Annotated in this window: 50 protein-coding genes and 2 pseudogenes (1 of these 52 running past the window's edge); 32 read left to right on the top strand and 20 right to left on the bottom strand. The window is 72.9% G+C overall.

Translation table 11 applies throughout. The features are described 5' to 3' along the window. Window positions 1-2252: the 3' portion of an FAD-binding and (Fe-S)-binding domain-containing protein gene (locus ABT001_RS05095; RefSeq protein WP_351272557.1), read on the top strand. The gene continues 562 nt to the left of window position 1, outside the view; only the last 2252 of its 2814 coding nucleotides appear in the window; its start codon lies beyond the left edge, outside the window; the stop codon is at window positions 2250-2252. A gap of 11 nt (window positions 2253-2263) precedes the next feature. On the opposite strand, the pseudogene ABT001_RS05090 reads toward ABT001_RS05095, so the two are convergent. Both ABT001_RS05090 and ABT001_RS05085 read right to left on the bottom strand, forming a co-directional pair. Then, window positions 2264-2458: pseudogene (locus ABT001_RS05090) on the bottom strand (alkene reductase); the annotation flags it as partial. A gap of 199 nt (window positions 2459-2657) precedes the next feature. Next, a complete protein-coding gene (locus tag ABT001_RS05085) occupies window positions 2658-3578 on the bottom strand; it encodes a LysR family transcriptional regulator (protein ID WP_351272554.1) in 921 nt (306 codons plus the stop codon). Between the two features lie 161 nt (window positions 3579-3739). Between ABT001_RS05085 and ABT001_RS05080 the strand changes: the two genes are divergently transcribed. The 11 genes from ABT001_RS05080 (at window position 3740) to ABT001_RS05030 (ending at window position 15996) form a co-directional block, all read left to right on the top strand. Beyond that, on the top strand, window positions 3740-4699 hold the full coding sequence (locus tag ABT001_RS05080) for an EamA family transporter (RefSeq protein WP_351272552.1): 960 nt from the start codon (window positions 3740-3742) through the stop codon (window positions 4697-4699). A 90-nt stretch (window positions 4700-4789) separates the two neighbouring features. After that, on the top strand, window positions 4790-5308 hold the full coding sequence (locus ABT001_RS05075) for a DinB family protein (protein ID WP_351273055.1): 519 nt from the start codon (window positions 4790-4792) through the stop codon (window positions 5306-5308). Between the two features lie 68 nt (window positions 5309-5376). Further along, window positions 5377-5544 (top strand): hypothetical protein, encoded by a 168-nt coding sequence (locus tag ABT001_RS05070; protein WP_351272549.1) that lies wholly within the window; start codon window positions 5377-5379, stop codon window positions 5542-5544. A gap of 154 nt (window positions 5545-5698) precedes the next feature. After that, entirely contained in the window at window positions 5699-6505 is an 807-nt protein-coding gene (locus tag ABT001_RS05065) for a TIGR03084 family metal-binding protein (protein WP_351272547.1), read from the top strand. Next, the gene (locus ABT001_RS05060; protein ID WP_351272544.1) at window positions 6502-8205 is read left to right on the top strand and encodes an acyclic terpene utilization AtuA family protein; all 1704 of its coding nucleotides are present in this window, start codon (window positions 6502-6504) and stop codon (window positions 8203-8205) included. Before ABT001_RS05065 ends, ABT001_RS05060 begins: the two co-directional genes overlap by 4 nt. After that, complete coding sequence (locus tag ABT001_RS05055) at window positions 8202-9797, top strand: acyl-CoA carboxylase subunit beta (RefSeq protein WP_351272541.1); 1596 nt, start codon at window positions 8202-8204, stop codon at window positions 9795-9797. Before ABT001_RS05060 ends, ABT001_RS05055 begins: the two co-directional genes overlap by 4 nt. A 9-nt stretch (window positions 9798-9806) precedes the next feature. Beyond that, complete coding sequence (locus ABT001_RS05050) at window positions 9807-11777, top strand: acetyl/propionyl/methylcrotonyl-CoA carboxylase subunit alpha (protein WP_351272538.1); 1971 nt, start codon at window positions 9807-9809, stop codon at window positions 11775-11777. Beyond that, window positions 11774-12937 carry an acyl-CoA dehydrogenase family protein gene (locus ABT001_RS05045; protein ID WP_351272535.1) on the top strand — a complete coding sequence of 388 codons (1164 nt, stop codon included), beginning with the start codon at window positions 11774-11776 and terminating at the stop codon, window positions 12935-12937. The genes ABT001_RS05050 and ABT001_RS05045 overlap by 4 nt, the downstream gene beginning before the upstream one ends. An 85-nt stretch (window positions 12938-13022) precedes the next feature. Further along, window positions 13023-14600, top strand: coding sequence for a 4-coumarate--CoA ligase family protein (locus ABT001_RS05040; protein ID WP_351272532.1), 1578 nt, complete (start codon window positions 13023-13025; stop codon window positions 14598-14600). A 92-nt stretch (window positions 14601-14692) separates the two neighbouring features. Continuing rightward, window positions 14693-15430, top strand: coding sequence for an enoyl-CoA hydratase family protein (locus tag ABT001_RS05035; RefSeq protein ID WP_351272530.1), 738 nt, complete (start codon window positions 14693-14695; stop codon window positions 15428-15430). Next, entirely contained in the window at window positions 15418-15996 is a 579-nt protein-coding gene (locus ABT001_RS05030) for a TetR/AcrR family transcriptional regulator (RefSeq protein ID WP_351272527.1), read from the top strand. Before ABT001_RS05035 ends, ABT001_RS05030 begins: the two co-directional genes overlap by 13 nt. A gap of 99 nt (window positions 15997-16095) precedes the next feature. Here ABT001_RS05030 and ABT001_RS05025 read toward each other — a convergent pair whose 3' ends face one another. Then, a complete protein-coding gene (locus ABT001_RS05025; RefSeq protein WP_351272525.1) occupies window positions 16096-16461 on the bottom strand; it encodes a YybH family protein in 366 nt (121 codons plus the stop codon). Window positions 16462-16558: 97 nt separating this feature from the next. On the opposite strand from ABT001_RS05025, the gene ABT001_RS05020 reads away from it, so the two are divergent. Continuing rightward, window positions 16559-17440: a LysR family transcriptional regulator gene (locus ABT001_RS05020; protein ID WP_351272523.1), complete on the top strand. Its 882-nt coding sequence runs from the start codon at window positions 16559-16561 to the stop codon at window positions 17438-17440. A 71-nt stretch (window positions 17441-17511) separates the two neighbouring features. Further along, entirely contained in the window at window positions 17512-18468 is a 957-nt protein-coding gene (locus ABT001_RS05015) for an STM4015 family protein (protein ID WP_351272521.1), read from the top strand. 94 nt (window positions 18469-18562) lie between these two features. On the opposite strand, the gene ABT001_RS05010 is transcribed toward ABT001_RS05015, so the two are convergent. Next, complete coding sequence (locus tag ABT001_RS05010) at window positions 18563-19009, bottom strand: peptidoglycan-binding domain-containing protein (protein WP_351272518.1); 447 nt, start codon at window positions 19007-19009, stop codon at window positions 18563-18565. A 303-nt stretch (window positions 19010-19312) separates the two neighbouring features. Here ABT001_RS05010 and ABT001_RS05005 point away from each other — a divergent pair, with 303 nt between their 5' ends. Further along, window positions 19313-20092 carry a peptidoglycan-binding protein gene (locus ABT001_RS05005; protein ID WP_351272516.1) on the top strand — a complete coding sequence of 260 codons (780 nt, stop codon included), beginning with the start codon at window positions 19313-19315 and terminating at the stop codon, window positions 20090-20092. Continuing rightward, complete coding sequence (locus ABT001_RS05000; RefSeq protein WP_351272513.1) at window positions 20089-20925, top strand: helix-turn-helix domain-containing protein; 837 nt, start codon at window positions 20089-20091, stop codon at window positions 20923-20925. Before ABT001_RS05005 ends, ABT001_RS05000 begins: the two co-directional genes overlap by 4 nt. On the opposite strand, the gene ABT001_RS04995 is transcribed toward ABT001_RS05000, so the two are convergent. Continuing rightward, entirely contained in the window at window positions 20895-22004 is a 1110-nt protein-coding gene (locus tag ABT001_RS04995; RefSeq protein ID WP_351272510.1) for a citrate synthase 2, read from the bottom strand. The genes ABT001_RS05000 and ABT001_RS04995 overlap by 31 nt on opposite strands. A 256-nt stretch (window positions 22005-22260) precedes the next feature. Between ABT001_RS04995 and pdxH the strand changes: the two genes are divergently transcribed. Continuing rightward, window positions 22261-22893: a pyridoxamine 5'-phosphate oxidase gene (gene pdxH / locus ABT001_RS04990; protein ID WP_351273052.1), complete on the top strand. Its 633-nt coding sequence runs from the start codon at window positions 22261-22263 to the stop codon at window positions 22891-22893. Between the two features lie 443 nt (window positions 22894-23336). Further along, on the top strand, window positions 23337-24722 hold the full coding sequence (locus ABT001_RS04985; RefSeq protein ID WP_351272508.1) for a PAS domain-containing protein: 1386 nt from the start codon (window positions 23337-23339) through the stop codon (window positions 24720-24722). 30 nt (window positions 24723-24752) lie between these two features. Here ABT001_RS04985 and ABT001_RS04980 read toward each other — a convergent pair whose 3' ends face one another. After that, complete coding sequence (locus ABT001_RS04980) at window positions 24753-25508, bottom strand: SIS domain-containing protein (protein ID WP_351272505.1); 756 nt, start codon at window positions 25506-25508, stop codon at window positions 24753-24755. A 207-nt stretch (window positions 25509-25715) separates the two neighbouring features. Between ABT001_RS04980 and ABT001_RS04975 the strand changes: the two genes are divergently transcribed. After that, window positions 25716-26408, top strand: coding sequence for an iron-dependent transcriptional repressor DtxR (locus ABT001_RS04975; RefSeq protein ID WP_351272503.1), 693 nt, complete (start codon window positions 25716-25718; stop codon window positions 26406-26408). 724 nt (window positions 26409-27132) lie between these two features. Further along, window positions 27133-28026 (top strand): alpha/beta fold hydrolase, encoded by an 894-nt coding sequence (locus ABT001_RS04970; RefSeq protein ID WP_351273050.1) that lies wholly within the window; start codon window positions 27133-27135, stop codon window positions 28024-28026. Window positions 28027-28084: 58 nt separating this feature from the next. On the opposite strand, the gene ABT001_RS04965 is transcribed toward ABT001_RS04970, so the two are convergent. The 3 genes from ABT001_RS04965 to ABT001_RS04955 are packed head-to-tail and all read right to left on the bottom strand — an operon-like array spanning window position 28085 to window position 31268. Continuing rightward, on the bottom strand, window positions 28085-29731 hold the full coding sequence (locus ABT001_RS04965) for a transporter (protein ID WP_351272500.1): 1647 nt from the start codon (window positions 29729-29731) through the stop codon (window positions 28085-28087). Further along, window positions 29728-30552, bottom strand: a complete 825-nt coding sequence (locus tag ABT001_RS04960; RefSeq protein ID WP_351272497.1) for an ABC transporter ATP-binding protein — start codon at window positions 30550-30552, stop codon at window positions 29728-29730. The genes ABT001_RS04965 and ABT001_RS04960 overlap by 4 nt, the downstream gene beginning before the upstream one ends. Window positions 30553-30590: 38 nt before the next feature. Beyond that, window positions 30591-31268: a bifunctional DNA primase/polymerase gene (locus ABT001_RS04955; RefSeq protein WP_351272494.1), complete on the bottom strand. Its 678-nt coding sequence runs from the start codon at window positions 31266-31268 to the stop codon at window positions 30591-30593. Window positions 31269-31522: 254 nt separating this feature from the next. Here ABT001_RS04955 and ABT001_RS04950 point away from each other — a divergent pair, with 254 nt between their 5' ends. Continuing rightward, a complete protein-coding gene (locus tag ABT001_RS04950) occupies window positions 31523-32905 on the top strand; it encodes an NsdA family TPR-like regulatory protein (protein ID WP_351272491.1) in 1383 nt (460 codons plus the stop codon). Window positions 32906-33102: 197 nt separating this feature from the next. Beyond that, the gene (locus ABT001_RS04945; protein WP_351272489.1) at window positions 33103-34605 is read left to right on the top strand and encodes a hypothetical protein; all 1503 of its coding nucleotides are present in this window, start codon (window positions 33103-33105) and stop codon (window positions 34603-34605) included. Window positions 34606-34654: 49 nt separating this feature from the next. Here the strand turns inward: ABT001_RS04945 and ABT001_RS04940 are convergent, their stop codons facing one another. Next, window positions 34655-35923 carry an ABC transporter substrate-binding protein gene (locus ABT001_RS04940; protein ID WP_351272486.1) on the bottom strand — a complete coding sequence of 423 codons (1269 nt, stop codon included), beginning with the start codon at window positions 35921-35923 and terminating at the stop codon, window positions 34655-34657. 174 nt (window positions 35924-36097) lie between these two features. Here ABT001_RS04940 and ABT001_RS04935 point away from each other — a divergent pair, with 174 nt between their 5' ends. Both ABT001_RS04935 and purU read left to right on the top strand, forming a co-directional pair. Continuing rightward, window positions 36098-36544: an SCO4402 family protein gene (locus ABT001_RS04935; RefSeq protein ID WP_351273048.1), complete on the top strand. Its 447-nt coding sequence runs from the start codon at window positions 36098-36100 to the stop codon at window positions 36542-36544. Between the two features lie 28 nt (window positions 36545-36572). After that, window positions 36573-37472 (top strand): formyltetrahydrofolate deformylase, encoded by a 900-nt coding sequence (purU, locus tag ABT001_RS04930; protein WP_351272483.1) that lies wholly within the window; start codon window positions 36573-36575, stop codon window positions 37470-37472. Between the two features lie 9 nt (window positions 37473-37481). On the opposite strand, the gene ABT001_RS04925 is transcribed toward purU, so the two are convergent. Together ABT001_RS04925 and ABT001_RS04920 are read right to left on the bottom strand one after the other, a co-directional pair. Further along, entirely contained in the window at window positions 37482-38759 is a 1278-nt protein-coding gene (locus ABT001_RS04925; protein WP_351272480.1) for a zf-HC2 domain-containing protein, read from the bottom strand. Continuing rightward, window positions 38756-39337: an RNA polymerase sigma factor gene (locus tag ABT001_RS04920; protein WP_351272477.1), complete on the bottom strand. Its 582-nt coding sequence runs from the start codon at window positions 39335-39337 to the stop codon at window positions 38756-38758. Before ABT001_RS04920 ends, ABT001_RS04925 begins: the two co-directional genes overlap by 4 nt. A gap of 288 nt (window positions 39338-39625) precedes the next feature. Here ABT001_RS04920 and ABT001_RS04915 point away from each other — a divergent pair, with 288 nt between their 5' ends. From ABT001_RS04915 to ABT001_RS04905, 3 genes are all read left to right on the top strand, one after another. Continuing rightward, a complete protein-coding gene (locus ABT001_RS04915) occupies window positions 39626-40000 on the top strand; it encodes an STAS domain-containing protein (RefSeq protein WP_351272475.1) in 375 nt (124 codons plus the stop codon). 82 nt (window positions 40001-40082) lie between these two features. Then, window positions 40083-40625 (top strand): EF-hand domain-containing protein, encoded by a 543-nt coding sequence (locus ABT001_RS04910; protein WP_351272472.1) that lies wholly within the window; start codon window positions 40083-40085, stop codon window positions 40623-40625. Window positions 40626-41156: 531 nt separating this feature from the next. Continuing rightward, window positions 41157-41609: an ATP-binding protein gene (locus ABT001_RS04905; RefSeq protein ID WP_351272469.1), complete on the top strand. Its 453-nt coding sequence runs from the start codon at window positions 41157-41159 to the stop codon at window positions 41607-41609. Window positions 41610-41618: 9 nt separating this feature from the next. Here ABT001_RS04905 and ABT001_RS04900 read toward each other — a convergent pair whose 3' ends face one another. After that, window positions 41619-42617, bottom strand: a complete 999-nt coding sequence (locus tag ABT001_RS04900; protein ID WP_351272466.1) for a GlxA family transcriptional regulator — start codon at window positions 42615-42617, stop codon at window positions 41619-41621. 62 nt (window positions 42618-42679) lie between these two features. On the opposite strand from ABT001_RS04900, the gene ABT001_RS04895 reads away from it, so the two are divergent. Continuing rightward, on the top strand, window positions 42680-43099 hold the full coding sequence (locus tag ABT001_RS04895; protein ID WP_351272463.1) for a ribosomal maturation YjgA family protein: 420 nt from the start codon (window positions 42680-42682) through the stop codon (window positions 43097-43099). Window positions 43100-43165: 66 nt separating this feature from the next. Next, a complete protein-coding gene (locus ABT001_RS04890; protein ID WP_351272460.1) occupies window positions 43166-44542 on the top strand; it encodes an MFS transporter in 1377 nt (458 codons plus the stop codon). A 10-nt stretch (window positions 44543-44552) separates the two neighbouring features. Here the strand turns inward: ABT001_RS04890 and ABT001_RS04885 are convergent, their stop codons facing one another. The 3 genes from ABT001_RS04885 to ABT001_RS04875 all read right to left on the bottom strand — a co-directional run bounded on the left by ABT001_RS04885 (window position 44553) and on the right by ABT001_RS04875 (window position 47295). Further along, a complete protein-coding gene (locus ABT001_RS04885; protein ID WP_351272457.1) occupies window positions 44553-45740 on the bottom strand; it encodes a flavin-containing monooxygenase in 1188 nt (395 codons plus the stop codon). 96 nt (window positions 45741-45836) lie between these two features. After that, a complete protein-coding gene (locus ABT001_RS04880) occupies window positions 45837-46502 on the bottom strand; it encodes a pyridoxine/pyridoxamine 5'-phosphate oxidase (protein ID WP_351272455.1) in 666 nt (221 codons plus the stop codon). A 145-nt stretch (window positions 46503-46647) separates the two neighbouring features. Beyond that, window positions 46648-47295, bottom strand: a complete 648-nt coding sequence (locus tag ABT001_RS04875; RefSeq protein ID WP_351272452.1) for a TetR family transcriptional regulator — start codon at window positions 47293-47295, stop codon at window positions 46648-46650. Between the two features lie 424 nt (window positions 47296-47719). Here ABT001_RS04875 and ABT001_RS04870 point away from each other — a divergent pair, with 424 nt between their 5' ends. Together ABT001_RS04870 and afsK are read left to right on the top strand one after the other, a co-directional pair. Beyond that, window positions 47720-48514 (top strand): VOC family protein, encoded by a 795-nt coding sequence (locus ABT001_RS04870; protein WP_351272449.1) that lies wholly within the window; start codon window positions 47720-47722, stop codon window positions 48512-48514. Between the two features lie 193 nt (window positions 48515-48707). Next, window positions 48708-51083, top strand: coding sequence for a protein serine/threonine kinase AfsK (afsK, locus tag ABT001_RS04865; protein WP_351272446.1), 2376 nt, complete (start codon window positions 48708-48710; stop codon window positions 51081-51083). A gap of 13 nt (window positions 51084-51096) precedes the next feature. Here the strand turns inward: afsK and ABT001_RS04860 are convergent, their stop codons facing one another. Continuing rightward, complete coding sequence (locus ABT001_RS04860) at window positions 51097-51750, bottom strand: hypothetical protein (RefSeq protein WP_351272443.1); 654 nt, start codon at window positions 51748-51750, stop codon at window positions 51097-51099. Between the two features lie 216 nt (window positions 51751-51966). On the opposite strand from ABT001_RS04860, the gene ABT001_RS04855 reads away from it, so the two are divergent. After that, entirely contained in the window at window positions 51967-52503 is a 537-nt protein-coding gene (locus ABT001_RS04855) for a hypothetical protein (protein ID WP_351272440.1), read from the top strand. Window positions 52504-52655: 152 nt separating this feature from the next. Here ABT001_RS04855 and ABT001_RS04850 read toward each other — a convergent pair whose 3' ends face one another. From ABT001_RS04850 to ABT001_RS04840, 3 genes and pseudogenes are all read right to left on the bottom strand, one after another. Continuing rightward, the gene (locus ABT001_RS04850) at window positions 52656-52835 is read right to left on the bottom strand and encodes a hypothetical protein (RefSeq protein ID WP_351272437.1); all 180 of its coding nucleotides are present in this window, start codon (window positions 52833-52835) and stop codon (window positions 52656-52658) included. Between the two features lie 196 nt (window positions 52836-53031). Beyond that, window positions 53032-55998 (bottom strand): SARP-family global regulator AfsR, encoded by a 2967-nt coding sequence (gene afsR, locus ABT001_RS04845; RefSeq protein ID WP_351272435.1) that lies wholly within the window; start codon window positions 55996-55998, stop codon window positions 53032-53034. Between the two features lie 176 nt (window positions 55999-56174). Next, a pseudogene (locus tag ABT001_RS04840) lies at window positions 56175-56447 on the bottom strand (GyrI-like domain-containing protein); the annotation flags it as partial. Between the last annotated feature and the right edge of the window lie 129 nt (window positions 56448-56576).

Genomic DNA, 56576 nt, shown 5'->3' with positions numbered 1-56576 from the left:
CCGACGCACCGCAGGGCCTCCACGCGTTCACCGCCGCCCACCTCGCCCTCCTGCGCACCGGCTTCCCCGACCTCCCGCGCCGCATCTCCGGATACGCCCTCGACGCGCTGCTCCCCGAACGCGGCCCCGACCTCGCCCGCGCCCTCTGCGGCAGCGAGGGAACCCTGGCCGTCGTCACCGAGGCGACCGTCCGCCTGGTCGAGACCCCGGCCGCCCGCGCACTCGCCGTCCTCGGCTACGCCGACGAGTCGGCCGCCGCCGAAGCGGCCCCCGGCCTCCTCCCGTACGGCCCGCTCACCGTCGAGGGCATGGCCGCCGACCTCGTACGCGAACCGGCCGGGCTGCCCCGGGGCGGCGCCTGGCTGTTCGTGGAGACGGGAGGCGACACCCCCGCCGAGGCACGCGCCCACGCGAACCGGATCCTGCGCGCGGCCGACGCCCTGGACGGCACCGTCGTCACCGACCCCGCCGGCATGCGGACCCTGTGGCGCATCCGGGAGGACGCCGCGGGGACCGCGACCCGGATGCCGGACGGCACGGAGGCCTGGCCGGGCTGGGAGGACTGCGCCGTGCCGCCCGCCCGACTCGGGGCGTACCTGCGGGACTTCCGCTCCCTGCTCGCCGGACACGGCCTGCGCGGTACCCCGTACGGGCACTTCGGCGACGGCTGCATCCACGTGCGCATCGACTTCGACCTGCGGACCGAGCAGGGCGTGGCCCGCTTCCGCCGCTTCTCCGAGGACCAGGCCGACCTCGTCGTCGCGCACGGCGGGTCACTCAGCGGTGAACACGGCGACGGACAGGCGCGGGCCGAACTGCTGCCCCGGATGTACGGCGACGAGATGGTCGGCCTGTTCACCCGGTTCAAGGACCTCTGGGACCCCGACGGCGGCCTGAACCCGGGCATCCTCGCCCGCCCCGCACGCCTCGACGAGAACCTCCGCTTCGCCGTGCTCCCCGGCCGCCCCGTGGACGTGGCCTTCGGCTATCCGCACGACGGCGGCGACTTCTCCGCCGCCGTCAGCCGCTGCGTCGGCGTCGCCAAATGCCGTACGGCGACGGCGGGCCCGGACGTCATGTGCCCCTCCTTCCGGGCGACCGGCGAGGAGGAGCACTCCACGCGGGGCCGCGCCCGGCTCCTCCACGAGATGCTCGCGGGAGAGGTGATCACGGACGGCTGGCGCTCCACCGAGGTACGCGACGCCCTCGACCTGTGCCTGTCCTGCAAGGGGTGCCGCACCGACTGCCCGGTGGGCGTCGACATGGCCACGTACAAGGCGGAGTTCCTCCACCAGCACTACAAGGGCCGTCGGCGCCCCGCCGCGCACTACGCGATGGGCGGGCTCCCCCGGTGGCTGCGGTCGGCGGCGCCCTTCGCCGGGACGCTCAACGCCCTCGCGCGGATCGGCCCGCTCGCCGCGCTCGCCAAGCGGCTCGGCGGCATCGACCGGCGGCGCGGGCTGCCGGTCCTGGCGCGGCGGACGTTCCGGTCCTGGTTCCGCCGCCGCCGCGCCCGGACGGACGGGCCGGCCGTCCTGCTCTGGCCGGACACCTTCACCGACCACCTCTCGCCCGAGGTCGGCCGGGCGGCCGTACGGGTCCTGGAGGCCGCGGGGAGGACGCCCGTGCTGCCCGCCCGGGGCGTGTGCTGCGGTCTCACCTATGTGTCGACGGGCCGGCTGGACACGGCCCGCGCCGTCATGCGCCGCACCCTGGACCGGATGGGCCCGGCCCTGGGCGGCCCGCTCGTCGTGCTGGAGCCGAGCTGCGCCGCCACCCTCCGCACGGACCTGCCCGAGCTGCTGCCCGACGACCCGCGTGCGGCCGGGCTCGCCGCCTCCGTACGGACCCTGGCGCAGTATCTGGAGGAGCACGCCCCGGAGTGGGCGCCGCCCCGGCTGGACCGTCGGATCGCGGGCCAGACCCACTGCCACCAGCACGCGGTGTTCGGCGACGCGGCCGAGCGCGGGCTCCGCGAAAGGGCGGGCCTCAGCGGTGAGCTGAGCGGAGGCTGCTGCGGGCTGGCCGGCAACTTCGGCTTCGAGAAGGGGCACTGGGACGTCTCGGTGGCCTGCGCGGAGGACCAGCTCCTGCCCTCCGTGCGGGCGACGGAACCCGGCACGGAGCTGCTGGCCGACGGCTTCTCCTGCCGGACCCAGCTGGAGCACCTGGCCGGGCGCCGGGCCCGGCACCTCGCCGAGGTACTCGCGGAGGGGCTCGACGAGGAGCGGGAGGCCGGACACCGGGAGTGAGCCGGGGGTGGTCAGGCCGCGTGCTGGTACGACGGGTAGGTGATGTACCCGGCGTCGCCGCCCTGATAGAAGGTGGCCTCGTCGGCGGGGGCGAGAGGCAGGTCCGCGCGAAGGCGTTCGACCAGGTCGGGGTTGGAGAGGAAGCTGCGGCCGAAGGCGATCAGGTCGGCGCCCAGACCCAGCCAGTGGTCGGCTTCCGCCCTCCCGGGCCCGTGGTCTCAGGGTGCGAGATCCGGCCGCCGCGCATGATCTGGGCGAAGACGCGTCCGCCTCCGGCATGGACCGCCTCGGCCACCTGCGCCGGGAATCCGTCTGGGTGCACGGCGCCTCTGGGTGCACGGCGCCGAAGATCTCCCGTACGTCCCCGAAGCCGGCCGCGACCGCTCCGTTCCCGCTCCGGTCCCGTCACGGGGCGGAATCCTCCGGCGGCGTCCGCTGTTCGCGCGCGACGATCTCCCGTGCCAGGGCTGCCAGTCGGGGCAGCGCGGGATGGCCGGGCCCGTCCCGGCGGGCGAGCAGGACGGAGAGCCGCGGGGCGTCGTCCAGCGGCACATAGGTGACCCCCGCGTACGGGTGCATCCGCGCGGTGGAGGTGCCCGACACTCCGACGCCCCGCCCGGCCGCGATGGCGGCGAACCAGTCGTCGGTGTTGGCGACGGTGACGGTGGCGGCCGGCCGGGCGTGCGGGGGCCACAGGCTGAGCGTCGTGGTGCCCGAGACGGTGTTCAGGACGACCGTGTCACCGGCCAGATCCGCCAGTGACAGGGAGGTGCGGGCGGCGAGGGGGCCGTCGGCGGCCACGGTGGCCACCCGGTCCTCGGTGAACAGCACCTCCGTGACGAGACCCGGGGTGTCCACGGTCCCGCGCAGCAGCGCCGCGTCGACCTCGCCGCGGGTCAGTCCGGCCGTGCGGTCGTCGATGCGCAGGAGTTCGAGCGGGGTCCTGGGGTACCGCCGCTGCCAGGCCCGCAGCAGCGGTGTGGTGTACGGGCCGAGCGCGGACCAGGCGTGCCCGAGCCGCAGCGGCCGGTCCTGCGGGCGCCCCGGGGTGAGAGCCTCGTCGAAGGCGCTGACCGCGACGGCCGCCTTGTCGCGGAAGGCGATGCCTTCGGGGGTGAGGGCGAGGTGGTGGGTGGAGCGGTCGACGAGCCGGACGCCCAGGTGTTTCTCCAGGGCCGCGAGCCTGCGGGAGACGACGGGCTGGGTCACCTGGAGAAGGGCGGCGGCGCGGGTGACGCCGCGTTCGTCGGCGACAGCGAGGAAGGTCCGCAGATGACGGATCTCGATACTGCGGCGGATGTTCTCCGTGTCCGGTCCAGTGCTCATGCCCGCGGAGCATAACGGGAGCCCAGTAGGCATTTCACGGAAGGCGCGCGGGTCCCTACGGTGAGGAGGGAAGCGACCCCCGATCGGTACCGTATCGTGGACGCTCCGGTGCAGTTCAATGCACTTCTGTGTACGTCGATGGACCGAAGGAAAGGTTTCCGGTGAACGACCCGCGCGCTGCCGCAGAGCCGGCCGCTGCCGTCGCCGTACCCGAGGTGGTGTCCGCGCTCGATGAGCCCGGACACGGCCGGCCGGGGCGTCCAGGCGCCCGGAAGGCCGCACTCGGGCCGGTCGCGCTGGTGGTGGCGGGCGGGCTCTCCGTCCAGTTCGGGGCGGCGGTCGCCGTCCTGCTGATGCCGAGGGCCGGAGCGTTCGGCGTCGTCACCCTGCGCCTCGCCGCGGCCGCGCTCGTGCTGCTGATCCTCTGCCGGCCGAAGCTGCGGGGGTACGCGCGCGCCGACTGGGGCACCGTGGTGGCGTTCGGCGTCGCGATGGGCGGGATGAACACGCTCTTCTACCAGGCCGTCGACCGCATCCCACTGGGCGCCGCCGTCACGCTGGAGGTGCTGGGTCCGCTGGCCCTGTCCGTCGTCGCCTCCCGCCGCCTGATCAACCTCGTCTGGGCGGTACTGGCGCTCGGCGGTGTCGCTCTGCTCAGCGGCGGGGGCTTCGACCGGCTGGATCCGGTCGGGGCGGCGTGCGCCCTGGGCGCGGGCGTCATGTGGGCGGCGTACATCGTCTTCAGCGCACGCACGGGCCGCCGCTTCCCGCAGGCGGACGGGCTGGCCCTGGCCATGGTGGTGGCGGCGGTCCTCTCGCTGCCGCTGGGCATCATGGAAGCGGGCTCGAAGCTCGTGGTCCCCTCCACACTGGCCCTGGGCGTCGCCGTGGCGCTGCTGAGCTCGGTCCTCCCGTACACCCTCGAACTCATGGCCCTGCGCAGGCTGCCCGCGCCCACCTTCGCGATCCTGATGAGCCTCGAACCGGCCATCGCGGCCACGGCGGGCTTTCTCATCCTCGACCAGGCCCTCTCCTCCACGGACGCCCTGGCCATCGCCCTGGTCATCGGCGCGAGCATGGGTGCGGTACGCAGCCAGACGCGGGGCTCCCGGAAGCGGTGAGACCCGACGCACCGGGCGACCTGTCCGTTCCGCCTGCGCGGCGGGGCGTCCGATCCTAGGGTGGTCGCGATGGCCGACCTGGGAGCACACATGCCGGAACGCGACGACCTGCTCGCGCTCGTGACCGATCAGCGCACCAACTTCCTCTACACCGTCGCGAAGCTCGACGACGCCGGAGCCCGCGCCCGGACGACGGTCAGCGAACTGACCCTGGGCGGGCTCCTGAAGCACCTCGGACTCGTGCAGCGCAGCTGGCTCGACGTCGTCGAGGGCACCGCCCCCGCCGAGGTCGGCTGGGCGGACCTCGACCCCGACGGCAACCGGATGACCGACGGCGAGACGGTGGCCGGACTGCTGGAGGCCTTCCACGCGGCGTCGGCCGCGTTCGACCGCACGGTGCGAGAGGAGGCGGACCTCGACCGCGAGGTCACGCTGCCCTCGTACCCTTGGTCGCCCCCCGAGCCGGTCGTCTGGACCGTCCGGCGCGTCCTGTGGCACATCTTCCGCGAGATCGCCCACCACAGTGGTCACGCCGACATCATCCGCGAGGCACTGGACGGTGCCAGCACCACGGCGAGGATGGCCGAGGCGGCGTCCCAGGGGCAGTGACGAGCCCGCCGCGCCAGGAGCGGGCGCGGGGCGCACGATGGAGGGGAGCGAAGGAAGGAGGCCCGCGCATGGGATCGGCAAAGGGCACCGACGAGTACGACGGGCTGTACTCGCACACCCCCTCGCAGGCCGAGGGCGAACGGGACGAGCGGGCCGAGCGGGGCCGCGCCCCCGAGACACACCCCGACGTCCCCCGCACCGAACCCTCGCAGGCCGAGGGCGACCGCACGGAGTGAGCCGGCCAGGTCCTCCCGTAGGTCGAGGGTGAAGACGGTTGGTCCGGTCCCGGTCGGCGCTCCGTCCCGATGAAATCATGCAAGCATGCTTGCTTGTTTTGTGGGGCGCTGGCATGCTCCGGGGCACACCGCCACGCCCCGAGGGGAGCGCACCGTGCCCGACGCATCGGCCGTGACCGCCGCCGTGCTCGACGACATGCGTGAGGAGAGCGACGAACTCGACCTGCTCGTAGCGGGGTTGAGCGCGACCGAGTGGTCCGCTCCGACCCCCGCCCAAGGCTGGACCGTCGCCCACCAGATCGCCCACCTCAACTGGACCGACGAGGTGGCCCTGACCGCCGCCACCGAGCCCGACGCCTTCGCCGCCGAGGTCGAGAAGGCGCTCGCCGCCCCGCGGACCTTCGTCGACGAAGCGGCCGAGGAAGCCGTCACCGCCCTGACCCCCGAGGCGCTGCTCGTGGAGTGGCGGGAAGGGCGGGCCCGGCTCCAGGAGGCCCTGCGCGCGGCCCCCGCCGGGACGAAACTGCCCTGGTACGGGCCGCCGATGAGCATCGCCTCGATGGCGACCGCGCGACTCATGGAGACCTGGGCGCACGGCCAGGACATCGCCGACGCACTGGGCGTGACCAGGAAGCCGACCGCCCGGCTGCGGCACGTCGCCAGGATCGGCGTACGGGCCCGGGACTACGCCTACTTCGTGCGCGGACTGGAACCGCCCGCCGAGCCGTTCCGGGTGGAACTGCGCGCCGGGGACGGCGAGTCGCACGCCTACGGCCCCGAGGACGCCGCCCAGCGGGTCACCGGGCCGCTCCTCGACTTCTGCCTCCTCGTCACCCAGCGCGCCCACCGCGACGACCTCGCCGTCGAGGCGGCGGGCGCCGACGCCGACCGGTGGCTGGACATCGCGCAGGCCTTCGCAGGACCCGCCGGTCCCGGGCGCCCCAGGAAGACGGACCGGTGACCCGGCCCCTGCGCATCGGCAACGCGTCCGGCTTCTACGGCGACCGCTTCGACGCCGTGCGCGACATGCTGACCGGCGGCCCGCTGGACGTCCTGACCGGCGACTACCTCGCCGAGCTCACCATGCTGATCCTCGGCCGGAGCCGCCTCAGGGACCCGAAGCGCGGGTACGCCTCGACGTTCCTGCGGCAGCTGGAGGAGAACCTCGGGCTCGCCCACGAGCGGGGCGTGAAGATCGTCGCCAACGCCGGCGGGCTGAACCCGGCCGGACTCGCCGACGCCGTGCGCGAACTTGCCGACCGCACCGGCGTACCGGTGCGCGTCGCGCACGTCGAAGGCGACAGCCGACCCGTGCCCGACGGCTACCTCACCGCCAACGCCTACCTCGGCGGCGGAGGCATCGCCGCCTGCCTGCGCGCCGGTGCCGACATCGTCGTCACCGGCCGGGTCACCGACGCCGCCCTCGTCACCGGGCCCGCCGCCGCCCACTTCGGCTGGGGTCCCGACGCCCATGACGCCCTCGCCGGGGCCGTCGTCGCCGGACACGTCCTGGAGTGCGGCACCCAGGCCACGGGCGGCAACTACGCCTTCTTCGGCGACCACGACATCCGCCGCCCCGGCTTCCCGCTCGCCGAGATCCACGAGGACGGCAGCAGCGTCATCACCAAGCACGACGGTACGGGCGGGGTCGTCGACATCGGCACCGTCACCGCGCAACTGCTGTACGAGACCGGCGGCGCCCGCTACGCAGGGCCCGACGTCACCGCCCGGCTCGACACCGTGACGCTGACGGGGGACGGGCCGGACCGGGTGCGGATCAGCGGCGTACGCGGCGAGGCCCCGCCGCCCACGCTGAAGGTCGGGCTCAACCGGCTCGGCGGGTGGCGCAACGAGGTCGTCTTCGTGCTGACCGGACTCGACATCGAGGCCAAGTCCCGTCTCGTACGGGCCCAGTTCGCCGACGCCCTGGACCGCGCCGGGACGAAACCCGCCGAGGTGCGGTGGGAGCTCGCCCGCACCGACCGGGCCGACGCCGCGACCGAGGAGACCGCGAGCGCCCTGCTCCGGCTCGTCGTGCGCGACCCGGACGCGGAGGCCGTCGGCCGTGCCGTGTCCGGGGCGGCCGTCGAGCTGGCGCTCGGCAGCTACCCCGGCTTCCACGTGACCGCCCCGCCCGGGAAGGGGGCGCCGTACGGGGTGTTCGAGGCGGCGTACGTACCGGCCGATGACGTCCCTCACGTCGCCGTCCTGCCCGACGGGGCGCGCGAGGTGATCCCGGCGGCCGGCCCGTACCGCGAGCTCGACGAGGTGCCGGAACCGGGCCTCCCCGACCCGCTGCCCGCCGGGCCCACCCGCACCGCACCCCTCGGGCATGTCGCGGGCGCCCGCAGCGGCGACAAGGGCGGGGACGCCAACGTCGGGGTGTGGGTCCGCACGGACGACGCCTGGCGGTGGCTGGCCCACGAGCTGACCGTCCGGCGGTTCCGGGAACTGCTGCCGGAGACCGCCGGACTCACCGTCGTACGCCATGTCCTGCCCCGGCTGCGGGCACTCAACTTCACCGTCCACGGCCTCCTCGGCGAGGGCGTCGCCGCCCAGGCGCGCTTCGATCCGCAGGCCAAGGCCGTGGGGGAGTGGCTGAGGTCCCGGCACATGACCGTCCCCGTACAGCTGCTGGACGCACCGGAGGTGAACGCATGACCGTCCTGCCCACCGCACTCGACACCGCGGGACCTGAATACGCCGCCCACCGCGAGGCCATGCTCGCGAAGCTCGCCGAGCTGGACACCGAGCACGCCAAGGCCCTGGCGGGCGGCGGTGAGAAGTACGTGGCCCGGCACCGGGGGCGCGGCAAGCTCCTGGCCCGCGAACGGATCGAGCTGCTGGTCGACCCGGACACCCCGTTCCTGGAGCTGTCGCCACTGGCCGCCTGGGGCAGCGATTACGCGGTCGGCGCCTCCCTCGTCACCGGGATCGGGATCGTCGAGGGCGTCGAGTGCCTGATCACGGCCAACGACCCGACCGTACGCGGCGGAGCCTCCAACCCCTGGACCCTGAAGAAGGCCCTGCGCGCCAACGAGATCGCCTTCGCCAACCGGCTGCCCTGCGTCTCACTGGTCGAGTCGGGGGGCGCGGACCTGCCCTCGCAGAAGGAGATCTTCATCCCCGGCGGGGCGCTCTTCCGCGACCTCACCCGGCTGTCCGCCGCCGGCATCCCCACCGTCGCCGTGGTCTTCGGCAACTCGACGGCCGGCGGGGCGTACGTCCCCGGGATGTCCGACCACACCGTGATGATCAAGGAGCGTTCGAAGGTCTTCCTCGGCGGACCGCCCCTGGTCAAGATGGCCACCGGCGAGGAGAGCGACGACGAGTCGCTCGGCGGCGCCGAGATGCACGCCCGCACGTCGGGCCTCGCCGACCACTACGCCGTCGACGAGCACGACGCGCTGCGCCAGGCCCGCCGGATCGTCGCCCGGCTCAACTGGCGCAAGGCACATCCTGATCCGGTCCCCGCCGAACCGCCGAAGTACGACGAGGACGAGCTGATCGGGATCGTGCCCGGTGACCTCAAGGCCCCCTTCGACCCCCGAGAGGTCATCGCCCGGCTCGTCGACGGCTCCGACTTCGACGCCTTCAAACCGCTGTACGGGACCAGCCTGGTCACCGGGTGGGCGAGCCTCCACGGCTACCCCGTCGGCATCCTCGCCAACGCGCAGGGGGTGCTGTTCAGCGAGGAGTCGCAGAAGGCCGCGCAGTTCATCCAGCTCGCCAACCAGCGCGACATCCCGCTGCTCTTCCTGCACAACACCACCGGCTACATGGTCGGCAAGGAGTACGAGCAGGGCGGCATCATCAAGCACGGCGCGATGATGATCAACGCGGTGTCGAACTCCCGGGTCCCGCACCTGTCCGTGCTGATGGGCGCCTCCTACGGCGCCGGCCACTACGGCATGTGCGGCAGGGCCTACGACCCCCGCTTCCTCTTCGCCTGGCCCAGCAGCAAGTCCGCGGTCATGGGCCCCCAGCAGCTCGCGGGCGTCCTCTCGATCGTCGCCCGCGCCTCCTCCGCCGCCAAGGGACTTCCCTACGACGACGAGGCCGACGCCGGTCTCCGCGCCATGGTGGAACAGCAGATCGAGTCGGAGTCGCTGCCGATGTTCCTGTCGGGACGGCTGTACGACGACGGGGTCATCGACCCGCGCGACACCAGGACCGTCCTCGGGATGTGCCTGTCAGCGATCCACACGGCACCGGTCGAAGGCGCGCGCGGCTTCGGCGTCTTCCGGATGTGAGGGAAACCGATGATCACCGCACTGCTGGTCGCCAACCGGGGCGAGATCGCCTGCCGGATCTTCCGTACCTGCCGTGAGCTGGGCATCACCACCGTCGCCGTGTACTCCGACGCGGACGCCGACGCCCTGCACGTCCGGGAGGCCGACACCGCCGTACGCCTGCCGGGGGCCGCACCGGCCGACACGTATCTGCGCGGCGACCTCGTCGTCGCCGCCGCGCTCGCCGCCGGAGCGGACGCCGTACACCCCGGCTACGGGTTCCTCTCGGAGAACGCCGGCTTCGCCAGGGCCGTCCAGGACGCCGGACTCGTCTGGGTGGGGCCGCCGGTCAAGGCCATCGAGCTGATGGCGTCCAAGACCCGGGCCAAGGAGCTGATGGCCGCCGCCGGTGTGCCGCTCCTGGCCCCCGTGGACCCGGGGAGCGCCACCGAGGCCGATCTGCCGCTCCTGCTGAAGGCGGCGGCGGGAGGCGGCGGACGCGGGATGCGGATCGTACGGGAACTGGCCTCCCTGCCCGCCGATTCGAAGGCCGCTTCGGCCGAGGCCGCCTCCGCCTTCGGCGACGGCGAGGTCTTCGCCGAGCCGTACGTCGAGCGCGGCCGGCACGTCGAGGTCCAGGTCATGGCGGACAACCAGGGCACCGTGTGGGCGCTCGGCACGCGGGACTGCTCGCTCCAGCGCCGCCACCAGAAGGTCATCGAGGAGGCCCCGGCGCCGGGCCTCGACGACGCACTGAGGCAGCGGCTGCACGACGCGGCGGTAGCCGCCGCGCAGGCGGTGGGCTACCGGGGCGCGGGGACCGTCGAATTCCTCGTATCGGCCGACGGCCGCCCCTACTTCCTGGAGATGAACACCCGGCTCCAGGTCGAACACCCCGTCACCGAAGCGGTGTTCGGCCTCGACCTCGTGGCCCTGCAACTGCGCGTCGCGGAGGGCGGACCCCTGCCCGCGGCCACGCCCCCGGAGCCCTCCGGGCACGCCGTCGAGGCCCGGCTGTACGCCGAGGACCCGGCCAGGGACTGGCAGCCGCAGACCGGGGCCCTGCACACGCTCGACGTGCCCGAAGGGCCCGGCGTCCGCCTCGACACCGGCTACACCGGCGGTGACACCGTCGGGGTGCACTACGACCCGATGCTCGCCAAGGTCATCGCCCACGCCCCCACCCGCACCGAAGCCGTACGGCTCCTCGCCCGCGCCCTGGAACGCGCCCGCGTCCACGGACCGGTCACCAACCGGGAGCTGCTCGTACGCTCCCTGCGCCACCCGGACTTCGCCGCGGGGCGCCTCGACACCGGTTTCTACGACCGGCACCTGGCCGCCCTGACGGCCACCGGCACCCCCGGCGAGGACTCCGCGCGCCGGCTCGCCGCCACCGCGGCGGCCCTGGCCCGGGCGGCCTCCCCGACCGGCCCCGTCCGCCTCGGCGCCTGGCGCAACCTCGCCTCGCAGCCGCAGACGAGGAGCTACCGCAGCGAGCCCGACGGCACGGAGTACGAGATCGCCTACCGCACCGGCCGGGACGGCGTCCCCGCACCGGGGACCGGCGAGCGGGTCGTCACCGCACGCCCCGGCACGGTCACCCTCGAATCCGGCGGCGTCACCCGGCACTTCACGGTCACCACCCACGGCGACCGGACCCACGTCGACACGGCCGCCGGTTCGTACGCCTTCACCGCCCTGCCCCGCTTCACCGACCCCGCCGAACGCACCGAACCCGGCTCCCTGCTCGCACCCATGCCCGGCACCGTCGTCCGCCTCGCGGACGGGCTCGCGCCGGGTGCGGCCGTCGAGGCCGGGCAGCCGCTGATCTGGCTGGAGGCGATGAAGATGGAGCACCGCATCCTCGCCCCCGCCGCCGGCACTCTCACCGCGCTCCACGCCGCCCCAGGACTCCAGGTCGAGGTCGGCGTACTGCTCGCCGTCGTACAGGCCCCCACGTCCGCGCCCCAGTCCGCGCCCCAGGAGGAGACGACCCGATGAGCACCGTCCTCGAAACCCCGGAGCACCAGGCCCTCCGCGCCGCCGTCGCCGCACTCGGCAAGCGCTTCGGCCGCGCCTACAGCACCGACCTGGCCCGCAGGGGCGAGCACCCCCGCGAGCTGTGGGAGGAGGCCGGAAAGCTCGGCTACCTCGGCGTCAACCTCCCCGAGGAGTACGGCGGCGGGGGCGCCGGCATGGCCGAGCTGTCCATCGTCCTGGAGGAGCTGGGGGCCGCCGGGAGCCCCCTCCTCATGCTGGTCGTCTCCCCGGCGATCTGCGGCACCGTGATCGCCCGCTTCGGCACCGAGGAGCAGAAGCGGACCTGGCTGCCCGGCCTCTCCGACGGCTCCCTGACCATGTCCTTCGGCATCACCGAGCCCGACGCCGGATCCAATTCGCACCGCATCACCACGACCGCCCGCCGGGACGGCGGGGACTGGATCCTCAGCGGCCGCAAGGTCTTCATCTCCGGCGTCGACATCTCCGACGCCACCCTGATCGTGGGCCGCACCGAGGACGCCCGCTCCGGCAGCCTCAAACCCTGCCTCTTCATCGTCCCCCGCGACGCCCCGGGCTTCTCCCGCACGCAGATCGACATGGAACTCCAGGCGGCGGAGAAGCAGTTCGAGCTGGTCCTCGACGACGTACGGCTGCCCGCCGACGCACTCGTCGGCGAGGAGGACGCGGGCCTGCTCCAGCTCTTCGCGGGGCTGAACCCGGAACGCATCATGGGCGCCGCCTTCTCCATCGGCATGGGCCGGTACGCCGTCGAACGGGCCGTGGACTACGCGAAGACCCGCACCGTCTGGAAGGGCGCCCCCATCGGCGCGCACCAGGCCATCGCCCACCCGCTGGCCCAGGCGCACATCGAGCTGGAGCTCGCCCGGCTGATGATGCAGAAGGCCGCGAAGCTCTGTGACGACGGCGACGACACAGGCGCCGGCGAGGCCGCCAACATGGCGAAGTACGCCGCCGCCGAAGCCTGTGTCCGGGCCGTCGACCAGGCCGTCCACACCCTGGGCGGCAACGGCCTCACCCGCGAGTACGGGCTCGCCTCCCTCATCACGGCGGCGCGGGTCTCCCGTATCGCACCCGTCAGCCGGGAGATGATCCTGAACTACGTCTCCCACCAGACCCTGGGCCTGCCGAAGTCGTACTGACGGCATCGCGCCATGTCCCAGGTCTCCCCAACCGCCCCCGCAGGGGCGATTCTGGCTCTCCACCCGCGTCGAAGGGGACCGAAGAATGGTGTTCCACAGCGAGTACGCAGACGTCCCGCCCCTCGAGACACCCATCCACGAGGCCGTCCTCGGCAACGCCGCGGACTTCGGTGACACCCCCGCCCTGATCGACGGGACCGACGGGACGACGGTCACGTACAGCCAGCTCGACACCTTCCACCGGCGCATCGCCGCCCACCTCGCCGCGGCGGGCCTGCGCAAGGGCGACGTCCTCGCCCTGCACAGCCCGAACACCATCGCCTACCCGCCCGTCTTCTACGGGGCGAGCCGGGCCGGCGCCACCGTCACCACCATCCACCCGCTCGCCACCGCCGAGGAGTTCGCCAAGCAGCTGGGGGACTCCGCGGCCCGCTGGATCGTCACCGTGTCCCCCCTCCTCGACGTCGCCCGCCGGGCCGCCGAACTCGCGGGCGGCATCGAGGAGATCTTCGTCTGCGACCAGGCCGAGGGCCACACCTCCGTACTCGACATGCTGGGCTCCACGGCCCCCGAACCCGACATCACCTTCGACCCGGCCCAGGACGTCGCCGTACTCCCGTACTCCTCCGGGACCACCGGCACCCCCAAGGGCGTGATGCTCACCCACCGTTCGATCGCCACCAACCTGGAACAGCTGAGACCCTTCGTCCCGCTGGGCGAGCGCGACCGCATCCTGGCCGTGCTGCCGTTCTTCCACATCTACGGTCTGACCGCGCTCATGAACGGGCCGCTGCGCTACGGCGCCACGGTCGTCGTCCTGCCCCGCTTCGACCTCGCCCAGTTCCTCGAAACGATCCAGAACCACCGCATCACCGGCCTGTACGTCGCCCCGCCCATCGTGCTGGCCCTCGCGAAGCACCCGCTCGTCGGGGACTACGACCTCTCCTCGCTGGAGTACATCGTCAGCGCCGCCGCCCCGCTCGACGCCGAACTCGCAGCCGCCTGCTCCACCCGGCTCGGCGTCCCCGCCGTACGGCAGGCGTACGGCATGACGGAACTCTCGCCCGGCACCCATGTCGTCCCCCTCGCCGCGGAGAACCCGCCGCCCGGCACGGTCGGCAAGCTGCTGCCCGGCACCGAGATGCGGATCGTCTCGCTCACCGATCCCGGCATCGACGTGGGCACCGGCACCGACGGCGAGATCCTCATCCGCGGCCCCCAGGTGATGAAGGGCTACCTCGGCCGCCCCGAGGCCACCGACGCCATGATCGACGAGGACGGCTGGCTGCACACCGGGGACGTCGGCCGGGTCGACACGGACGGCTGGCTGTACGTCGTCGACCGCGTGAAGGAACTCATCAAGTACAAGGGCTACCAGGTCGCCCCCGCCGACCTGGAGGCCCTCCTCCTCACCCACCCGGACATCGCCGACGCCGCCGTCATCGGCGTGTACGACGCCGACGGCAACGAGGTCCCCAAGGCCTACGTGGTCCGGGGCCCCGGCGCCGGGGACCTCACGGAGGCGGACGTCATCGCACACGTCGCCGACCGGGTCTCCCCGTACAAGAAGGTCAGACGGGCCGAATTCATCGAGGCCGTACCGCGCGCGGTCTCCGGCAAGATCCTGCGGCGCGAGCTGCGCGACCGGGGGAAGCCGCGATGACCGCGGGTGCCCGCGTGCGTGACCACTTCCCTTCCGCGTCCGGCCCGGTGGGCGGGCGCGGGCGGACGGCACGGTAGAAGGAGACGAACCGCATGACACTGCTCGCCCCAACCGTCCACGACCGCGGCATCGCCACCCTCACCCTCGACTCACCGGCCAACCGCAACGCCCTGAGTGCGCGACTCGTCGGTGAACTCGCCGAGGCCCTCGACGCCTGTGCAGCCGACGCCTCCGTACGGGCCGTGGTCCTCACCCACACCGGCAACACCTTCTGTGCGGGCGCCGACCTCACCGCACCGCCCGACCCGCACGAACTCGTCGCCCTCATGCGGCGCCTCGTCGCCCTGCCCAAGCCCGTCGTCGCCCGGGTCACCGGGCACGTCCGGGCCGGCGGCCTCGGCCTGCTCGGGGCGTGTGACATCTCGGTCGCGGGCCCCGAGTCCTCCTTCGCCCTCACCGAGTCCCGTCTGGGCCTCGCCCCCGCCGTGATCTCCCTGCCGCTGCTGCCCCGCCTCGACGCGCGCGCCGCAGCCCGCTACTACCTCACCGGGGAACGCTTCGACGCGGCCGAAGCGGCCCGCGTCGGCCTCGTGAGTGTCGCCGCCGACGACGCGGACAAGGCGCTCGAACCGGTACTGGACGGACTGCGCAGGGCGTCACCGCAGGGGCTGGCCGCATCGAAGGAGCTGGTCACGGCTACTGTGCTGCGGAGTTTCGACAGACACGCCGAAGACCTCATCGCCCGCTCGGCGGCGCTCTTCGCCTCCGACGACGCACGGGAGGGGATGACGGCCTTCCTGGAACGACGGGATCCCGCATGGGTGCTGTGACGCCCCCGAAGCAGGACAGGAGCCGCGCCACCCGGCAGCGGCTCCTGGCCTCGGCGGTCGCCTGCCTCGCCGAACGCGGCTGGGCGGGCTCCACCGTCTCCGTCGTCGCCGAACACGCGGGGGTCTCCCGGGGCGCGGCCCAGCACCACTTCCCGACCCGCGAGGACCTGTTCACCGGCGCCGTCGAGTACGTCGCCGAGGAACGCTCCGCCGCCCTGCGCGCCCTGCCCGTCCAGGGCCGCGCCGAGGTCGTCGCCGCGCTCGTCGACCTCTACACCGGCCCGCTCTTCCGTGCCGCGCTCCAGCTCTGGGTCGCCGCGTCCAACGAGGCGCAGCTCCGCCCCCGCGTCACCGAACTCGAAGCACGCGTGGGCCGCGAGACCCACCGCATCGCCGTCGAACTCCTCGGCGCCGACGAGACCCGCCCCGGGGTGCGCGAGACGGTGCAGGGCCTCCTCGACATGGCCCGGGGCCTGGGCCTCGCCAACCTCCTGACGGACGACACCGCGAGGCGAAGCCGAGTGGTCACCCAATGGACGGCACTACTGAACGAGACGCTGCCCTAACCCCCGCCCGCCACCCCCCGCCCCCGCTCGTTGGGAAGTTACAGACGGATTCGGGGGGTATATGTCCGGTATGGGTGTCCGTGACTTCCCAGTGACGGGTCAGGGGGTGGGTGGGGTGAACTCGGGTTGGTCGAGGACTCGCAGCCAGGTTCCGTCGGGCTGGCGACGGACGACCTGGGCCCGCGCTCCGGCTCCGTCCTTCGGCGGGGTCGACGTCAGGGCGATGTCGCCGCTGATCAGGGTCGGCAGGGGCGGCTCCTGTTCGAAGTGCGGGCGGCCCGCCAGCACCTTCGCCCACAGCGCGCGGATGGCCTCCCGCCCCACCGTCACCTCGCCGGGCGGGTACGCCAGCACCGCCTCCGCCTCGTAGAGGGCGGCGACCCCGGCCGCGTCGCCGGCGTTGGACCGCTCGACGAACAGGCGGGTGATGTCCTCGGGGCGCTGGGCCTTCTCGTACTCGGGCACGGTTTCCTCCTGGTCCGGTTCTTGTCACCTCCAGCGTGGCCAGGCCCCCTTCCAGAAGTCCAACAGATGGTTCTTCTGGTAACTAGAATCAACGGTCATGGACCTGAGGCAGCTGGAATACTTCGTCGCCGTCGCCGAGGAGCGGAACTTCACCAGGGCCGCCGAGCGGGTGCACATCAGCCAGTCCGGGGTGAGCGCCCAGATCCGCAGGCTGGAACGGGAGCTCGGCGCCGAGCTGTTCGACCGGTCCTCGCGCACCGCAGCCCTCACCGTCGCCGGAAAGGCCGCGCTCGCACACGCCCGCGCCACGCTGGCCGCAGCCGAGGCGGTGGGGCAGGCGGTGGGCGAGGTGGCCGAGCTGATCCGGGGCCGGCTCACCGTCGGGATGGTCATCGGCTGCACCGTAACCCCGTTGTTCGACGCCCTCGCGGCGTTCCACCGGGCCCATCCCGGGGTCGAGATCTCGCTGCTGGAGGACAACTCCGACCGGCTCGTCGACGGTGTGCGCGCCGGAGCCGTCGATCTGGCCCTGATCGGCACCGCCGCTCCCGCCCCCGAAGGGCTGGAGGCCCTGACGATCATCAGCGAGCGGCTCGTCGCCGCCGTACCGGACGGGGATCCGCTGGCTCGTCAGCAACGGGTGACCCTGCGCGACCTGGTGGCCCGGCCTCTCATCTGCATGCCACCCGGTACCGGCCTCCGTGCGCTCCTCGACCGCGCCTGTGCCGCCGAGGGCCTCCGGCCGGTGATCGCGCTGCAGGCCAGTGCGGCGGACGCCCTCGCGGATCTCGCCGCGCGGGGGCTCGGGGTCGCCGTCCTCAGCGAGTCGATGGCCGCGAGCTACGGCGACCGGCTCACCGCCCGCGTCATCGCGGATGTCGAGACGCCGGCGCTGCTCGCGCTGGTGTGGCGGAGTACGCGCAACCCCGCCGTGCGCGAACTCCTCGCGCACGGGCGGCGGGCGTTCGCCGCGCAGTGAGGAGGGGGCAGCGGTGGTGTCGTCACCTGCTGGTAGAACAACGGGAGTTGTAGCGCTCACTCCACCGAAGGATGCATGTGATCGATCATGTGGAGCACCTCCACGGCCTGCCCGCTCATACCTTCCCGCAGTTCACCCGGAGCAAGGACATGCCCGCCGCCGATGCCGTCGCCTGGCGCATCGAGCTCGGGGACATGGACGGTGAAGAAGGCTCGGACGACTACTGGGAGCGTTTCCTCTCGACCATGCCGGCCGAGGACGTACGCGCGCTGATCATCGGCTACCCGTGGTACACCGAGTGGGGCATGGGCAGCATGACCGGGACGCTCGCGGAGGCGAGCTCGCGCCTCGTCGGTCTGGAGGCGCTGTTCCTCGGCGACATCGTCGCCGAACAGTCCGAACTCTCCTGGATGGAGCAGTCCGACGTCACGCCCGTCCTCACGGCCTACCCCCGGCTGCGGGAGCTTGCGGTACGGGGCAGCGCGGGCCTGGAGTTCACCGCGGTGCGCCATGAGGCGCTGCGCACCCTGCGCTTCGAGTGCGGCGGGCTGCCCGCCGGGGTGGTGCGTGGTGTCCTGGACTCCGATCTGCCGGCCCTGGAGCACCTGGAGCTGTGGCTGGGCGACGAGTACTACGGCTGCGACACGACCCTGGAAGACCTCGCGCCGCTGCTGGAGGGCGCGCGGTTCCCCGCGCTGCGGCACCTGGGGCTGCAGAACAGCCAGTTCCAGGACGAGATCGCGGCGGCCGTGGCTCACGCACCCGTCGTCGCCCGCCTCGAATCGCTCAGCCTGTCGCTGGGGACGCTCGGGGACGCCGGGGCGGAGGCGCTGCTGAACGGGCAGCCGCTCACCCACCTGCGCTCGCTCGACCTGCACCACCACTTCCTGAGCGACGCCATGACGGCGCGGATCCGGGAGACCCTCGAACCGGCGGGGGTGCGGGTCGACCTCTCCGGGCGGGAGGAGGAGGACGAGTACGACGACGATGACGAGGGGGACGGGCGTTACATCGCCGCCGCCGAGTGACGCCGCCCCGTCGTGAAGCCGACGGGCCGGGCGTGCGTACGCACCGGAGGCGGGCCAGGCCTCCGGTGCGTACGGCGTGTGGGCCGAGGCGGGCTCAGCGGGAGTCGCAGTACCGCGCGAGGGCCGCCTTGGTCCCCGCTCCGGCGATCCCGTCGATGGCGCCCTTGTAGCCCCAGCTCTTCTTGAGCCAGCGCTGCAGCGCCTTCACCGTGCCGCTCCCGACGACTCCGTCGATGGAGCCGGTGTACTTCCAGTTCGCCTTGAGGTAGCGCTGCATCGCCTTCCAGCTGCTGGTGCCGAGCTGCCCGTCGATGGCGCCCTTGTAGCCCCAGTTGTTCTTCAGGTCCCGCTGGAGCTTCTTGGCCTGCGTGCTGTTCAGACCGAGGTTGACGACCGCGAGCGGGGCGGCGGCCACCGAGTTCGTCACCGGCTGCCTGGTCTGCTCGGTCGCGGCGAAGCCGGTACCCGCGGCCGCCAGGCTTCCGCCGGCGAGCGCGATGACAGTGGTGACTCCGACGAACGCCCTCGTCAAGGTTTGCATTCGCTTTCCTCCTCATGGGTGGATCCGACCGTGGCGGCCGGCTCGGCACCAAGACTGCGGGGCGGATGGCGAGCGCCGCCAGAGCCGCCGCGGAAGTGACGCACCCATGGGATGTTTACCCTGTTGACCTGCGAAGACGCCACCCTCGGTGTCGGTCGGCCGGGACGGTGGGACGCCGGGACGGCCGGCCCGGGGGCAGCCGGTCCCGTGCCTCGCGCGTCCTGGGCGGGCGCGGTCGCTGGTGCAGAATGCGAAGGGCGAACGGGGGCCCGGGCCAGGGGCCGTGCACGCGAACGGGGGAACATGTCGCGTTGGAAAGAGCTGCCCGCCGAAGTGGATTCCGATGTCCGGCAGTTGGTGGTCCGGCTGCGCCGGCTGAAGGACCACAGCGGACTGAGCACGCGTCAGCTGGCAGCGAGGACGGGGTACAGCCCACGGTCGTGGGAGCGGTATCTGGGTGCCGGATCGCTGCCGCCCCGGGAGGCCGTCGAGGCGCTGGCACGGATCGCCGGTGAGGATCCGACCCGGCTGCTCGTACTCCACGAGGTCGCCACCGAGGCGTGGAGGGCCGGCGGCGCGGCCGCGCCGGAGACCGCCGGACCGGGACCGGGAGCGGGAGCGGCGCCGCCGGGGAGCCGGGCGGCCGGGCCGTGGAGGCGTGCGCCGCGCGTCGCGTTCGTGGCGGGGGCGGTCGCCCTGGTGCTGGCCGCCTCGGCGGCGGTCCTCCTGGCCGTGCGGCACACGGACGGTGGGTCAGGGGCCACGGCCGCTCCCGGCGCCCGGCCCGTCGCCTCGACGCCGGCCGTGTACACCTGCCGCCCGGAGCGCAGGGACGGCCTCTGGTACGCGGGCAACAGCCGCACCCTGGACGCCGTCGTGGCGTACGGCCACGCCGGTCCGGAGGTGGCCGAGGCGCAGTGCCTGCTGAAGAGGGCGGGCAGTGATCCGGGGACCGTCGACGGCATCCACGGCCCGGTGACGCAACGCGCGGTCCAGCGCTTCCAGCAACGGCACGGCCTGGTCGTGGACGCCATCATCGGGCCGCACACCTGGCAGGCCCTGCGGGAAGCGCCCCTGCCGTGACGGGGGCGGGTCCGTCGCCGGAGCACGCGCGTCTGGCCACGGCGCTGCGGGAACTGAAGAAGCGCACCGGACTGAGCCTGGCGGGTCTGGCGGACCGCACCCCGTACAGCAAGTCGTCCTGGGACCGTTACCTCAACGGCAAGGCGCTGCCCCCGCGTCAGGCGGTGCGGGCCCTGTGCGGTCTCGCCGGTGAACAGGACGGGCGGTGCCTGGCGCTGTGGGAGCTCGCGGAATCACGGGGGAGCGGGCGCGCGGCGGTGGTGGCCGGCACGGTCACGCCGCCCCCGCCCCCGGCAGGGGGCACGCCGCCCCGCGGCCGGGCCGGCCGCAGGACCGTCGTGACCCTGCTCGCCGCGGTGGGTGCCGTGACCGTCGGGGGCCTCGCGGCGGCCCTTCTCCTGCTGGGCGGCGACGACGGCCGGCAGCCGTCCCCGCCCGGACACCGGTGCCGGGGAGCCGCCTGCGAGGGGAAGAACCCGATGCACATGATCTGCGCCCTGGGGCCGCCGGCCACCCTCGCCTCGTACCGGACGGCCACCGGAGCCAGGGTGGAGCTGCGGTACAGCGCCGACTGCGGAGCCGGCTGGGCCCGGACGTGGGGGACGAGCACCGGAGACCGGATCGAGGTGACCGCGAGCGGTGGTCCGCCCCGGAGCGCGGAGGTCATGGACGAGACGGACGCGGGGTCGTACGTCTACACCGCGATGGTCGCCGTCCGCCCGGGAGCCGTGCTCCGGGCCTGCTTCCGGCCCGGGGCGGGAGACGGGAAGGAGTGCTTCACCGGCCGCGCGCCCCGGCCGGGTCAGTTGCCCAGATCGGCGAGCTGGTCGTAGCCCGCGATCGAGCGGGGGTCGCGGGTTCCCGGGCCGACGTACGTCGCCGAGGGGCGCACCAGACGGCCGGTCCGCTTCTGTTCCAGGATGTGCGCCGACCAGCCCGCCGTACGGGCACAGCTGAACATCGCCGTGAACATGTGGGCCGGGACCTCGGCGAAGTCGAGCACGATCGCCGCCCAGAACTCGACGTTCGTCGCCAGGACACGGTCCGGGCGACGGGCGTGGAGCTCCTCCAGGGCCGCCTTCTCCAGGGCCTCCGCCACCTCGAAGCGCGGGGCGGCCAGCTCACGGGCCGTGCGCCGCAGGACCCGGGCGCGGGGGTCCTCGGCGCGGTAGACGCGGTGGCCGAAGCCCATCAGCCGCTCGCCCTTGTCCAGCGCCTGCTTCACGTACGCCGTGGCGTCGCCGGTCCGCTCGATCTCCTCGATCATGCCGAGGACCCGGGACGGCGCCCCGCCGTGCAGGGGGCCCGACATCGCGCCCACCGCCCCGGACAGGGCCGCGGAGACGTCCGCGCCGGTCGACGCGATGACACGGGCGGTGAACGTGGAGGCGTTCATGCCGTGCTCGGCGGCCGACGTCCAGTAGGCGTCGACGGCCTTGACGTGCTTCGGGTCCGGCTCGCCGCGCCAGCGGATCATGAACCGCTCGACCACGGACTCCGCCTTGTCGATCTCGCTCTGCGGGACCATCGGCAGGCCCTGGCCCCGGGCCGACTGGGCGACGTACGACAGGGCCATCACGGCGGCCCGCGCCAGGTCGTCGCGCGCGGTCCGCTCGTCGATGTCGAGCAGCGGTTTCAGGCCCCACACCGGCGCCAGCATGGCGAGCGCGGACTGCACGTCGACACGGATGTCGCCGGAGTGCACGGGGATCGGAAACGGTTCGGCGGGCGGCAGACCGGGGTTGAACGCCCCATCCACCAGCAGACCCCAGACGTTGCCGAACGACACATGGCCGACGAGGTCCTCGATGTCGACGCCGCGGTAACGGAGCGAGCCGCCCTCCTTGTCGGGCTCGGCGATCTCCGTCTCGAACGCGACGACTCCTTCAAGTCCGGGTACGAAGTCGGACATGGGGCGGCTCCCTCGACTCGGCGGCTGGCGGACGGCCACGGAGGCCGTTCCACGATACTGGCGGGTTACCACGATGCGGGGAAGGGTGACGTCGGGCACAGCGTCCCGGCTCGTGGACGGGCGATCGCGCCCCTCCCCGCAGGGAACCGGCCCGCTGCGGCAGGATGGCCCCGTGCCCACAGCAGATGCCACTCCGTCTTCCGTGTCCGCCTCCTCCCGCGTCCCGTCATCCGATTGCACCACCGATCCGGCCGCGATGCGCGAGCAGTACCGCTCCGAGGACTTCGTCGAGAAGGATCTCGCCGCCGATCCCATGGACCAGTTCGCCCGCTGGTTCCGTCAGGTCGCCGGGGAGGGCGCCCTCCAGGAGCCGAACGCGATGGTGGTGTCCACGGCCGACCCGGAGGGCCGGCCGTCCTCACGGACGGTGCTGCTGAAGCACTACGACGGCCGGGGCTTCGTCTTCTTCACCAACTACGGCTCCCGCAAGGGTCGCGAGCTGGCGGCGAACCCGCACGTCTCGCTGCTCTTCCCCTGGCACCCGCTCGCCCGCCAGGTCATCGTCACCGGCACCGCGGCCCGCGTCGGACGTGAGGAGACGGTGGCCTACTTCCGCACCCGCCCCCATGGATCCCAGCTGGGCGCCTGGGCCAGCGACCAGTCGACGGTGGTCGGCTCCCGGCAGGAGCTGACCGCCCGCTACGACGAGCTGGCGGCCCGCTACCCGGAGGGCGAGAAGGTGCCCGCCCCGCCGCACTGGGGCGGATTCCGCGTCGTGCCGGACGCGATCGAATTCTGGCAGGGCCGGGAGAACCGGCTGCACGACCGGCTGCGCTACGTCCGGGACGGCCCGGCCGCCGACTGGCGGGTGGAGCGGCTCTGCCCCTGACCGGTCAGCCGCCTGAGGACCGGAAGGAGCGGGCAGCATCCGGCCGGTCCCAGCAGTACCGGCCCGCTGCCCGTGAAACGCAGGAACCCGCAGGCTCTGGTCCCTCCTTGCGGAGGAGCCGGCCGGACTTACCGGCGAGCCTGCGGGTCGGTGACTGCTCGGGTTTCGGCAGGCAGCCTGCCGAGGTGCACGGTGTGCGACGACGGGCTGTCAGCCCGCAGCCACCTCACGAATCCGATAAGACTGCACTTTTCGGATCACCTCCTTTCAGCGTGTGCCCACAGCCTAGAAACCCTCCCCCAGGCCGCACAAGCGAATTTACGGAGCCCGGTGGACACCGGATTTCGTGGAAGTGGCTGTGTGGTGGCTCACGTTCGAGTTCAATGGTCTGACGTGCGGCAACGCGGAAAGCGAAGCGGAACACCCCCTGCGGGAGGTACGGAGTGAGTGCTTCCAGGAGCACCGGCACCACCGACGCGCTCGGTCCCGACGAGGATCCCGGGCGGGAGCCGTCGGCGGCGGCGATTCCGGGGTCCAGGCTCCTCGCCGCGCTGCTCGACGGGATGGACGCCGCGCTCTGCGCGTTCGACGCGCACGGCACCATCACCCACTGGAACCGTGAGGCCGAGCGCATCCTCGGCTGGACCGCCGCCGAGGCCGTCGGACGGCGCGGTTTCGCCGGGTGGGCCGTGCGGAGCGCGGACGCGGGCGACGTGCAGGGGCGGCTGCTGGCCGCCATGGACGCGCCGGGGCGGCAGGTCCACGAGTTCGCGCTGCTGCGCAAGGACGGCGGGCGGGTCCTCGTACGGACCCAGTCGTCCGGGGTGCGCGGTGAGGACGGGAAGCCGGCCGGGGTGTACTGCGCGTTCAGCGAGATGCACGCGCAGATCGATCTGGAGCGGTCCATCGCGCTCAGCGAGGCCCTGTTCGAGGACGCGTCCTGGGGCGTGGTCCTCGTCGACGTCGACCTGCGTCCGACCATGGTCAACGCCTACGCGGCCCGGTCACTGGGCGGCGGCCGCACCGCGCCGCTGGGGCGTCCGCTGGGCGAGCTGATCGTCCAGGGGGTGGAGGATCTGGAGGGGGCCCTGCAGCACGTCCTCGCCGAGGGCGCGCCGTCCGCACCGGCCGAGCTGTGGGTGACGCTGCGGACCCCCGAGGGTGACCGGCGGCGCTGCTGGCGCAGTGGGTTCCTGCGGCTGGCCTCACCGTTGGCGGAGGAGCCCGTACCGCTCGGGGTCGGCTGGCTCTTCCGGGACGTCACGGCGGCGAAGCTGGCAGAGCAGGAGGCGGACCGGGTGCGGTTCCGCGCGAACCAGCTGCACCGGGCGGCCCGCCAGGCGGCGGAGTGCGAGGACCCGATGGAGGCGGCGACCACGTCGCTGGACTACGCACTGGCGGGGTTCGCGGACCACGTCGTCGTCGATCTGCTGGCGGACCTGGCGGCAGGGGAGCGGCTCGTACGGGCCGCGGCCACCCCGTCCGACGCGCCGGGGCCCTGCCTGCCGGTCTCCGGTGGAGCGCTGCCCGTGCGGTACGCACCGGGGCACCCGGCCCTCCAGGCGGTGGAGCGCACGGGTTCCGTCCGTGCCGCCGCGCCGGCCGGTGCGGGCGCGGCGTGGGCCGTGGAGCAGCAGTGGCCGGGTGACTCCGTGCACGCCCTGTGCGCCGTGCTGCGGAGCCGGGGGCGGACGTTGGGCGTGGTGACGTTCCTCCGGGCGGCGAACCGGAGCGCGTTCGAACGCCCCGACGTGATGTACGCGGAGAGTGTGGCGGTCCGGGTCGCGTCGGCGGTCGACCTGGCCCGGCTGACGGCCGGGCCGGTCTGAGTCCGGCCGTCCAGTGCCGGTCAGTGCAGGTCAGTGCCGGTAGAAGATGCGGTCGCCGTACTCCCGCATCACGCGCCCGTTCCACTCGTGTCCGCCGTCGACGTTGCCCGAGCGCAGCAGCGGCGGCTCGATCCCCCGTGCGACGAGTTCCTCCGCCGCGGTGGCCATCATGGCCTGCATCAGGGCGCTGGTGACGACGGTGGAGGCGGGCGCGAACGGCGCCTCGACACCCTCCGCCGTCAGCTCCGCGTCGCCGACGGCGATCTTGCTGTCGAGCACGATGTCGCAGTGGTCCCGGAGGAATCCGCCGGAGACGTGCCGTGATCTGGTGCCCTTCGTGTACGCGACCGAGGTGACCCCGACGACCGTCAGCCCGAGCGCCCGCGCGTTCTGCGCCATCTCCACGGGCAGTGCGTTGCGGCCCGACAGGGAGATGATCACGAGGAGGTCTCCGGAGCGGGCCGGGCCGGCGTCGAGCACGGCGCCCGCGAGACCGTCCACCCGCTCCAGCGCGGAGCCGAGCGTGGCCGGCATGACGTCGACGCCGAGTGTGCCGGGCACGGAGAGCAGGTTCATCAGGGCGAGGCCGCCCGCACGGTAGACGACGTCCTGCGCGGCGAGCGAGGAGTGCCCGGCTCCGAAGGCGAAGAGCCGGCCGCCCGCGGCGACGGTGTCGGCGATCGCGGCCCCCGCGGCGGCGATCGCCCCGGACTCCTCGTCGCGCACCCGCTCCAGCAGGCCGATCGCTGCGTCGAAGAACTGACCGGCGAGCTTGCTGTCGCTCATCGAGGAGGCCTTTCCTGCGGGTGAGGGCCCGTGCGGGGCCCGTGTCGCGGATCACGTTGCGGTCCGGACCGGTGGGCTGTCAATACCGCACCGGGCGGGCCATGGGTACGGAGTCCTGATGGTGGGGCCCGGTTGTCGGCGCTATGCGTCAGAATTGGTGGAGGGCCATCGCACGACGACTTCAGGTCACAGCATCGAGGGGCACGAATGTCCGGACTGATCGATACGACGGAGATGTATCTCCGCACCATCCTCGAGCTCGAAGAGGAAGGCGTGGTCCCCATGCGCGCCCGGATCGCGGAACGGCTGGACCAGAGCGGTCCGACGGTCAGCCAGACGGTGGCGCGCATGGAGCGGGACGGGCTGGTCCAGGTCGCGGGCGACCGCCACCTGGAGCTGACCGAGGAAGGGCGTCGCCTGGCGACGCGGGTGATGCGCAAGCACCGGCTCGCGGAGTGCCTGCTGGTCGACGTCATCGGTCTGGAGTGGGAGCAGGTCCACGCCGAGGCGTGTCGCTGGGAACACGTGATGAGCGAGGCCGTCGAGCGCCGGGTGCTGGAGCTGCTGCGGCATCCGACGGAGTCCCCGTACGGGAATCCCATCCCGGGTCTGGAGGAGCTGGGCGAGCAGGCCGGGGCCGATCCGTTCCTGGACGAGGGCATGGTGAGCCTGGCCGAGCTCGACCCGGGCGCGGAGGGCAAGACCGTGGTGGTGCGCCGGATCGGTGAGCCGATCCAGACCGACGCGCAGCTGATGTACTCGCTGCGGCGGGCGGGCGTGCAGCCCGGCTCGGTCGTCAGCGTGACCGAGTCGGCCGGCGGGGTGCTGGTCGGTTCGAGCGGGGAGGCGGCCGAGCTGAATTCCGAGGTCGCCTCGCACGTCTTCGTCGCCAAGCGCTGAGCGGCGCCGGGCCGCGCTGCCCAGGCGCCGAGCAGCGTGCTGAGCAGCGTCTGCGCACGCGCCGGTGCCCGACTGCATGTGCGGGCGTCGGTGCGGATGCACGTGCAGATCTGAGCGGGTAAGACCGCTTTCTGTTTTCCGCCCGGAATCGCAGCGCCCGGGCGAAACGCGTGCCAGGCTGTGGCCAGGCATGTGACCTGAGGGCGCCGGCGGAGGTCCGCCGCGCGGTCCGGGGAGGGAGCAGGGAATGCGCCCGTCGTACTGGCACGCGCACCGTGAGGTGGCTGCTGGGTTTTCCGAGGTCTTCGCGCGTTCCGAGGCCCTCGCGCTTTCCGATGCCTTCATGGTCGCTCGGGGTGTTCACCCCGGCCCCACGCGCCTTCCGGCGCCCGTCGCGGCACCGGTCGCCCCCTTGGTCCGCCGTGGGCGCGGACCCACGCATTCCGGAACAGGGGACGGCCCCGGCGCCCGAAGGTGCCGGGGCCGGTCCTCCCCTGCGCTGACCTGGAGCCCCGAGCTCTCGAAGTCAGTCCCCGCGGACCCCTGTCCCCGAGCGGTCCGCTTCCCGGAGAAGGTCTCCCCTGGGGGGCCGTCGTCAATCCTGAACCGTTGTCACTCAAACGTGGGACGTTGCGAGCCGGAAGCAGGTTTTCGAATATAGGTTCGATAGTCTGGCGTGCACGAACACATGGTGATCGAGGAGCAGAAGGGGGTGCCAGAACCTATGGTGCGGCGCATCGATGTGACCGGATCGGACGGCGTACGCCTCGCGGCCTGGGAGTTCGCCGACCCGCCCAAGGAGCGTGCGGAGGCCGCGCGGGCCCCCGGGGTCTTAATGCTCCACGGGCTCATGGGCCGGGCGGCCCACTGGGCCTCCACGGCTCGCTGGCTCTCCGAGCGCCATCGGCCGGTGGGCCTCGACCAGCGCGGTCACGGGCGTAGCGAGAAGCCGGCCGACGGCCCGTACACCCGCGACGCCTACGTCGCGGACGTCGAGGCCGCGATCGAACAGCTCGACCTCGCCCCCGTCACCCTCATCGGGCACGCGATGGGTGCGCTCACCGCGTGGCAGCTCGCCGCGAAGCGCCCCGATCTCGTCAAGGCGCTGATCATCTGCGACATGCGTGCCTCCGCTCTCGGCGCGGCCTCGCAGCGCGAGTGGGAGGACTGGTTCAGGACGTGGCCGCTCCCGTTCGCGACGCTCGCCGAGGTGCGGAAGTGGTTCGGCGAGGACGACCCCTGGGTGGAGCGGCCCAGCCCCTCCCGCGGTGAGTTCTACGCGGAGGTGATGGCCGAGAGCTCCGACGGCTGGCGGCCCGTCTTCTCGCGGCAGCAGATGCTGACGTCCCGGGCCACCTGGGTCTACGACGCCCACTGGGAGGAGCTGGCCCAGGTGCGCTGCCCCACCCTGGTCCTGCGCGGGATCGACGGGGAGCTGGGAAGGGCCGAGGCCCAGGAGATGGTCCGTGTCCTGCCGCGCGGGCAGTACGCGGAGGTGGAGGACGCAGGCCATCTCGTCCACTACGACCGGCCGGACGGCTGGCGCAGGGCGGTGGAGCCCTTCCTGCGGCAGCTCGCGGAGGACTTCCGGGACGACCGGGAGCCCGTCAGCCCCTGACCCGGAAGCCCCCCCTGGCCCCGGAAGCCCCGCGGCCGGAGCCTCGTGAGCCGCGTGCTCAGCCCTTGCTGACCGCGGCGAGGATCTCCGGGAGCCGGTCCGCCGTGCGCGGTGCGGCCAGCCGTACGCCCAGCCACCCGATGAACGCCCCGTACACCGCACCCACCGGTAGCAGCAGCCACAACTGACCCTGGTGGTCCGCCACATGGAGCCAGATCGTCAGCCCGATCACGGGCCCGCTGAGGAGCGCTGCCGTCACCATGCCGCCGAGGATGGAGATCCAGGCGAGTCCGGCCTGCCCCGGCACGACGTTCTTGAACGCCCCGTCCTGCGGGATCGAGTAGGGGAACAGCGCCGAGGCCAGGGCGCCGGTCGCCAGCATCGCGCCGAGCAGGGCGAAGGACAGCCCCATGACCCCCGGCAGTGCCGCCCAGTCCCCGAGCACCGCCGCCGTCACCACCGTCACCAGGACGGTGTACGGCAAGGTGATCAGCAGCAGGGCCAGGGCCCGCGCCCGCAGTTCGAGACAGGCGTCCCGGGGCGTGGAGATCGACAGCGCCACCATCCAGAACGCGGAGGTGTCCTGCCCGAACTGGTTGTACATCTGCATGCCGAGCATCCCGGCCGCGAAGCACGCGAAGTAGACCGACCCCGACCCCTGCACCGCGTTGAGCACCGGCACGATCAGACCGATCGCGAGCGCCGACACCCAGGCAGCCTTGGTCTTCGGATCCCGTACGACGTACCGCAGGCTCCGCTGCATCACCGTGGCCGTACGACCGTCGGGGAGCAGCGGGAAGCGCCCGGAACGGTCAGCGCCGGAGCGACCGGCCGAGGGTTCGCCGGCGGCGACCGTGGAGCCGTCGGGTGCCGTCATCAGCTTCACCAGGCTGCGCTCCCACAGCCACAACAGGCCGCCCAGGGCGAGCACGGAGAGCAGCAGCTGTGCCAGGGCGGTGCCGTACGCCCCGTCGGAGGCGGACCCCACGGCTCCGAGCGCCGACGCGGGCGGCAGCCAGCGGGCCACGTCCGCGACCGGTTCGAGCGTGGACAGCCCGCCCGCCCGGCTCAGGCGCTGGGCACCGAAGCTGACGAACTGGATGCCCACCGCGATCACCAGCCCGCTGAGCACGGCGAGGTCGCGGCCCTTGCGCGAGGTCAGCAGCCGGATGTTGGCCGTGGCGACGGACCGGGCCAGCGCCACACACACCAGCAGGGTCAGCGGCACGGCGACCACCGCGAACACCACCGCGGCCGCGCCGTGCGCCACCGCGATCACCGAGCCGAGAGCCAGCGTGAACGTGAAGAGCGGGCCGATGCCGATCAGCGAGGCCACGAGCAGTGCCCCGGTCAGCGGGCGGGGCCGCAGCGGCAGCATCACCAGCCGGCTCGGGTCCAGGGTCTCGTCACCGCTCGGGAAGAACAGCGGCATGAACGCCCAGCCCAGCGCGACCACCGCGGTCAACAGCACCACCAGGGTGCCGGCCTGCGCGTGCCCGCGGAGGGCGACCAGGCCGATCGCCTGGCCCACCGCGAGCAGCAGGGTGACCACGAGGGACGCGACGTAGGCGGCCCGCCGCCCGGAGGACTGGCGCAGCCCGTTGCGCAGCAGCGTCAGCTTGAGCCGTACGAAGACGGGGACGAGGCCCTGCCCGCGTACGGCGGGGGCGGGTGAGGCCGTGGGGGCGGCGTCCAGGACCGTCATCGGGCACCGCCCAGCCAGTCCAGGGACTCACCGGTGTCCCGGGCACCCGCGCCGACCAGTTCGAGGAAGGCGTCCTGCAGGGAGGCCGCCTCGCCGCGCACTTCGGCGAGCGTGCCCTGGGCCCGGATCCGCCCCGCCGCCATGACGGCGACCCAGTCGCAGAGGGACTCCACGAGCTCCATGACGTGGCTGGAGAAGACCACGGTCGCGCCGGAGCGCGTGTAGCGCTCCAGCACCCCGCGGATGGTCTGCGCCGACACGGGGTCGACCCCCTCGAACGGCTCGTCGAGAAACAGCACTTCGGGGTTGTGCAGCAGGGCGGACGCCAGGCCGATCTTCTTGCGCATCCCGGTCGAGTAGTCCACGACCAGCTTGTGCTGGGCCCCCGCGAGATCCAGTACGTCGAGGAGCTGGGTGGCCCGCTTGTCCACCTCGGTGCCCGGAAGGCCGCGCAACCTGCCGGTGTAGGCGAGGAGTTCACGGCCGGAGAGCCGTTCGAAGAGTCGCAGCCCTTCCGGGAGCACCCCGATCCGGGACTTCACCTCCACCGGATCCCGCCACACGTCGTGGCCGCCGACCTCGATCCGGCCCATGTCGGGCCTGAGTAGTCCGGTCACCATCGACAGCGTGGTGGTCTTCCCCGCGCCGTTGGGACCCACCAGGCCGATGAACCTCCCCGCCGGCAGCTCCAGATCGATGCCCGAGACCGCGATCTGGTCCCCGAACCGCTTCCAGAGCCCTTCCACCCGCACGGCGGGCGGTGGCGTCGGAGCCACACCCGCCGTGTCCGTCCTGTTCGTACTGTCCGACTGGTCCGGCATGGCACTGCCTTTCGATGTCCCCGCATGTGGGGACCACCCTACGAAAGGCGTGTCCGGGCGTCGGCCGCCTCCCGGGCGCAGGCGTACGCGAGCGGCGTGATCAGCTCGTCCGCCTCGGGCAGCCACAGGTTGGCGCGGGAGGGGCGGCGGGCCCACTGCACGGCGCCGCGGCCGGCGATCCGGGTCGGCGGTCCGGCCACGTAATCGCCCTCGCCGCGCCCCACCATGCCGATCGCCCCGGCGTCCCAGCCCAACTGCCGCACCAGGCCGGGCGCCTTGGCGGCGGCGCCCGGCAGCGCGAAGAACAGCATGCGGCGGTCCGGGGTGCGGGTCACCGGGCCGAGAGTGACGCCCATCCGTTCCATCCGGGCCAGGGCCAGGAAGCCGGCGGACTCCGGTACGTCCAGGGCGTCGAACGTCCGGCCCGCGGGCATGAGGACCGACGACCCGGGCTGCCCGGACCACATCCGGCGGGCCGCGGCGGCGCTCCCCGTCGCCTGGCCGGCCCAGTCCGGCCCGGTGGGGTGGGCCCCGGGGGCGGCGCAGCCGGTGTCACCGCACGAGCAGCACTCCGCCCCTCCGGCGGTCTCGAGCCAGGTGCCAGGGAACACGTCCCAGTGCCGCTCCTGGGCGTACCAGGCCGCGGCCTCCATCAGCTGCTCACCACGCTGTTGGGGGACCTGGGGGGCTTCCGTCACTCCGATGGTCTCTTCCACGTCCCACTCAACTACCGGCGTCACCCGGGGTTACGGGCACTCCTGAGCCCTTTGCGGGGGATCGATCCTGCATGTGGGGCGCACGGATGCATGGACGGGGGCGCGCGGGAGGACGGGCGGCGACGTGCGGGTAACGATGGGCAGGACTGTGCCAACTCGCCACCGCCCATACCCGATACAGATGAGTATGCGCATTTCTTGTGCCGTGCCGGGCAGTGATGCCTTCCTGAATCACTGCGGTCCCAGGGGGAAAAATGGCAGCCAGACCTCTCGTCGCCCGCCAGCCGAACGAACGGCTCCAGACGCTCATCCAGGAGGCGGCGTGCTCCAACGCCGGTCTCGCACGACGCGTCAACATGGTCGGGGCGGAGCGAGGGCTCGATCTCCGCTACGACAAGACCTCCGTGGCCCGCTGGTTGCGCGGACAGCAACCGCGAGGCAGGGCGCCGGGGATCATCGCCGAGGCGATCGGGCGCAAGCTCGGCCGCACGGTCACGATCGACGAGATCGGCATGGCCAACGGCAAGAGCCTGGCCTCCGGCGTAGGTCTGCAGTTCGCGCCCACCGTGCTGGGAGCCATCGAGCAGGTCTGCGAGCTGTGGCGCAGTGACGTGGGCCGCCGCGACCTGCTGTCCGGATCGGCGGTGGCCGCCTCCGCGCTGGTCGAGCCGAGCCGCGACTGGCTGATCACGAGCGCCGATCCGCAGGTCGCGCGGACGGCCGGTGCCCGGGTCGGGGCGCCGGACGTGGCCGCCGTGCGGGCGATGACGGCCGCGCTCGTCGACCTGGATCACCGCTTCGGCAGCGGACACGTGCGGCCCGTCCTTGTGCACTATCTCAACAGCGTGGTCTCCGGGCTCCTTTCGGGCTCGTACCGTGAATCGGTCGGCCGTGAGCTGTTCGGCGCGGCCGCCCGGCTCACCGAGCTCGCCGGGTACATGGCCGTCGACACCGGACAGCCGGGGCTCGCCCAGCGGTACTACATCCAGGCCCTGCGGCTGGCCCAGGCCGCGGGCGACCGGGCGTACGGGGGCTATGTGCTGGCCGCCTCGATGAGCCATCTCGCGGCCCAGCTCGGCAACCCGCGTGAGATCGCCCAACTGGCCCGGGCCGCCCAGGAGGGCGCGCGTGGACGGGCGACCCCGCGGGCGGAGGCGATGTTCCACGCGGCGGAGGCCCGGGGCCACGCCCTGATGGGCGACGCCCGTACCTGCCAGGCCGCTGCGGGCCGCGCGGTGGCCGCGCTGGAGCAGGCGGACCCGGACAAGGGCGACGACCCGGACTGGATCGCCCACTTCGACGCCGGCTACCTCGCCGACGAACTGGCCCACTGCCACCGGGACCTGGGCCAGGCCGAACCGGCCGCCCGCAGGGCGAAGGAGGCCCTGGCGGCACTTCCGGAGTCCCGGACCCGGCGCCGGGGCATCGGTCTGGTGCTGCTGGCCACCGCGCAGGTGCAGCAGCGTGAGGTGGAGCAGGCGTGTCACACGGGGCTGCGGGCGATGGAGCTGCTGGGGACGGTGCGCTCCAGCCGGGGCGCCGAATACCTCGACGACCTCCAGCAGCGGTTCGAGCCGTACGGGGACGAGCCCGCGGTCCGGGAGTTCGGCGCCAGACTGGAGCTCCAGGCCGCCTGACGGCCGTGAACCCGGTGCGGACCTCGGGCGACCCGGCCGTGAACGGTGTAGTGGGCGCCCCGGGGTTCACCCGTCGGTCCCCCCTGCTGTGTGAAGGGGTGGTGAGCGCCCCTGGGCGCTTGGCGCCGGTCTCCGGGCACCCGGTAGCGTGAGCCGACGATTGCACAGGTTCACACGGTTCACACGTAGGAGTCCCGGTGACGCAGAGCGGACAGGGTGACGAGCCGCAGCTTCCCGCTGTACGGCCCACGCACGAAGGTGTCGTGCTGCCCGCGGAGGGTGGTGCCCCCTGGAGCGCGGGGGGGCAGGCGGGCGTACAGCCGGACCAGGCCGTCCCCGCGGGCGGGCAGCCGTGGGGCCGGCCCTGGGGGCCGGAGGGCACGCACCAGGGCGGCCCTCCGGGGCAGCTGCCGCCGGAGCAGCCCCACCACCAGGGCGCGTACCAGCAGCCGCAGCAAGGGCCGTACCAGGCCCCGCAGCAGCAGTACCCGCCCCAACAGGGCGGGTCGTACCAGCAGGGCCCGTACCACCAGCAGCACCAGCAGCAGCAGCCGTACGCCCAGCCCCTGCCGCCCGAGGCCGGATCCCAGGGCAGGGGCGCGGGCCAGGGCATGGCGCAGGGCGGCGACGCGGACGCCACGCAGTACATCGCGCCCATCCCCGGCGGCCCCCTCCCCGGGGGGCTCCCGCCCGAGAACCCGGCGGAGTCCACCCGGTACCTGGGGCAGTCGGCCGCCCCCGCGCAGCCGTCCGACTCGGACGCGACCCAGTACATACCCCCGGTCCCCGGCGGCGCCCCGTACGGCATCCGGCCGGGGGCACCGGGCGACCGGCAGCCGCCCGCGGAGTTCGACAGCCTCTTCCGCAGCGAGGGGCCCGCGGGCGCCACACAGCAGATGCCGCACTTCGACGGGCAGCAGCAGCGGCCCCAGCAGTCGCACCAGCCGCGCCAGGCACAGCAGCCGCATCAGGCCGCCCAGCAGCCCCCGCAGGGCGTCCCGCCCTACGGGGGGCAGGGCCCGCAGGGCGCCCACGGCGGGCAGAAGCCGGACCATGAGGAGCCGCGCAGACGGTCTGCGGCCGTTCCGCTGATCGCGGCCGTCGTCATCGGCTGCGCCGTCGTCGGACTCGGCGCCGGCGCGCTGATGAGCGGCGGGGACGACAAGTCCTCCGACGACAAGCAGCCGGTGGCGGCGCAGAGTTCCCCCGCGGGCGACACGGCGGGGCAGACGGCGGAGGACCCCGCGAAGCCGCAGGCCGAGGCGCTCGACAAGCTGCTCGCCGACAGCAACGACAGCCGCGCGGCGGTGATCAGCGCCGTGGAGAAGATCAAGGACTGCCGTGCCCTCGACGAGGCGGCCACCGACCTGACGGGCGCGGCGGCGCAGCGCAGGGGACTGGTGACCCAGCTGGAGACCCTCAGTGTCGACCAGCTCCCCGCCAACGCAGAGCTGAAGGCCTCACTGACGAAGGCCTGGCAGGCGTCGGCGGAGGCCGACGACCACTACGCCACGTGGGCCGACCAGGCCAGGAACGACAAGAAGGTCTGCAAGGGAGGCAAGGCCCGATCGACCGGAGCGACCGTCCGGGCCGGTGAGTCGAGCAGCGAGGCCACCCTCCAGAAGCGCAAGGCCTCGGGGCTCTGGAACGCCATCGCGCGGAAGTACGGGCTGACCGAGCACGCTCCCACGCAGCTCTGACGCGGCGTCCTCCGGCCCGGTGCCCCCGGGCCGGAGGGCCGAGCGTGTGTCAGCCGCGCGCGGGGGCGTTCACGAGGGTGTCCGTGACGTCCACGAAGCCCTGCTTCTCGGCGGTGATACGCCCGTCGCGGACCACCAGGAACGTCACCCGCCCATTGACGACGCGTCGGTAGGCGGCCGTGCCGACCATGTCCTGGAAGCGCCAGCGCAGGACCGGGGTGAGACCACCGGTGTCCACCTCGGTGCCCCGGTTGAGGCTGACGGAGATCCCGCCCGCCGTGATGTCCGGCCGGTTCATCGCCTCGACGACGGCCTCGAGCGCGGTGTAGGCGATCCAGGTCGTCTGCACACCGGTGTCCGACGGGTCGATCCGGTTGTCCCCGAAGGCGTACTTCCGGATCACCTCGCGCATCTCGTTCCAGCGGGCGTCGCCGGGCTCCGGGTACCAGCCGGTGACGAGGGCACCCTCGAAGGGGCTGCTGGGCCCGCCCGTACGGTCGATGAGGTTCTGGCCGACGCTGCCGAGCACCGACGAGATCCGTACCTCGCTGCCCTCGGGCTCCAGCCGGCGGAAGGAGTCGAAGAACGTCTCCGTGCCCTTGCCGAGCACCGCGGTCACGCAGCCGCCGTCCGCCTGGTCGAGGGCCTTCGCCGCCTCGACGTCGTACGAGGTGGCCGCCTCGGAGGTGCTGATGTCGTGGGACGCCGGACGCTTGCTCCGGTCGAGGCTCGAGTTGAGCAGGCCGGGCATGGTGTCGCCGACCAGGGTGTCGGGCCGCACGAGCGCCACCCGCTCGCAACTGCCCGCCAGCTGCTCGCCGTTGCCCGCGACGAGAGCCGGCTGGCCGCCGTTCACCGGGTAGGACAGATAGCTGGTGAATTCGTCGGAGGAGGCACCGTACCCGCCGATGTAAGGGATCCCGGCCGCTTCCAGCGGAGCCAGGAACGCCCGGCCGTGCCTGCTGTACGAGCCGACGACCGCCGCCACGTCCTCGTCCGCCGCCCGCCGGGCGCACTTGGAGGCCCCGGCCGCGGTGTCCTGCTCGTTGCAGGTGAGCACGCGGAGCTCGTGGCCGTCGATGCCGCCCTTCTCGTTGATCCAGCGGGCGTAGGTCCTCGCCATGGCCGGCATGCCCGCCATGTTCACCGTGTCGGCACCGGTGCTGTCGGGGGCCCAGGTCATCACGGTGACGGGCTCCCTGGAGTCCCCCGAGGCCCCAGGGAGGATCCCGCAGCCGGAAACGAGCAGCGCCCCGGCCGCCACCGTGGTGATGAGCGTGTGGGGGCGGGGGGAGGTGAGGCGTCGCCGTCCGGTCATGGTTATGAACTTTTGCGGTTCACGGGTAACGCCACAGCGTGCTCTGGTCAACGCACGGTGACGTAAAGGTGAATTACGGGGGGCCGCACACGGGCGCCGGGGAGGAACGTACGATCGGCAACCGTGCAGCCAGCTTCCGAGAACACTTCCCGTCGCGGCCGTCGCTCCTCCACCATGGGCGGCATGCCGCTCAACGACATGCCGTGGTGGCGCTGGCGCAGCAACGTGCGCTCGGCGCTGCACATGCTCTCCGACCCCGTCTTCCACCACGAGTGCTGGCTGGCCGGCCGGGAAGGGTACGGGGACGTCACCGACGCCGTGTACCGCCTGGTCGAGGACACCTGGCTGGACAACTGGTCCGCGGAGAAGTACGTGGGGACGATCTTCCGCGACTCCGCCGAGGCGGCCCTCGTCGACGTGGCGGCCCTGCGGGTGCTGCGCATCATGCACCAGATAGGCGCCGACGCCCCCGTCTCCGCCTATCTGGAGCACCCCGGCTGGCAGGAGGCCGTCGTGGCCGCCCGTGAGGCCCATGTGATGCTCGCCACCAACGACGGGGAGGATCCCGACATCCCGCCGCGGTCCCTGGACGTGCTCCGCATCATGACCGGAACGGCGTGACAGGCGGGCGGTGTGGCACCCTACGGGGATGACCGCGCCGCAGCCCGCCGAACCCGTATCCGCTGCCTCGGACACCGTCCCCGAGCAGTACGTCCTCACGCTCTCCTGCCCCGACAAGCAGGGCATCGTGCACGCCGTGTCGAGCTATCTCCTCATGACCGGCTGCAACATCGAGGACAGCCAGCAGTTCGGCGACCATGACACCGGTCTCTTCTTCATGCGCGTCCACTTCTCCGCGGACGCCACGGGCACCGTGGACAAGCTGCGGGCCGGCTTCGCGGCCATCGGGGACTCCTTCCGGATGGAGTGGCAGATCCACCGGGCGAGCGACCGGATGCGCGTCGTGCTGATGGTCAGCAAGTTCGGGCACTGCCTCAACGACCTGCTGTTCCGTTCCCGGACCGGCGCCCTGCCGGTCGAGATCGTGGCGGTCGTCTCCAACCACACGGACTTCGCCGAGCTCGTCGCCTCGTACGGCGTCCCCTTCCGCCACATCCCGGTGAACAGGGAGAACAAGACGGAGGCCGAGGCGCAGCTGCTGGAGCTCGTCCGCGGGGAGAACGTCGAGCTCGTCGTCCTGGCGCGCTACATGCAGGTGCTCTCGGACGATCTCTGCAAGCAGCTGAGCGGCCGGATCATCAACATCCACCACTCCTTCCTGCCGAGCTTCAAGGGCGCGAAGCCGTACCACCAGGCCCATGCGCGCGGCGTGAAACTGATCGGCGCGACGGCGCACTACGTGACCGCCGACCTCGACGAGGGGCCGATCATCGAGCAGGAGGTCGAGCGCGTCGGGCACGGCGTCACGCCGGACCAGCTCGTGGCCATCGGGCGCGACGTGGAGTGCCAGGCGCTGGCCCGCGCCGTCAAGTGGCACGCGGAGCAGCGGATCCTGCTCAACGGCCGCCGTACGGTCGTCTTCCCCTGACGTACGCCGTCACAGCCGGCTGAGGGAGGCCGCGGCGGACAGGACGTCGCGGATCGCCTCACGGTCGCCCTGCTGACCGGCCGCGGCCTCGACGGGCGGCACATGGCCGGCGACCAGCCTGCAGAACTCCACCCCGTCGAGCGCGACCTGCGCGACCGTGTGGGCGGGGGAGCCGAGGGCGGCCGGGGAGTCCAGCGCGATGTACCAGTCGCCGCCCCCGCGTCCCTCGACCTCCAGATGGAGGGAGCGGCCCGGGGATCCCGCGGCGACCAGGTGACGGGCCGGTGCGGCCAGCCCCGCGCGGCGGCGCCCGGCGAGCGTGGCGGGCAGCAGACGGGCCGCCAAATCGATCATCCGGTGGAGATGGGAGGCGGCGGGCGGTTCGTAGGGGTAGTCCACCGCGTCCGCGATGTCACCGGCGTGCAGCCAGCACTCGAAGGCCCGCTCGAGGAGCGAGTCCTGCAGCGGAAGGGCGAAGTGCCCGTACGAGACGGAGCGCTCCGAGATGGCGCGGCCGGCGAACGACACCGTACGGATGAGGGAGTGGCTCTGGTCGCGCCAGGGCTCCCGCACGGCCCGGGTGAGCGGCCGGGTGGACGCCGACCAGTACGCCTCGGTGCGTTCGGTCGGTGACACGGGCAGGTCACCCGCGCCGAGCGGGTCCTCCAGAGCCAGCGCCCCGGACACCAGACCGTCGACGGCCACCAGATGGCCGATCACCCCGGCGACCGTCGTCCTGCGGTTCACCTGCCGGTCGTCCTCGAACCACTTCAGCCGCACCGGGGCGTGCCACTCCGAGTCACCGATGTCCCGCAGCAGAGCGTCGAGCCGCGCGGTCTCCGCGTCGTACGGCGAGGCCCACGTCGGGACGGGGATGCGTGCCGGGCGGCGGCCCAGGCAGCCCTCCAGGACGCGGGACCGGAGCATCGGGTCCAGGTCCAGGGTGCCGTCGGTGTGCAGCAGGCCCACGGCGTCGCGCAGTCGCAGCGCTTCTTCGGCGCAGGGCGCGCACGAGGTGAGGTGCTCCTCGACGGCGGCCGTCTCCTCGGCCGAGCAGGCGGCCAGGGCCCAGGCGCCGAGGAGTGACGTGAGCACCTTGTGGGGGAGCGGCGGGGCGGCCGGTTCCGGCGGCCCGGGTGGTTCCGGGGGTTCCGGCGGTGGTTCCGCTTCCCCGGACCGGACCGGGGGCAGCTCCTCCCGGTCGTCCGCGGCTGCCCTGGGCCCCGGTATGCGCCGCTCGACCGGCCGTTCCCGGTCACGGCGGTCGCCGCCGTCGCCGCCGTTCACGGTGTCGGCCCGTATCCGGGAGGTGCCGTGTCCGCCGACGGCCGGGTGTTCGCGGTGGAGAGCAGCTGGAGGCCCAGCCGCAGCCTGCGCCTGGCCTCGTCCCCGGTGACTCCGAGGTCGGCGGCGGTCTGCCGGTAGTCCCGGCGCTGGACGTACGCGAGCTCCAGGGCGGCGCGCAGCGGCGCGGGCATGGAGGCGACGATGTAGTCGGCGCGGGCCGCGGTGGTTGCCTTGAGCACCCGGTGGTCCAGCTCCTCGCTCCGGGCGTCGGCGTCCGGCCCGTCGGACTCGGCGTGGATCCTGCGGAGCCGCTGTACGGACCGGCGGTGGGTGAGCCGCGCCACCCAGGAGCGCATGGATCCGTGCCGGGGGTCGTAGGCGTCGGGGTTCTCCCAGACGTAGCCGAAGACCTCGCGGGTCACCTGGTCCGCCGCGTCCTCGTCGTCGAGCATGCGGTGGGCCTGGCTGTGCACGAGGGCGGCGAACCGGTCGTAGAGCTCGCCGAGCGCCGCCGCCTCCCCGCGCGCCAGCCGCTGCTGCATGCGGCGGTCCCAGCGCGGTGGTGCGTCCTTCGCCATCCAGCCCCCAGCCCTGTGCCTCTCGTCACCCCGAATGTAGTCGGCCACATAGTTCGGGCACGTACCTTTGGGGCAAGTACGTCCCTGGAGTGGCGTCGGATGATAGAGGGTGCTTCACCCCTTGCCCTTTCGTGATCGAATAAACGATCCTGAAGTGATCATTTCCGGATCAATCCTGTGCCATGCCTGTGGTCGGAACGGTGTTTCACGGGCGGGTACGCGGGAAACCGCGAGGAGGAACGGAAACTTCCGGATCCTCCGGAGCCCCGGAACGAGAGGCCGAGTCGCGTGACGCTGAAGGTGTACGAGACCGAGCAGGACGCGTGGACCGTGCTGCGGATCCATGGCGAACTCGACCTCGTGAGCTCACCTGTCGTGCGCCAGTCCGTCCACGGGGCGGTGGCCGCGGGACGGCACGACGTCGTCCTCGACCTCTCCGGCGTGCTCTTCTGCGACTCCAGCGGCGTCGGCGTCCTGATCGCCTCCCGCCGTCTGATGAAGTCCTGCGGCGGTCGGCTGCGGCTGATCCTCCCGGCCCGCGGCGCGGTCGACGGCTCGCACGTCAACAAGGTGCTCGGCGCCCTGGGGGTACGTCGTCTGTTCGACGTCTACCCCGACGCGGACGCGGCCACCGACGACGCGTCCAGGCCGCTCACCGCCTGACGCGCCGGACCGACGCGAAGTCGTCACACCGCTGAGGACCTGTGGTGACACGGGACGCCGCCCGGCGTCGTACGCTCCCCGCATGGACAGCGCAGAGTACGAGCGCAAGATCGCCCACCGCTTCGCCGCCTTCGACCAGGACGGCAACGGTCACATCGATCGCGCCGATTTCAACACCGCCGCGGCCCGGCTGCTCGCCGAGTTCGGTACGACGGCCCGCTGCGACCGGGGTCAGTCGCTCTACACGGGTGCCGAGGCCTTCTGGCAGGGCATGGCCGGCATCGCCGACGTCGACGGGGACCAGCGCGTCACGCGTGAGGAGTTCATCGGCGGGGCCGTGAAGAGGCTGCGTGACAACCCCGAACGCTTCGCGGAGATCGCGCGGCCCTTCCTGCGCGCGGCGATCACCGTCGCCGCCGGCACGGCGCCCGACCCTGCCCCCGCCGCACCCGCCTCGGCCCCGGTCGCCGCGGTGGAGCGCGCCCTGCGGGTGCTGGGCACCCCGGGGGACATCGCGAGCGTCGCGGCGCGGAGCCTGGACACCGACCAGGACGGCCGGATCGCCGAGACGGAGGCGGTCGCCGCCTTCTCCGCGTACTTCACCGTGATCGAGCCCGAGGCCTGACCGGAGACGTGAGCGGTGCGTGCCCTCCCGTGGCCCTTCCCGGCGGCCTCCGGGAGGGGCCACGGCGCCGGGACCGGGGTGGTCGTGGCGGACGGGGGGCGCGCGGGACGCGGATCGTGGGTCACTCAGCGCATCCGGAGCGCGAATGCGCCCCCGGAGCGACCGTCACCGGGCGGAGTCGACGGCTCGCGCTCGGGTACGCTCCGTTGGATGCGAGTGGTAGTGGAACCGGAGGCTCCGGGGACGGCCCAGGTGGCTGCCCCGGGTGAAGTCCGGCGCCCTGCTCGCGACTCACGGAGCTGCGACGGGCCCGCCGGGGACGCGATTCCCGGGACGTCGGTGCGCTCCTGTTCGACTCCCCGCAGAGCGCGACGCACAGTATGGACCACGCGTACTCCTTCGCGCTGGAATATGCCCGAAGCGCTTGTCGCGGTGACTGTACGTCAACCATGCTGTCTCGCAGTGGAGTCACGTTCCGTGACCCTGAGGAGGCGCTAGGCGATGTGTCCGCCGGTTCGGATGGTGTGAGCGGTGCAGGTGCTTCAGGTGCAGATGGAGGTCGGGCCGGATCCCGCGGAGGTCGGCAGGGCTCGGAGATGGGCGCGGTCACGGCTGGCCGGGTCAGGGCTGGGGGAGGACGAGCCGCTCGCCGAGACGCTCATCCTGCTGATCTCGGAGCTCGTCACCAACGCGGTGGTCCACACCGGCTGTCCGGCCGTCCTGCGGATGCTGTTCGGCGCGGCCGGCTCGGCGGGGACGGTGCGTGTCGAGGTGGCCGACACCAGCTGCCGTCCGCCCCGGCCGCGTCACGCGGAGGGGGAGGACACCGGCGGCCGTGGCCTGGAGCTGGTGGACGGCCTCGCGGACCGCTGGGGCTGGCAGCGGGAAGGCACCGGGAAGCGGATCTGGTGCGAGGTCGACCGTGGTGGCCCGGTGATGATCCCGGTGGTCCAGGAGAAGCCGGGTGACCGGGCCCGTCTCTGAGGTGGCGCTTCAGCGCCCCGCGACCGTCGAGCGGAACGTCCGCCGGTAGACCGTGGGCGAGACCCCCAGCGCCGCCTGCACGTGCTGCCGCAGGGAGGTCGCCGTACCGAAACCGGCGTCCCGTGCCACCCGGTCGACCGACAGGTCGGTGGACTCCAGCAGGTGCCGTGCCCGTTCCACCCTCTGCTGGGTGAGCCACTGCCCCGGACTGATGCCGACCTCCTCGCGGAAGCGGCGCGTGAAGGTGCGCACGCTCATCGACTCCTGCCCCGCCATGTCCCGCAGCAGGATCGGCTGTTCCAGCCGTCCGAGCGCCCAGGTCCGCGCGGCCGTCGTCGTGGCGAGCCCCGCCTCGGGCAGTGGGCGCCGTATGAACTGCGCCTGGCCGCCGTCGCGGTGCGGGGGCACGACGGTGCGGCGGGCCACGTCGTTGGCGACGGCGGTGCCGTGGTCGCGGCGCACGAGGTGCAGGCACAGATCGATGCCGGCGGCCACACCGGCGGAGGTCAGCACGTCCCCGTCGTCGATGAACAGGACGTCCGGATCGACGTGGACCTGTGGGAAGAGCCTCTGGAAGTGGGCGGCCGAGGACCAGTGCGTGGTGGCGGGGCGCCCGTCGAGATACCCGGCCGCAGCGAGGACGTAGCCGCCCGTGCAGATGGAGACCATCCGGGTCCCCGGCCTGATGTAAGCGAACGCCGCGGCCAGTTCGCGGGTGAGCCGGCCCTCCTCGTGCACGGGGCCGAGTTCGTACGAGGCCGGGACGACGACGGTGTCGCCGGTGGCGAGGGCGTCGGGGCCGCGCTCGACCATGATGCTGAAGTCGGCGTCGGTACGGACCGGGCCCGGGGGACGCACGGAGCAGGTCACGACGTCGTACAGCTCCTCGCCCGTGCCGTCGGCCGGGGTGTCCGCGACGGTCCGGGCGCGCCCGAAGATCCGCTGGGGGATGCCCAGTTCGAAGGGGATCACTCCGTCGAGCGCGAGGACGACGACACGGTGACGCATCTGGACTCCTGCTCTCCCAGCGATTGGGCGGGACCGACGACGGCCTGATAAACGTACCGGCCATGAAGGAAACGCAGACCGTTCCCGCGCCTGTTCCCCGCGTCGCCGTCCTCCGCCTCCGTGCGACGGCCGCGGCGGCGGCGCTCGTGACCGTGGCGGCGGGTCTCGGTGTCCGCGCGGCGGCGGGCGGGGACGTGGCGAAGTACGCGGGGGACGCGCTCTATACCGTGCTGATCCACGCCTTGGTGGTCGTCCTGGTGCCCCGTGTGCGGCCGTTGACCGCCGCGGGCGCCGCGCTGGCTTTCAGCTGGGCGGTGGAACTGGCCCAGCTCACGGGCGTACCGGCCGACCTGGCACGGCAGAGTACGGTGGCACGGCTGGTGCTCGGCTCGACGTTCAACGCCCCCGATCTCCTCTGGTACGGGGTGGGGGCGGCCCTGGCCTGGGCAGTCCACAGCCGCCTGCGGTCCGGGCGCCCCTGACCGGATGGCCCGATCCCTGCGAAGGGTGGCCGACGGGCCACTCGTCCGGAGGTGACCCCCGGCCGGATGCTGAGCGGCGTGACCCAGACCCCCGACAGCGCGACGACCGACAGCGCGACGACCGACGGCCCGACGACCGACGGCCCGACGACCGACGGCCCGGCGACCGGGCGGGCTCCCCGCCTCCACACCGGTCCACGGGTGCACCGTGCGTGGATCGTCGCCGCCGTGGCCTTCGTGACAATCATCGGGGGCGCCGCCTTCAACTCCCTGCCCGGCCTGCTGATCGATCCCCTGAACGAGGAGTTCGGCTGGTCGCGCGGCGAGATAGGCCTCGCCGTCTCCCTCGACATGGCGCTGTACGGGCTGACCGCGCCGTTCGCCGCGGCGATGATGGACCGCTTCGGCATGCGCCGGGTCGTGGTCGTCGCGCTCGGCGCGGTCGCGGCCGGTGCGCTGGCGAGCGTGTGGATGACGGCGTCCTGGCAGCTGATGCTCTACTGGGGACTCCTCGTCGGCCTGGGCACCGGATCGATCGCGATGGCCTTCTCCGCGACCGTCACCAACCGCTGGTTCGTGGCCCGGCGCGGTCTGGTGACCGGCGTCCTGACGGCGGCCGGCGCCTCGGGCCAGCTGATCTTCCTTCCGCTGTGTGCCTGGATCGTCGTCGAGCACGGCTGGCGCCCGGCCTCGGTGACGGTCGCGCTGGCGGCGCTCGTCGTCGTCCCGTTCGTCTGGTTCCTGCTGCGCGACCATCCGGCCGACGTGGGCCTCGCCCCGTACGGCGGCACATACGTCGGGAAGCCCGCGCCCGTCACGGGTGCGGCGACCCGCGCGGTGCGCGTCCTGCTCACCTCGGCCCGCACGGGGCCCTTCTGGCTGCTGGCGGGCTCGTTCGCGATCTGCGGCGCCTCCACCAACGGCCTGGTCCGTACGTACTTCGTGCCCTCGGCCCACGACCACGGCATGGGGATCCCCGCGGCGGCCTCGCTGCTGGCCGTCATCGGCGTCTTCGACGTCATCGGCACGATCTTCAGCGGCTGGCTCACGGACCGCTTCGACGCCCGCCGGCTGCTGGCGGTCTATTACGCGCTGCGCGGGGTCTCGCTGTTGTTCCTGCCGGTGCTGATGGCTCCGACGGTGCATCCGCCGATGGTCTTCTTCATCGTCTTCTACGGCCTGGACTGGGTCGCCACGGTCCCGCCGACCCTGGCCCTGTGCCGGGAGCAGTACGGCGAGGACAGCGCGATCGTCTTCGGCTGGGTCCTGGCGTCGCACCAGCTGGGGGCGGCCGTGGTGGCCTTCCTCGGCGGGGTGGTCCGGGACGTGACCGGCTCGTACGACCTGGTCTGGTACGGCGCGGGGGCCCTGTGCGCGATGGCGGCCCTGATGGCCCTGGTGATCCGACGCGAGGCGGGCGAGGCGGCACGGGCCACCCCCTGAGACGCGGGGTTCAGGCCGTCCTGGCCAGGCGGGCCGCGATCTTCCGCGCGTCCAGGGCCATCTCGCGGAGCATGCCGCTGATCGGGTTGGTGTAGCCCGTGAAGTAGAGCCCCGGTGCCCCGTCCGGGGTGCGGGCGCCGTGCACCACAGGGCGGCCCCTGTCGTCCAGTACGCCGAGGTGGCCGACCAGGTCCTCCAGGGCGCGTTCGTAGCCGGTCGCCGCGATCACGGCGTCCGGGGAGAGCCGGGTTCCGTCGGCCAGCACCACGGCGTCGCCGTCGAAGGACTCGACCGCAGCCACGGGCACCACCCGACCGCTCCTCACCGCGTCGATCAGCCCGACGTCCTGGACGGGGATCGCGCCCTCCTTGACCCGGGAGTACAGGCCCGTGTCCGGGCGCGGGAGGCCCCGGTCCGCGAGATCGGGCACCGAGACGCGGCACATCAGGCGCCCCGCCCGGTCGACCAGCCGGACCGGCAGCCGGCGGACCAGGACGGCCGTCGCCTGGGCGGGCCAGCCGGCGGTGGAGCGGCGCACGATGTGCGGGGTCGTGCGCACCGCGATCCGCACCCCGGACGCGCCGCCCTCGACCAGGTCCGCGGCGATCTCGGCCCCGGTGTTGCCGATTCCGACGACGAGGACGTCCTTGCCCGCGTACGGGGCCGGGTTGCGGTAGTCCGCGGCGTGCACCAGTTCGCCGGTGAAGCCCTCACGGCCGGGCCACGGGGGTATCCGCGGGGTGTGGTTGAAGCCGGTGGCCACCACCACCGCCCGCCCGGTGAGCACGCGGCCGCCGGTCGCGCTCAGCTGCCAGCCGGTGCCGTCCGCGGTCCGGTCGACCCGGGAGACCTCGACACCCGTCACCACGTCCAGCTCGTGGTGCTCGGCGTACTTCTCCAGATAGCGCACCATGTCGTCGCGCGACACCCAGCGCCCGAACCGGCGGGGCATCGCCAGCCCCGGCAGTGCGGACCAGCGGCGGACCGTGTGCAGGTGCAGCCGGTCGTAGTGCCGGCGCCAGGACGACCCGACGCGGTCGGACTTCTCCAGCACCACCGCCCGTACGCCCTGTTCCCGCAAGGCCGCCGCGGCGGCGAGACCGCCCGGTCCGCCGCCGGTCACGTAGACCGGCCGGCCGTCGGTGCGGTCGATGGAGGCGGCGAGGGCGTCACCGGGGACGGGAGTGCTTTCGGGCATGCTTCGGAGCGTAATGGGACATGGACATGATGGGTTCCGGTCCGGGCGGGAATCGGTTGCGAAATGATCACGGGGAGCCGCCCGGGTCGCCGGTGATCAGGGCCAGAGGAGCTCGCGCGTCCAACCCGCACCGTCCCGGCGGTAGCGCAGCCGTACGTGCCGGCGCCGGTCGTCGCCCTGGAAGAACTCCACCTCGCGCGGCTCGACCACGTACCGCGTCCAGGTGGCCACCTCGGCGTCCGGCTCCGCCCCGGCCCGCTCCCAGGCCGCCCCGGAGGCCCGTACGAGGTCCTCGTACGCCGGTAGCACCGCGCTCTGCGATCCGGTCAGCGCCGCGGCCAGTGCGCCCGTCGACCTGGCCCGCAGATCGGCGCGGCTCTCCTCGCGGCTCGCCGGGGTGGCCGTGCCCCGGACGCGCACCTGGCGGCCCTGGGCGGGCCAGTAGAAGCCGAGCGCCGCGTACGGGCGGGCGGCGAGCTGGCGGCCCTTCGCGCTGGTGGTGTGCGTGGCGAAGTGCCAGCCGCGCTCGTCCGCGTCGTGCAGCATCAGCGTGCGCACATCGGGTACGCCGTCCGCGTCCGCGGTCGCCAGGGACATGGTGTGCGGTTCGTGCTGTCCGGCCGCCACCGCCTCGGTGAACCAGGAGTGGAACAGCGGGAGGGGGGTGGCGGGTGCGTCGGACGGGTCGAAGCGGGGGAGGGGCACGTCCCAGACGCGCTGTGCGTGGAGCAGGTCGCGGAAGTGCTTCTGTGCATCGCTCATGGCCCCATTCCACAGTGTCCCGCTTCGGTGCGGAGACGCCGACGGCGGACCACGGGGCGTGGTCCGCCGTCGGTGAGACAGGACGTGGGGCGCCGTGGACGTGACCGGCGCCCGGCGCGTGCGGGGGAGGGGGTGCTGCCCGGGCCTACCTGGCCGGCTTCTTGCCGGTGATGCCCAGGTGCACCAACAGGGCGAGCGTGGGCCGGAGTTCGGTCTGCTTCACGCCCCAGGTGGTGAAGCCCTTCTGGTGCGAGGCGACGCCGGACAGCATGACCACGAGGGAGCCCGCCACCGCCGCGGGGCTGACGTCCTTGTCCACCTTGCCCTTGGACTGGAGCTCCTTGACCGCGTCCGTAAGGGAGTTGGTGACCGAGTTCAGGACCTTCATGCGGAGCTTGTAGAACCGCTTGTCGCCCTCGGCCGCGCCGAGCTCGACGACGCGGAGGATCGCGTCGTGGCGCCGCCAGAAGTCGAGGAATCCCTCGACGAGTTCCTCGGATGCCTGCCGGCCGGCCTTGCCGACCCAGGAACGGCCGCCGACCAGTTCGGTCAGTCCGGCACCTTCCTTGGCCATTTCCTCGGCGAGTTCGAGAACAGCGCCCTCGACGTCGGGGAAATACTGGTAGAAAGTCGCGGGTGAAGTCCCAGCCTTCCGGGCCACGTCGATGACTTTGACGTCCCGGTACGGCGAGGAGCTGAGCATCTCGCTGAGGCAGTCGAGCAGCTTCTGCCGCGTCGCCTGACCTCGCCGACCAGCCACGCGGCCGTCGACGGTGCGCACTTGTCCTGTCATGCCGTCAGCTTATCGAGGGGTGATCCGAGCGCGATCTGACCGACTGCAAATGGGGAACGCCCCAGTGTGGACGGGGTGAACGGCGCAATTCCCGGTGGTGCACGGATGCCTATTCGCGCGGGCGGCAGGTGTTTATGAATTCCCTCTCGGTCCGCGCGGGGCGTGCACCGGAGTGATGGTGTTATCAACAGCCTGTGGATAACTTCGGTGGACAACTCTCGTCCACGCGGGTCGCGGAACCTTCACGATTCGGGCAAAAGTTCTATTTCGCCCCTCGGGGCGCGCCGAAGGGCCCCCGACGCTACGTTGAGTGTGACGGGCGTCACGGCTGCCCCGGTGTCGAGGTCCACAGGGATCCGCCGCGACACCGTCGCGAGGCCGTCGAAGCGCCACCGCGACCTCACAGCGACGGAAGGACCGGGCCATGGCCGCATTCGCGCAGTCCGCGCCGTGCTGGGTCGACGTACAGCTCGCCGATCTGGAGGCGGGCAAGCGCTTCTACGGCGGACTGTTCGGCTGGACCTTCCACGCGGGTGACGGGATGCCCTTCGCCGACGCGTACAGCGACGGGGAGCTCGTCGCCGCGCTCGCCGCGAAGCAGGACGGCCGCATGCCCACGACCTGGGGCGTCTACTTCTCCACCGACGACATCCGGGCCTCCGTCGCCCAGGTCCGCAAGGCCGGCGGCCACGTGATCACCGATCCCGTACGGGCGGGCGCGGCAGGGATCCTCGCCCAGGCGGCCGACCCCGGCGGCGCGGTCTTCGGGCTCTGGCAGGCCGGTGGGCGCGCGGGCTTCGAGAAGTGGAACAGGCCGGCGGCCTTCTGCTGGACCGAGGTCCACACCCGGCAGCCGGAGCGTGTGGACGCCTTCTACGAGGAGGCCCTCGGATTCCGGGGGGCCGACATCGGGCTGCCGGGCGCCACCGGGTCCACCGAGCCGTTCCGCATCTGGTCCCCGCCCGGCACCGAACCGGGAGAGGACACCGCGGTCGGCGGGCGCGCGGTCATCACGGACGCGTTCCCCGCGATGCTGCCCAGCTACTTCCTCAACTACTTCGCCGTCGTCGACTGCGACGGCACGGCCGAGGCCGCCGCGCGCCTCGGTGGCCGGATCACGGCCCCGCCCCTGGACACCCCGTACGGGCGGATGGCGGTCCTCCAGGACGACCAGGGTGCGGCTTTCGCCGTGCTCCAGCCGGCGGAGCCCCTGCCGTAGTTGTCCCGAAGGTGTCCTGAAAGGGATGGATGCCATAAGACACCCCGATCCGCCCCCGGGTTCGCAACCGGGCCCCGAGCCAGGAAGAATCAGGGTGCGCACCGCCAAGTGGTGCCCAGTGGTGAGACGCTGCACAGGGCGGGATTTCGCGGGCTTCTGTTTCCTGAGGTCCGTACGGGGAGGTGGCAGGCAAGTGGAGCAGCTGACGCAGCATGACCCGAGGCGGATCGGCCCGTTCGAGGTGCTGGGACGGCTCGGGGCCGGCGGCATGGGGCTGGTCTATCTGGCGAGATCGGCATCGGGCCGGCGGGTGGCGATCAAGACGGTCCGTACGGAACTGGCCGAGGACCAGTTGTTCAGAGTCCGCTTCACACGTGAGGTGGAGGCCGCCCGCGCGGTCAGCGGTTTCTACACCGCCGCCGTGGTCGACGCCGATCCGAGGGCCCCCGTGCCCTGGCTGGCCACCGCCTACGTTCCCGCCCCCTCGCTCGAGGAGATAGTGAATGAGTGCGGGCCGATGCCGACGCAGGCCGTGCGCTGGCTGGCCGCCGGGATCGCGGAGGCCCTGCAGTCGATCCACGGGGCCGGTCTCGTCCACCGGGACATGAAGCCGTCCAACGTCCTCGTGGTCGAGGACGGGCCACGGGTGATCGACTTCGGGATCGCGTCGGGTGTCTCCAACACCCGGCTGACCATGACGAACGTCGCGGTGGGCACGCCCGCCTACATGTCTCCGGAGCAGGCCCGCGACTCGCGCAGCGTCACCGGCGCCAGCGACGTGTTCTCGCTCGGCTCGACCCTCGTCTTCGCGGCGACGGGCCACGCGCCCTTCCACGGGGCGAATCCGGTCGAGACCGTGTTCATGCTCCTGCGGGAGGGGCCCGACACCGAAGGGCTCCCCGACGACCTGCGCCCGCTCATCGAGTCCTGCATGCAGATGGACCCGACCAGGCGGCCCAGCCCGGCCGATCTGCAGTCCCAGCTGGCCCCGCACCTGTTCGCCTCCGGCGGCGACGACAGCGGCACGGCGTCGGCCTGGCTGCCGACCGTGGCGACCGCGATGATCGAGCAGCGCCGCGGTGGCGGCCGTGCCGTCGCCGTCGCGCCCGCACCCCCGGCCGTACCGCCGCCGCCGCGCCACGCCCCGCCCGGGGCGGACCGCGACGGGGCATGGCGCGGCGGCGATCTGCGGACCGCGCCGGCCCCCCTGCCGGCATCGGCGCCCGCCCCCGACGGCGGCCCCGTCCAACTGCCCGGCGCCCAGGTGCCGATCGGGCCGGGGCCGCGCCCCGTGGACGTACGGGGTCCCGCCGCCGCGCACGCCGACCCGGCGACCGGGTGGGTGCGCGCCCCCGGCGGACAGACCTCGGCCGTGCCGACCGCTCCGGTGCCCGCCCCCGTGGCGGCCCCTGACGGGGCGCCCGCCGGGCCGGACCGCTGGCGGCCGTGGCGTTTCCGCATGTCGAACGACGTGTGGGGCACCCCCGTCGTGGTGGGCGATCTGCTGTACGTGACGTCCTTCGAGGTCCACGCCCTGGACGTGGGCAACGGGCGCCGTCGGTTCAAGACCCGTGACGTGGCCTGGTCGATGGCCGTCGACGGAGGCAGGATCCACGCCTCTGACGGTCCGTCCCTGTACGCGCTGGACGCGATGACCGGTGCCGAGGTGTGGCGGCTGCGGACCGACGCCTGGGTGTACTCCCTCAAGGCCGACCGGGGCACCGTCCTGACCGGGACACGAGGCGGCGGCGTACAGGCGTGGGACGCGTCCGGCGGCGAGAAGCTGTGGGAGACCTCCGGAGTCCAGACGGACTTCGAGACGCCGGAGTCCGGGCCCGTCATCCACGACGGCACGGTGTACCTCTGGCAGGACGCCCGGCTGCGGGCCGTCGACGCGCGCACCGGCACGGAGCGCTGGTCGTACCCCATCGGCGACGCCGCTTCCTGCGGCGGGGTGCCGGTCCGGGTGACCCCCGCGTCCGACGGCTTCGTGTACGTCGCCGCGGGGACCCGGGTGCTGGCCGTGGACGCGGTCTCGGGCCGGGTCCGCTGGCACTTCGAGTCACCGGCCGTCTTCCTCTCCCCGCCCGCCTTCGTGCCGGGGCCGGCGGTCACGGGTGGTGGGGTGTACCTCGCGGACTACCTCGGCACGGTGTACGCCCTGGACGCCTCGACGGGCAAGGACCGTTGGCGGATCGCGACGGAGGCCCGGCAGTCCATCGAGCCGGTGCTGGTGACGGGCGGCAACGTGCACGTCGGCAGCGGCAGCGCGCTGTACACCCTGGACGCGGTGACCGGCACCCCGAAGTGGCGTTTCGCGGCGGGCGGCGAGGTGGTCGGCGCACCGGTGGTCGCCGACGGCCGGGTCCACTTCGGTTCGGCGGACCACGTGCTCTACACCCTGGACGCGGCGGGCGGCCAGCTCCGCTGGAAGCTGGCCACGGGCGGCGAGATCACGGGCTCCCCGGTGGCGCAGGCGGGCGTCGTCTACGCGTGCAGCAAGGACCGCTGCGTGTACGCCCTCGACGCTCTCAAGGGCACGGGCACGGGGAACAGGGCCCGGGCCTGACCGCCCGGAAGCCTCAGGGGTGGGGCGGGCGGTACCGGTCGTCCGGGTCCTCCTGGACCGGGTACCGGGCGGTGTCCTCGCGGCCGTCGCCGGGGGACCTCCGGTGCCGGCCCGGCCCGATGTACGGATCCGCCTCCGGCTCCGGCGCGGTGGAGGTCTGCGCGGCGGGCCCCGGCTCCTGCGTCGGCGGCCAGGTGTCCGGGCGGTCGTCCGGGGGCGCGGGACAGGGCTCGGATCCACGCCGCGCCCGTGCGCGCCGCCGCCCCGACATCAGCAGCGCGCCCAGCAGGAGCAGGACCCCGCCGGCCAGCGCCTGGGCCACGCCCCACCGGAGCCCGCCCCCGTCACTGCGGACCGCGAGGCTCCCCGCGTCCTGGCCCTGGCGGACCATCCACAGCACGGTGGAGGCGAGCACGATCAGGCCGGCGAGGGTCACCACCCAGCGCGCGCGGAGCACGATGCCCACGAGGGTCACCAGCGCGGCGAACAGGAACGGCAGCAGGATCGACCCCAGCACGGACGAAGAGGCACCGCTGACGCCGTCGAACAGGTCCTGGACGCGGTAGTCCCGCCCGAGGCGGTCGTCGTACCACCGCCGGAAGGGGCTCTGCACGGCCGCCGCCGCTCCCAGGAGTGCGACGACGGAGCCGAGGACATTGCGGATCATCGACAGCCTCCCGGGCCATGGCGCACACCCGTGCGCACCGCTGCCCCCGCTCGACGCTACGCCCGGGCGATCTTCCCTGCCATCCGGAGGGACCATGACCGGACCGTGACAGGGTCATGACGGTCCTGAGGGTGAGGGGCCGGAACACTGTGCGTTACGGTGTCGCCCGGCCGTGCGACGGCCGGAAGAAGGACTACGACAAGGGGGGCTGCATCGATGGTGCGGCGACAGATGAGGTTCGCGGCGGTACTGGTCGTGGTGGTGCTCGCGCTCACCGGGTTCTCGACGTCCAGCAGCGGCGGCAAGGGCGGGAAGAGCCGAAGCGGCGGCGGTTCGAGCGGCGGCGGCTGCTCAAGCTCCGAGAAGAGCAACGGCGGCTACCGCGATCACGACGACGATGACTACGACAGCTCGTCGGGCTCGTCCGGCGGCTCCACGTACACCACGCCGACGCCCGCCCCCACCGCGTCGGACGCCCCCGACCTCCGCGTCATCCGGTGCGCCCGGCCGAAGAAGGGCAAGCGCAAGGCGGTGACGTCCTCGACGATCGAGATCCGCTCCACGGCGGCCCTCACCCACACGTACGACGTGGACGTGACGTTCGAGGACGCCCGGGGCCGGATCGTCGACACGGGCGAGGCCACGGTCGACCTCGACTCCGGAGAGACCGGGACGGTGACGGTGAAGATGGACAGCCCGCGCTCGGTCTCCCGTGTGAAGCGCTGCCTGGTCACGGCGGAGCCGCGCGCCTGACGTCAGGGGTTACCGGCCGGGCGTTGTGCCCGGGAGCGTGCGAGAGGGGCCCGAGCCGACCGGCTCGGGCCCCTCTCGCGTGCGGACGTGCAGCGGCCGCGACGGCTCCCCCTCCGCGCCGCCGCGGCCGCTCCCCCCCGTCGTCCTTCGGCCTAGCGCGGGTCGCCACCGGTCATGTGGCTGTCGCCCAGCGTGGTGATCTCGGGCTCACCGGTCATGTGGCTGTCGCCCAGCGTGGTGATCTCGGGCTCGCCCGTCATGTGGCTGTCCGTCGGCTTGACGTCGCCCGTGGCGCCTGCCTTCGGGACCTCGATCTTCTTGGCATCGCTCATGTCGTGAACTCCATATTCCGGTGCATGGATGGGCGGCAAAGCCCGTCCGGCAGTTCCCCCGTGGACTTCCGGACGGGCTGTTCAGAGCCGTTCACCTTGGTGCGCGGTCCCGACGGCCGGATCGTCTGCCCCCCGACGCGACGATCTGACACGGATCAGAGTGCAGGGCCGTGATAAACGAACGATGAACGTGCTCTCAGCGGCCGTTGGGGGCAGGCGCCGGTGACAGCAGGAGGCGGACGGCGTCGGCCTCGGGCGCCTTCAGCTGTTCGAGGGTCGACAGGGCCTCGCGCCAGCACACCGTCGCGCGGTCCGCCTGCCCGATCCGCTTCAGCGCCTTGCCCAGCACGGTCAGGACGTTGGCGCGACGCCACTCCCCTCCTATGTGCAGGAGGACGGCGAGCGCCTGCTCGGAGAGGGCCGCGGCCTCACCGGGGCGCTGGGCGTCGAGGTGGACTTCGGCCAGCCGGAAGAGCGTCATGCCCTCCCACAGCCGCTGGCGGCTCTCCCGGAAGACGGCGAGTGCTTCCTGGAGCCTCTCCTGGGCCTCGCTCTGACGGCCCGCGTGCGCCAGCGCCAGTCCGAGCGCGTACCGGCCGTTGGCCAGACGCAGCGTGAGCCCCAAGCGGTTGTACAGCGCGACCCCCTGGCCTGCCAGCCGCACGGCGCTGTCGGTACGGCCGATGGCGAGCTGGATACGGGAGAGGTTGCACAGGGCGCTCGCCTCGCCGGGCCGGTTCCCGTCGGCCCGGAACGCCGCGATGGTCTGCTTGAGCAGGGGTTCCGCCTCGTCCGGCCGGTTCCGGTACCCGGAGATGATGCCGAGTTCGTTGGGGGCGTTGCAGTTCGTCCAGACGTCGTCGACCGTCGGGGCCAGCCGCATGGCAAGGCGTGCCTCGTCCTCCGCCTGCCGGAAACGGCCGGCCATGCTGTGCACCTGAGCGAGCGTGGTGCGCGCACGGGCCTCGGAACGCGGGTCACCGGCAGCCACGGCGGCGTCCCGCACCGCGATGGCAGCGGACTCGAACTGGCGGGAGTTGGCACCCGACTCCGCGAGGTCCTTCGCCGCCAGCATGAGGTCGACGCCGCGCCGGACCCGCCCCGAGGCGGCTGCCTGCCGCGCGCAGGCCAGCAGCGAACTCGCCTCGGTGTAGAGCCAGTCCAGCGCGGCCCTGTGCTCGGTGAACGCGAGGCCCGGATGCTCCGTGGCGTCCAGGTGATCGACCGTCCGGTCGCCCGGCCGCTCCAGCGCGTACACCCCCGCGGCCGTGGCCAGGTAGAAGTCCAGCAGCCGTGACAGGGCCAGCTCCCTCTCCACCGGCGGCTGTTCGTCGCGTTCGGCGCATGCACGCGCGTAGAGCCGCACCAGGTCGTGGTAGCGGTAGCGGCCCGGAGCGGCGGATTCCAGGAGGCTGGTGTCGACCAGGGTCTCCAGGAGGTCCTCCGCCGTGTGGTGGTCCAGGTTCAGGAGGGCGGCGGCCGCGGCGAGGGAGATGTCCGGGCCGTCCGCCAGGCCCAGGAGGCGGAAGGCGCGGGCCTGGGCCGGTTCCAGCTGGCCGTAGCCGAGCTCGAAGGTGGCCTTCACCGCGAGGTCGCCGGCCTGGAGCTCGTCGAGGCGGCGTCGCTCGTCGGCGAGCTTGGCGGCCAGCACCGAGACCGTCCAGGTGCGGCGGGAGGCCAGCCGGGAGGCGGCGATGCGGATGGCCAGCGGCAGGAAGCCGCACGCGGCCACCACGTCCAGGGCCGCCTCGCGCTCCGCTCGGACGCGTTCGCCGCCGACGATACGGGTGAAGAGCTGTAGCGCCTCCTCGGGGGACATCACGTCCAGGTCCACGAGGTGCGCCCCGGCCAGGTCGACCATGCGGACGCGGCTGGTGACCAGCGCCGCGCAGCCCTGCGTGCCGGGGAGCAGGGGCCGGATCTGGGCCGCGTCATGGGCGTTGTCGAGCAGGATCAGGATGCGGCGGCCGTCGAGGGTGGAGCGGTAGAGCGCCGCCCGCTCGTCCAGGGAGTCCGGGACAGCCGAGTCGGCGGTGCCCAGGGCGCGTAGGAACGCGCCGAGGACGATCTCGGGCTCGGCGGCCCTGGCGCCCGCGCCCTGGAGGTCGACGTAGAGCTGGCCGTCCGGGAAGTGCGGGCGTGCCTGGTGGGCGACGTGCACGGCGAGGGTCGTCTTGCCGACGCCGCCGATGCCGGCCAGCGCGGAGACCGCCATGACGGAGCCGTCGGCGGACACGAGCCGGTCGCCGAGCTCGCGCACGAACGCGGCGCGGCCGGTGAAGTCCGGGACCGTGGCCGGGAGCTGGGCCGGGCGGACGGGGGCCGGGACCGGGGCCGGTTCGTCGGCGGGGCGGGCCAGTTCCTCGTCGGCCCGGAGGATCCGCTGCTGGAGCTGGGCGAGTTCGGGGCGTGGGTCGACGCCCAGTTCCTCCGCGAGGAGGCGACGGGTGTCGGCGTACACCGCGAGGGCCTCGGCCTGCCTGCCGCTGCGGTACAGGGCGACCATCAGCAGTTCGCGCAGCCGTTCGCGCAGGGGGTGGGCTGCCGTGAGGGCGGTGAGTTCGGAGACCGCCTCCGCGTGGCAGCCGAGCTCCAGGTCCAGGTCCAGGCGGTTCTCGGTGAGCTGGAGGCGCCACTCCTCCAGGCTCGTGCGCTGGTTCTCCGCGTACGGGCCGGGGAGCGAGGCGAGCGCCTCGCCGTCCCACAGGCCGAGCAGCTTGTTGATCAGGGCGCGGGCCTGGTGGCGGTTCCCGCTCCCGCGTGCCTTGTCCGCCTCGGTGGACAGGTCCTGAGCGAGCGTCAGGTCGAGGGTCTCGCGCGGGATCCGGACGGCGTAGCCGCCGGACTCGCTGACCAGGGTGTCCTGGCCGAGGACCTTGCGGAGCCGGGAGGCGTACGTCCGTACCGTGGCCAGTGCCTGGGACGGGGGGTCGTCACCCCACAGGGCGTCGATGAGCTCGGCGGCGGTGGCCGTGCGGCCGTCGCGCAGGAGCAGCGCGGCCAGCAGGGCGCGCTGCTGCGGGGAGCCCGACGGCAGGGCCTCGCTGCCGCGCCAGGCGCGTACGGGACCGAGCACGGTGAAGCGCAGTTCGGCGCCGGCCGCCCGTTCCAGTGGAGCGCGTTGCTCCGGAACGCGCACACCGGATCCGTTGTCGCGGTCCATGATGCCCCCTGTCCTGCTTGCCCTGCCGGTGCTGCTGACCCGCTCCGTGACGTGCCGTTGGTATCGCGGTCAACAGTCTGCCTTGTTCCGGGCGGGCTCGTCAGCATCGGGTGGAGCTCTGCACAGGCCCTCGACACGATTCCGGTGCGAGGATCTGCGCGGCGGGTGCCGTCAGGTCATCCGGCGAGGGGCAACCGGAGTTCCGTGACCCAGTGGTCAGGGTTCTCCGGGCACTCCAGGGTGACCTCACGGGCGTAACCGGCGGGACGCCGCCCGAGGTCGTCCAGGTGGCGGGCGAGTGTCTGCTCGGTCCCCAGCACGTGGTTCATGGAGCCCCGGTGGGCGATGGTCGCCGCCTCGAACGCGGGCAGATCGACGACGGTGACGCCGGTGTCGCCGAGCGGGCCGGCCGGTGCCCCGACGGTCACCCCGGCGTGGACGACGACCGCCCGTAGGGCGCTGCTTTCGAAACACGCCCTGCGGCTTGTTCTTTATCTACCAAGATCTTCCAGGCTTGCCGATGGCCTTGAGGGTCTCGGCGCGTTTGACGGTCTTGCCGACGTCGTAGCGGGGTGCCC

Origin of the sequence: Streptomyces sp. NPDC002793 (genome assembly GCF_040295485.1) — a bacterium.
Lineage (GTDB): Bacteria > Actinomycetota > Actinomycetes > Streptomycetales > Streptomycetaceae > Streptomyces.
This window is presented reverse-complemented; position numbering and strand designations above follow the sequence as displayed.

Coding starts and splice junctions, on each gene's coding strand:
- ABT001_RS04850 (WP_351272437.1), bottom strand. CDS start 52,835: ATGAGCGATGCCAAGAAGATCGAGGTCCCGAAGGCAGGCGCCACGGGC.
- ABT001_RS04940 (WP_351272486.1), bottom strand. CDS start 35,923: ATGACCGGACGGCGACGCCTCACCTCCCCCCGCCCCCACACGCTCATC.
- ABT001_RS05040 (WP_351272532.1), top strand. CDS start 13,023: ATGGTGTTCCACAGCGAGTACGCAGACGTCCCGCCCCTCGAGACACCC.
- ABT001_RS04960 (WP_351272497.1), bottom strand. CDS start 30,552: ATGCCGGACCAGTCGGACAGTACGAACAGGACGGACACGGCGGGTGTG.
- ABT001_RS04935 (WP_351273048.1), top strand. CDS start 36,098: ATGGGCGGCATGCCGCTCAACGACATGCCGTGGTGGCGCTGGCGCAGC.
- ABT001_RS04890 (WP_351272460.1), top strand. CDS start 43,166: ATGCTGAGCGGCGTGACCCAGACCCCCGACAGCGCGACGACCGACAGC.
- ABT001_RS04950 (WP_351272491.1), top strand. CDS start 31,523: ATGGCAGCCAGACCTCTCGTCGCCCGCCAGCCGAACGAACGGCTCCAG.
- ABT001_RS05075 (WP_351273055.1), top strand. CDS start 4,790: ATGCCGGAACGCGACGACCTGCTCGCGCTCGTGACCGATCAGCGCACC.
- ABT001_RS05085 (WP_351272554.1), bottom strand. CDS start 3,578: ATGAGCACTGGACCGGACACGGAGAACATCCGCCGCAGTATCGAGATC.
- ABT001_RS04965 (WP_351272500.1), bottom strand. CDS start 29,731: ATGACGGTCCTGGACGCCGCCCCCACGGCCTCACCCGCCCCCGCCGTA.
- ABT001_RS05055 (WP_351272541.1), top strand. CDS start 8,202: ATGACCGTCCTGCCCACCGCACTCGACACCGCGGGACCTGAATACGCC.
- ABT001_RS04860 (WP_351272443.1), bottom strand. CDS start 51,750: ATGATCCGCAATGTCCTCGGCTCCGTCGTCGCACTCCTGGGAGCGGCG.
- ABT001_RS04855 (WP_351272440.1), top strand. CDS start 51,967: ATGGTGCGGCGACAGATGAGGTTCGCGGCGGTACTGGTCGTGGTGGTG.
- ABT001_RS04980 (WP_351272505.1), bottom strand. CDS start 25,508: ATGAGCGACAGCAAGCTCGCCGGTCAGTTCTTCGACGCAGCGATCGGC.
- ABT001_RS05045 (WP_351272535.1), top strand. CDS start 11,774: ATGAGCACCGTCCTCGAAACCCCGGAGCACCAGGCCCTCCGCGCCGCC.
- ABT001_RS04900 (WP_351272466.1), bottom strand. CDS start 42,617: ATGCGTCACCGTGTCGTCGTCCTCGCGCTCGACGGAGTGATCCCCTTC.
- ABT001_RS04870 (WP_351272449.1), top strand. CDS start 47,720: ATGGCCGCATTCGCGCAGTCCGCGCCGTGCTGGGTCGACGTACAGCTC.
- ABT001_RS05005 (WP_351272516.1), top strand. CDS start 19,313: ATGTCGCGTTGGAAAGAGCTGCCCGCCGAAGTGGATTCCGATGTCCGG.
- ABT001_RS04885 (WP_351272457.1), bottom strand. CDS start 45,740: ATGCCCGAAAGCACTCCCGTCCCCGGTGACGCCCTCGCCGCCTCCATC.
- ABT001_RS05030 (WP_351272527.1), top strand. CDS start 15,418: ATGGGTGCTGTGACGCCCCCGAAGCAGGACAGGAGCCGCGCCACCCGG.
- ABT001_RS04975 (WP_351272503.1), top strand. CDS start 25,716: ATGTCCGGACTGATCGATACGACGGAGATGTATCTCCGCACCATCCTC.
- ABT001_RS04875 (WP_351272452.1), bottom strand. CDS start 47,295: ATGACAGGACAAGTGCGCACCGTCGACGGCCGCGTGGCTGGTCGGCGA.
- ABT001_RS05070 (WP_351272549.1), top strand. CDS start 5,377: ATGGGATCGGCAAAGGGCACCGACGAGTACGACGGGCTGTACTCGCAC.
- afsR (WP_351272435.1), bottom strand. CDS start 55,998: ATGGACCGCGACAACGGATCCGGTGTGCGCGTTCCGGAGCAACGCGCT.
- ABT001_RS04895 (WP_351272463.1), top strand. CDS start 42,680: ATGAAGGAAACGCAGACCGTTCCCGCGCCTGTTCCCCGCGTCGCCGTC.
- purU (WP_351272483.1), top strand. CDS start 36,573: ATGACCGCGCCGCAGCCCGCCGAACCCGTATCCGCTGCCTCGGACACC.
- ABT001_RS04910 (WP_351272472.1), top strand. CDS start 40,083: ATGGACAGCGCAGAGTACGAGCGCAAGATCGCCCACCGCTTCGCCGCC.
- ABT001_RS04880 (WP_351272455.1), bottom strand. CDS start 46,502: ATGAGCGATGCACAGAAGCACTTCCGCGACCTGCTCCACGCACAGCGC.
- ABT001_RS05050 (WP_351272538.1), top strand. CDS start 9,807: ATGATCACCGCACTGCTGGTCGCCAACCGGGGCGAGATCGCCTGCCGG.
- ABT001_RS05020 (WP_351272523.1), top strand. CDS start 16,559: ATGGACCTGAGGCAGCTGGAATACTTCGTCGCCGTCGCCGAGGAGCGG.
- ABT001_RS05035 (WP_351272530.1), top strand. CDS start 14,693: ATGACACTGCTCGCCCCAACCGTCCACGACCGCGGCATCGCCACCCTC.
- ABT001_RS04920 (WP_351272477.1), bottom strand. CDS start 39,337: ATGGCGAAGGACGCACCACCGCGCTGGGACCGCCGCATGCAGCAGCGG.
- ABT001_RS04970 (WP_351273050.1), top strand. CDS start 27,133: ATGGTGCGGCGCATCGATGTGACCGGATCGGACGGCGTACGCCTCGCG.
- ABT001_RS05015 (WP_351272521.1), top strand. CDS start 17,512: ATGCATGTGATCGATCATGTGGAGCACCTCCACGGCCTGCCCGCTCAT.
- pdxH (WP_351273052.1), top strand. CDS start 22,261: ATGCGCGAGCAGTACCGCTCCGAGGACTTCGTCGAGAAGGATCTCGCC.
- ABT001_RS05010 (WP_351272518.1), bottom strand. CDS start 19,009: ATGCAAACCTTGACGAGGGCGTTCGTCGGAGTCACCACTGTCATCGCG.
- ABT001_RS04995 (WP_351272510.1), bottom strand. CDS start 22,004: ATGTCCGACTTCGTACCCGGACTTGAAGGAGTCGTCGCGTTCGAGACG.